55 protein-coding genes, 1 tRNA gene, 1 pseudogene and 1 riboswitch are annotated in these 57,671 nt (G+C 40.0%); of the genes and pseudogenes, 10 read left to right on the top strand and 47 right to left on the bottom strand.

The features are described from left to right. The first annotated feature begins 68 nt into the window (after window positions 1–68). A complete protein-coding gene (locus tag LFUMFP_RS04960) occupies window positions 69–671 on the top strand; it encodes a nitroreductase family protein (RefSeq protein WP_025083771.1) in 603 nt (200 codons plus the stop codon). 208 nt (window positions 672–879) lie between these two features. Here LFUMFP_RS04960 and LFUMFP_RS04955 read toward each other — a convergent pair. From LFUMFP_RS04955 to LFUMFP_RS04940, 4 genes are all read right to left on the bottom strand, one after another. Beyond that, window positions 880–969, bottom strand: a tRNA-Ser gene (locus LFUMFP_RS04955). Between the two features lie 110 nt (window positions 970–1,079). Then, a complete protein-coding gene (locus tag LFUMFP_RS04950) occupies window positions 1,080–1,889 on the bottom strand; it encodes a Cof-type HAD-IIB family hydrolase (RefSeq protein WP_025083770.1) in 810 nt (269 codons plus the stop codon). Between the two features lie 132 nt (window positions 1,890–2,021). Next, window positions 2,022–2,798 carry a PhzF family phenazine biosynthesis protein gene (locus LFUMFP_RS04945; protein WP_025083769.1) on the bottom strand — a complete coding sequence of 259 codons (777 nt, stop codon included), beginning with the start codon at window positions 2,796–2,798 and terminating at the stop codon, window positions 2,022–2,024. 3 nt (window positions 2,799–2,801) lie between these two features. Then, window positions 2,802–3,764: an ornithine cyclodeaminase family protein gene (locus tag LFUMFP_RS04940; RefSeq protein WP_025083768.1), complete on the bottom strand. Its 963-nt coding sequence runs from the start codon at window positions 3,762–3,764 to the stop codon at window positions 2,802–2,804. A gap of 93 nt (window positions 3,765–3,857) precedes the next feature. On the opposite strand from LFUMFP_RS04940, the gene LFUMFP_RS04935 reads away from it, so the two are divergent. Further along, on the top strand, window positions 3,858–5,252 hold the full coding sequence (locus tag LFUMFP_RS04935) for an aminotransferase-like domain-containing protein (protein ID WP_025083767.1): 1,395 nt from the start codon (window positions 3,858–3,860) through the stop codon (window positions 5,250–5,252). A gap of 92 nt (window positions 5,253–5,344) precedes the next feature. Here the strand turns inward: LFUMFP_RS04935 and LFUMFP_RS04930 are convergent, their stop codons facing one another. The 9 genes and pseudogenes from LFUMFP_RS04930 to folB all read right to left on the bottom strand — a co-directional run bounded on the left by LFUMFP_RS04930 (window position 5,345) and on the right by folB (window position 12,243). Next, entirely contained in the window at window positions 5,345–5,899 is a 555-nt protein-coding gene (locus tag LFUMFP_RS04930; RefSeq protein WP_025083766.1) for a cob(I)yrinic acid a,c-diamide adenosyltransferase, read from the bottom strand. Window positions 5,900–6,029: 130 nt separating this feature from the next. Beyond that, window positions 6,030–6,416: a DUF805 domain-containing protein gene (locus tag LFUMFP_RS04925; protein ID WP_233210625.1), complete on the bottom strand. Its 387-nt coding sequence runs from the start codon at window positions 6,414–6,416 to the stop codon at window positions 6,030–6,032. Between the two features lie 75 nt (window positions 6,417–6,491). Further along, window positions 6,492–7,001 carry an energy coupling factor transporter S component ThiW gene (gene thiW / locus LFUMFP_RS04920; protein ID WP_025083764.1) on the bottom strand — a complete coding sequence of 170 codons (510 nt, stop codon included), beginning with the start codon at window positions 6,999–7,001 and terminating at the stop codon, window positions 6,492–6,494. Further along, window positions 6,998–7,672, bottom strand: a complete 675-nt coding sequence (gene tenA, locus LFUMFP_RS04915) for a thiaminase II (protein ID WP_106483183.1) — start codon at window positions 7,670–7,672, stop codon at window positions 6,998–7,000. The genes thiW and tenA overlap by 4 nt, the downstream gene beginning before the upstream one ends. Window positions 7,673–7,782: 110 nt before the next feature. After that, a riboswitch (TPP riboswitch) is annotated at window positions 7,783–7,872 on the bottom strand. Between the two features lie 36 nt (window positions 7,873–7,908). Beyond that, entirely contained in the window at window positions 7,909–8,403 is a 495-nt protein-coding gene (locus LFUMFP_RS04910; RefSeq protein ID WP_056950085.1) for an NUDIX domain-containing protein, read from the bottom strand. 11 nt (window positions 8,404–8,414) lie between these two features. Further along, the gene (gene folP, locus LFUMFP_RS04905; RefSeq protein ID WP_051552846.1) at window positions 8,415–9,497 is read right to left on the bottom strand and encodes a dihydropteroate synthase; all 1,083 of its coding nucleotides are present in this window, start codon (window positions 9,495–9,497) and stop codon (window positions 8,415–8,417) included. Next, window positions 9,487–10,815: a bifunctional folylpolyglutamate synthase/dihydrofolate synthase gene (locus LFUMFP_RS04900; RefSeq protein ID WP_106483182.1), complete on the bottom strand. Its 1,329-nt coding sequence runs from the start codon at window positions 10,813–10,815 to the stop codon at window positions 9,487–9,489. Before LFUMFP_RS04900 ends, folP begins: the two co-directional genes overlap by 11 nt. Window positions 10,816–10,824: 9 nt before the next feature. Beyond that, window positions 10,825–11,890 (bottom strand): annotated as a pseudogene (gene folE, locus LFUMFP_RS09880) (GTP cyclohydrolase I FolE). Between the two features lie 2 nt (window positions 11,891–11,892). After that, entirely contained in the window at window positions 11,893–12,243 is a 351-nt protein-coding gene (gene folB, locus LFUMFP_RS04885; RefSeq protein WP_106483181.1) for a dihydroneopterin aldolase, read from the bottom strand. 316 nt (window positions 12,244–12,559) lie between these two features. Between folB and LFUMFP_RS04880 the strand changes: the two genes are divergently transcribed. Next, window positions 12,560–13,285, top strand: coding sequence for a hypothetical protein (locus tag LFUMFP_RS04880; RefSeq protein WP_025083757.1), 726 nt, complete (start codon window positions 12,560–12,562; stop codon window positions 13,283–13,285). Between the two features lie 12 nt (window positions 13,286–13,297). Beyond that, on the top strand, window positions 13,298–14,137 hold the full coding sequence (locus LFUMFP_RS04875) for a DNA/RNA non-specific endonuclease (protein WP_106483180.1): 840 nt from the start codon (window positions 13,298–13,300) through the stop codon (window positions 14,135–14,137). A 105-nt stretch (window positions 14,138–14,242) separates the two neighbouring features. Here the strand turns inward: LFUMFP_RS04875 and LFUMFP_RS04870 are convergent, their stop codons facing one another. Next, window positions 14,243–15,004, bottom strand: a complete 762-nt coding sequence (locus tag LFUMFP_RS04870) for a LytR/AlgR family response regulator transcription factor (protein WP_106483179.1) — start codon at window positions 15,002–15,004, stop codon at window positions 14,243–14,245. A 162-nt stretch (window positions 15,005–15,166) separates the two neighbouring features. Here LFUMFP_RS04870 and LFUMFP_RS04865 point away from each other — a divergent pair, with 162 nt between their 5' ends. Then, window positions 15,167–16,003, top strand: coding sequence for a helix-turn-helix domain-containing protein (locus LFUMFP_RS04865; RefSeq protein ID WP_106483178.1), 837 nt, complete (start codon window positions 15,167–15,169; stop codon window positions 16,001–16,003). Window positions 16,004–16,251: 248 nt separating this feature from the next. Here LFUMFP_RS04865 and LFUMFP_RS04860 read toward each other — a convergent pair whose 3' ends face one another. From LFUMFP_RS04860 to LFUMFP_RS04755, 22 genes are all read right to left on the bottom strand, one after another. Next, window positions 16,252–17,574 (bottom strand): sensor histidine kinase, encoded by a 1,323-nt coding sequence (locus LFUMFP_RS04860; protein WP_106483177.1) that lies wholly within the window; start codon window positions 17,572–17,574, stop codon window positions 16,252–16,254. Between the two features lie 230 nt (window positions 17,575–17,804). Then, complete coding sequence (locus LFUMFP_RS04855; protein ID WP_106483176.1) at window positions 17,805–19,076, bottom strand: glycosyltransferase; 1,272 nt, start codon at window positions 19,074–19,076, stop codon at window positions 17,805–17,807. A 168-nt stretch (window positions 19,077–19,244) separates the two neighbouring features. Beyond that, window positions 19,245–20,369 carry a non-hydrolyzing UDP-N-acetylglucosamine 2-epimerase gene (gene wecB, locus LFUMFP_RS04850; protein WP_158697725.1) on the bottom strand — a complete coding sequence of 375 codons (1,125 nt, stop codon included), beginning with the start codon at window positions 20,367–20,369 and terminating at the stop codon, window positions 19,245–19,247. A gap of 230 nt (window positions 20,370–20,599) precedes the next feature. Continuing rightward, complete coding sequence (locus tag LFUMFP_RS04845) at window positions 20,600–21,934, bottom strand: SpaA isopeptide-forming pilin-related protein (protein WP_106483175.1); 1,335 nt, start codon at window positions 21,932–21,934, stop codon at window positions 20,600–20,602. A gap of 171 nt (window positions 21,935–22,105) precedes the next feature. Continuing rightward, window positions 22,106–23,830: a SpaA isopeptide-forming pilin-related protein gene (locus LFUMFP_RS04840; protein WP_106483174.1), complete on the bottom strand. Its 1,725-nt coding sequence runs from the start codon at window positions 23,828–23,830 to the stop codon at window positions 22,106–22,108. 287 nt (window positions 23,831–24,117) lie between these two features. After that, window positions 24,118–24,744, bottom strand: a complete 627-nt coding sequence (locus tag LFUMFP_RS04835; protein WP_106483173.1) for a hypothetical protein — start codon at window positions 24,742–24,744, stop codon at window positions 24,118–24,120. Between the two features lie 35 nt (window positions 24,745–24,779). Further along, a complete protein-coding gene (locus LFUMFP_RS04830; RefSeq protein ID WP_106483172.1) occupies window positions 24,780–25,436 on the bottom strand; it encodes a hypothetical protein in 657 nt (218 codons plus the stop codon). A 22-nt stretch (window positions 25,437–25,458) separates the two neighbouring features. Further along, complete coding sequence (locus tag LFUMFP_RS04825) at window positions 25,459–26,064, bottom strand: hypothetical protein (protein ID WP_233210624.1); 606 nt, start codon at window positions 26,062–26,064, stop codon at window positions 25,459–25,461. 52 nt (window positions 26,065–26,116) lie between these two features. After that, window positions 26,117–26,779 carry a hypothetical protein gene (locus LFUMFP_RS04820; RefSeq protein WP_106483170.1) on the bottom strand — a complete coding sequence of 221 codons (663 nt, stop codon included), beginning with the start codon at window positions 26,777–26,779 and terminating at the stop codon, window positions 26,117–26,119. 23 nt (window positions 26,780–26,802) lie between these two features. Further along, window positions 26,803–27,432, bottom strand: coding sequence for a hypothetical protein (locus LFUMFP_RS04815; protein WP_106483169.1), 630 nt, complete (start codon window positions 27,430–27,432; stop codon window positions 26,803–26,805). 1 nt (window position 27,433) lies between these two features. Further along, window positions 27,434–29,071, bottom strand: coding sequence for a T7SS effector LXG polymorphic toxin (locus LFUMFP_RS04810; protein WP_158697724.1), 1,638 nt, complete (start codon window positions 29,069–29,071; stop codon window positions 27,434–27,436). Window positions 29,072–29,076: 5 nt separating this feature from the next. After that, window positions 29,077–29,343: a hypothetical protein gene (locus LFUMFP_RS04805; RefSeq protein ID WP_106483167.1), complete on the bottom strand. Its 267-nt coding sequence runs from the start codon at window positions 29,341–29,343 to the stop codon at window positions 29,077–29,079. A gap of 24 nt (window positions 29,344–29,367) precedes the next feature. Beyond that, complete coding sequence (locus LFUMFP_RS04800; protein ID WP_106483166.1) at window positions 29,368–29,691, bottom strand: hypothetical protein; 324 nt, start codon at window positions 29,689–29,691, stop codon at window positions 29,368–29,370. A gap of 3 nt (window positions 29,692–29,694) precedes the next feature. Further along, the gene (locus tag LFUMFP_RS04795) at window positions 29,695–30,021 is read right to left on the bottom strand and encodes a DUF4176 domain-containing protein (protein ID WP_106483165.1); all 327 of its coding nucleotides are present in this window, start codon (window positions 30,019–30,021) and stop codon (window positions 29,695–29,697) included. 22 nt (window positions 30,022–30,043) lie between these two features. Then, window positions 30,044–34,543, bottom strand: a complete 4,500-nt coding sequence (gene essC / locus LFUMFP_RS04790) for a type VII secretion protein EssC (protein ID WP_106483164.1) — start codon at window positions 34,541–34,543, stop codon at window positions 30,044–30,046. Further along, window positions 34,527–35,684, bottom strand: a complete 1,158-nt coding sequence (gene essB / locus LFUMFP_RS04785; protein WP_106483163.1) for a type VII secretion protein EssB — start codon at window positions 35,682–35,684, stop codon at window positions 34,527–34,529. The genes essC and essB overlap by 17 nt, the downstream gene beginning before the upstream one ends. Beyond that, window positions 35,668–35,946, bottom strand: a complete 279-nt coding sequence (locus tag LFUMFP_RS04780) for an EsaB/YukD family protein (RefSeq protein ID WP_106483162.1) — start codon at window positions 35,944–35,946, stop codon at window positions 35,668–35,670. The genes essB and LFUMFP_RS04780 overlap by 17 nt, the downstream gene beginning before the upstream one ends. A 2-nt stretch (window positions 35,947–35,948) precedes the next feature. Beyond that, entirely contained in the window at window positions 35,949–36,437 is a 489-nt protein-coding gene (locus tag LFUMFP_RS04775) for a hypothetical protein (protein WP_106483161.1), read from the bottom strand. After that, on the bottom strand, window positions 36,412–39,669 hold the full coding sequence (gene esaA / locus LFUMFP_RS04770; RefSeq protein ID WP_106483160.1) for a type VII secretion protein EsaA: 3,258 nt from the start codon (window positions 39,667–39,669) through the stop codon (window positions 36,412–36,414). Before esaA ends, LFUMFP_RS04775 begins: the two co-directional genes overlap by 26 nt. Window positions 39,670–39,746: 77 nt before the next feature. Continuing rightward, window positions 39,747–40,037 (bottom strand): WXG100 family type VII secretion target, encoded by a 291-nt coding sequence (locus LFUMFP_RS04765; protein ID WP_025083825.1) that lies wholly within the window; start codon window positions 40,035–40,037, stop codon window positions 39,747–39,749. A 193-nt stretch (window positions 40,038–40,230) separates the two neighbouring features. Beyond that, window positions 40,231–40,701, bottom strand: a complete 471-nt coding sequence (locus LFUMFP_RS04760; RefSeq protein WP_025083826.1) for a free L-methionine (R)-S-oxide reductase MsrC — start codon at window positions 40,699–40,701, stop codon at window positions 40,231–40,233. 65 nt (window positions 40,702–40,766) lie between these two features. After that, complete coding sequence (locus tag LFUMFP_RS04755; protein WP_106483159.1) at window positions 40,767–41,870, bottom strand: DNA alkylation repair protein; 1,104 nt, start codon at window positions 41,868–41,870, stop codon at window positions 40,767–40,769. Window positions 41,871–42,002: 132 nt separating this feature from the next. Here LFUMFP_RS04755 and LFUMFP_RS04750 point away from each other — a divergent pair, with 132 nt between their 5' ends. Next, a complete protein-coding gene (locus LFUMFP_RS04750; RefSeq protein WP_106483158.1) occupies window positions 42,003–43,379 on the top strand; it encodes an amino acid permease in 1,377 nt (458 codons plus the stop codon). A 55-nt stretch (window positions 43,380–43,434) separates the two neighbouring features. On the opposite strand, the gene LFUMFP_RS04745 is transcribed toward LFUMFP_RS04750, so the two are convergent. Beyond that, window positions 43,435–44,220, bottom strand: a complete 786-nt coding sequence (locus tag LFUMFP_RS04745) for a TraX family protein (protein WP_106483157.1) — start codon at window positions 44,218–44,220, stop codon at window positions 43,435–43,437. A gap of 537 nt (window positions 44,221–44,757) precedes the next feature. Here LFUMFP_RS04745 and LFUMFP_RS04740 point away from each other — a divergent pair. Continuing rightward, window positions 44,758–45,696 carry a toxin Cry1Ac domain D-VI-related protein gene (locus LFUMFP_RS04740; RefSeq protein WP_025083916.1) on the top strand — a complete coding sequence of 313 codons (939 nt, stop codon included), beginning with the start codon at window positions 44,758–44,760 and terminating at the stop codon, window positions 45,694–45,696. A gap of 120 nt (window positions 45,697–45,816) precedes the next feature. Here the strand turns inward: LFUMFP_RS04740 and LFUMFP_RS04735 are convergent, their stop codons facing one another. The 6 genes from LFUMFP_RS04735 to LFUMFP_RS04710 all read right to left on the bottom strand — a co-directional run bounded on the left by LFUMFP_RS04735 (window position 45,817) and on the right by LFUMFP_RS04710 (window position 50,966). Continuing rightward, window positions 45,817–46,587 (bottom strand): ABC transporter permease, encoded by a 771-nt coding sequence (locus tag LFUMFP_RS04735; RefSeq protein WP_025083917.1) that lies wholly within the window; start codon window positions 46,585–46,587, stop codon window positions 45,817–45,819. A 1-nt stretch (window position 46,588) separates the two neighbouring features. Next, window positions 46,589–47,515 carry an ABC transporter ATP-binding protein gene (locus LFUMFP_RS04730; protein ID WP_025083918.1) on the bottom strand — a complete coding sequence of 309 codons (927 nt, stop codon included), beginning with the start codon at window positions 47,513–47,515 and terminating at the stop codon, window positions 46,589–46,591. Continuing rightward, window positions 47,512–47,826, bottom strand: coding sequence for an ArsR/SmtB family transcription factor (locus LFUMFP_RS04725; RefSeq protein WP_025083919.1), 315 nt, complete (start codon window positions 47,824–47,826; stop codon window positions 47,512–47,514). Before LFUMFP_RS04725 ends, LFUMFP_RS04730 begins: the two co-directional genes overlap by 4 nt. A gap of 254 nt (window positions 47,827–48,080) precedes the next feature. Continuing rightward, the gene (locus tag LFUMFP_RS04720; RefSeq protein WP_025083920.1) at window positions 48,081–48,962 is read right to left on the bottom strand and encodes a DNA/RNA non-specific endonuclease; all 882 of its coding nucleotides are present in this window, start codon (window positions 48,960–48,962) and stop codon (window positions 48,081–48,083) included. A 30-nt stretch (window positions 48,963–48,992) separates the two neighbouring features. Next, the gene (locus LFUMFP_RS04715) at window positions 48,993–49,430 is read right to left on the bottom strand and encodes a GNAT family N-acetyltransferase (RefSeq protein ID WP_025083921.1); all 438 of its coding nucleotides are present in this window, start codon (window positions 49,428–49,430) and stop codon (window positions 48,993–48,995) included. 327 nt (window positions 49,431–49,757) lie between these two features. Further along, window positions 49,758–50,966, bottom strand: a complete 1,209-nt coding sequence (locus LFUMFP_RS04710) for an MFS transporter (RefSeq protein ID WP_106483156.1) — start codon at window positions 50,964–50,966, stop codon at window positions 49,758–49,760. 273 nt (window positions 50,967–51,239) lie between these two features. Between LFUMFP_RS04710 and LFUMFP_RS04705 the strand changes: the two genes are divergently transcribed. The 3 genes from LFUMFP_RS04705 to LFUMFP_RS04695 are packed head-to-tail and all read left to right on the top strand — an operon-like array spanning window position 51,240 to window position 52,092. Then, entirely contained in the window at window positions 51,240–51,434 is a 195-nt protein-coding gene (locus LFUMFP_RS04705) for a helix-turn-helix transcriptional regulator (protein WP_025083923.1), read from the top strand. Between the two features lie 26 nt (window positions 51,435–51,460). After that, on the top strand, window positions 51,461–51,829 hold the full coding sequence (locus tag LFUMFP_RS04700; RefSeq protein ID WP_156403270.1) for a hypothetical protein: 369 nt from the start codon (window positions 51,461–51,463) through the stop codon (window positions 51,827–51,829). 14 nt (window positions 51,830–51,843) lie between these two features. Further along, the gene (locus tag LFUMFP_RS04695) at window positions 51,844–52,092 is read left to right on the top strand and encodes a DUF4318 domain-containing protein (protein ID WP_106483155.1); all 249 of its coding nucleotides are present in this window, start codon (window positions 51,844–51,846) and stop codon (window positions 52,090–52,092) included. A 902-nt stretch (window positions 52,093–52,994) separates the two neighbouring features. On the opposite strand, the gene LFUMFP_RS04690 is transcribed toward LFUMFP_RS04695, so the two are convergent. The 4 genes from LFUMFP_RS04690 to LFUMFP_RS04675 form a co-directional block, all read right to left on the bottom strand. Continuing rightward, window positions 52,995–53,381, bottom strand: coding sequence for a hypothetical protein (locus LFUMFP_RS04690; protein ID WP_106483154.1), 387 nt, complete (start codon window positions 53,379–53,381; stop codon window positions 52,995–52,997). Window positions 53,382–53,581: 200 nt separating this feature from the next. Beyond that, window positions 53,582–54,289 (bottom strand): hypothetical protein, encoded by a 708-nt coding sequence (locus tag LFUMFP_RS04685; protein WP_106483153.1) that lies wholly within the window; start codon window positions 54,287–54,289, stop codon window positions 53,582–53,584. Then, entirely contained in the window at window positions 54,290–55,819 is a 1,530-nt protein-coding gene (gene pglZ, locus LFUMFP_RS04680; protein ID WP_158697723.1) for a BREX-3 system phosphatase PglZ, read from the bottom strand. It abuts the gene before it with no gap. A gap of 13 nt (window positions 55,820–55,832) precedes the next feature. After that, entirely contained in the window at window positions 55,833–57,575 is a 1,743-nt protein-coding gene (locus tag LFUMFP_RS04675) for a DNA methyltransferase (protein ID WP_106483151.1), read from the bottom strand. Window positions 57,576–57,671 lie beyond the last annotated feature (96 nt).

Below are 57,671 nucleotides of genomic sequence, written 5' to 3'. Positions count from 1 at the left end.
ACATTTTGTAAGTTTGCTATATTTAAGGTGTTGAAACACAAACTCATTTATTTAAGGGAGAATTACTGATGACTAATCTATTCGATTTACAACAAACGCGTCGTTCAATCTACGCACTTGGCAACCATATCAATCTTTCAGAAGAAGCCGTTTCTGATTTAATTTTTAAAACCATTAAAGAAAGTCCTTCTGCTTTTAACTCACAAGGTTCACGGGCCATCATTTTATTCGGCGATGCTAGCAAAACATTGTGGAATGATATCACTGCCAATGCTTTAAAATCATTGACACCCGCTGAAAACTTCCCTGCTACGCAAGCAAAACTCGCATCATTCGCAAACGGGGTCGGCACCATTCTATTCTTTGAAGACCAAGCTGTTATTAAGGGCCTCCAAGCAAACGTGCCATTATATGCGGATAACTTCCCAGTTTGGGCTGAACAATCAAACGGGATGGCGCAATACGCCACTTGGATGGCGTTAGCTGAAGCCGGCATTGGTGCCAACTTACAACATTACAATCCAGTGATTGATGATGCTGTGACTGCAAAATGGAACATCCCCGCTAACTGGAAACTTCGGAGCCAAATGCCATTTGGTTCAATTGAAAACCCAGCAGACGCTAAAGACTATAATAACGATACTGACCGTTTTACAACTTACGACAAATAACCAATTAAAAAAGCGAATCGCTAAGATTCGCTTTTTTAATTGGTTATTATATAAATTTTTAACTTAATAGGCAATTGATAACATGCTTTTGAGTTGCAACAACCTCCGCTTAACCAAAAATCCCCCAGTTATCTTAAAATCAAGATAACTGGGGGATTTTCGTTAATGCTCAGTTGCTACCCGCAACTCAACACACTTATTTCGATTAAGGAGAATGAGAGATTCGAACTCTCGCGTGGTTTGACCCACCTGACGGTTTTCAAGACCGTTCCCTTCAGCCAGACTTGGGTAATTCTCCATATTGTCCGCAATACTGCGTTTCAACGTTTATTATAATATCAAGATTCGGTCTATTTGTCAACAATCAAAAAGATCACAACCACTGGGGCTCTGACCTTTTACGATGCATTAAAAAATATATTGATCCAGTGCCTGAGCAATACCGTCATGATCATTATCGGTTGTGATAAAATCGGCATGTTGCTTAGCGGCAGCCGAACCATTGGCCATCGCAACGGCCGTTCCGGCAAAATTAAACATTGGAATATCATTTTGTTCGTCGCCAATCGCCATAATTTCGGTTGGTTGGATTTGTAGATGTCTCGCTAACTGTTTTAAAGCGGCCCCTTTATTAACTGCTCGGTGCATGACTTCTAAAAAGCGACTCCCCGCACGCACGACATAATTTTCCTGTCCAAATTGCGCTTTAACCGCTGCTTCATGCTGATCGAGCACTGCTGAAGGCCCTGTAAAAACGGCTTTAATCATTTTAACGTCCAGTTTCACTTGATCTGGTTGTCGAATTAACAAACCAGCTTCATTCTCCCAAGCTTGAACGACCGTAATCGGGTCGACGTCCAAATTACTCGTATAAATCGTACTATTACTATCCAATACATTATAGGCGAGTTGGTTAGTCTTAGAATACTGATCAACAGCGCGATAAGTTTCATGCGTAATGCCAACTTGTTGAATGATTTCACCAGCAGCCGTTTCAATCACACTACCATTAAACGTCACGACGTACTGTTGATCACCAGCAATCCCTAACTGCGCTAAATATGGCGCGACACCCGCTAATGGTCGACCAGAACAGAGTACAATTTTAACGCCCTGATCAAGGGCCTTTTTAATTTGGCTTTTGGTACTGTCTAAAATCTGGTGTTGCGAACTCAATAAGGTATCATCAATATCAATTGCAATTAATTTAATCGTCATGTGCACTCATCTCCTATTTCGTTTTACTAGAATAGCTTAGCATGCCCCTTTTAAGATGTAAACGAATTCACTGTTTATGGGAAAAGTACCACTAAAAAAACACGTCATTAAACGACGTGCTCGATCAAAACCTTAAAAGTTGGCTTCACATTGCGCGTATAAGGTCGCCTGCCCACCGATAATCACCCGTTCGCCCTGCAGTTGGCAGTCTAAAACGCCACCGCGTGGTGAAATCTGATGGGCAGTCATTTGAGCTTTACCCAAGACTTGCGACCAGTAAGGAATCAAGTTCGAATGGGCCGAACCACAAACCGGATCTTCATTAATCGTTAATTTCGGGAAAAAGGTTCGCGACACAAAGTCGACTTGGTCGCCAGGGGCCGTCACAATGACACCAACCCCTAATTCAAAATTCAGCATTTCCGTGTAATCAGGCGTCATCTTAGCAATCGTTGCCTCATCATCACAAACGAAGAATAAATCTCGTCCTAAATAGGCAGCCTGAATCTTAGCCCCAATCACCGCTTCATATTCAGGTAAAATTGGCGTTGATTTCGGCATAATCGTTGGAAAATCCATATAATACGTCTCAGCCTTACGCGTGACGTATAACGGGCCACTTTGACTACTAAAAACCAATCGATCAACCGTTTCGTGATATTCGTTGAATAAGACGTAAGCCGTTGCTAACGTTGCGTGACCACACAAATCAATTTCTCGATCGGGTGTAAACCACCGCAAATCATAATGGTCACCGTTTTTAACGGTAAAAGCCGTTTCAGATAGGTTATTTTCAATGGCAATTTTTTGCATCATTTGATCATCTAGCCACTGATCCATTACAAAAACAGCAGCGGGATTACCGTGAAAAATCGTTTCAGTAAACGCATCAACAATATAATATTTCATCTGTTAGCCCTCTTTAACGAGTTGATAGACGTATTCAGCGCAACATAAATCTTCGACTGCTAAACCGACCGCATCAAAAATCGTGATTTCTGTTTCATTTTGGCGACCTTGGACTTGCTTAGTCACTAATTCACCTAGTGAGCCTTGCAGATGGTCTTTGGTAATGACCTGTTCAGCAAGTGGGATTAAATAATCGCCACTTTCATTGTTAGCCGCTTGATAATCGTCAACGAATAATCGACTCGCAACCATTAAATCGCTCGTGATTTCGCGAGTGGTTGGTGTGAAAGTCCCAATCGCATTAATATGCGCCCCTGGTTTAACCCAGCCTTTTTCTAAGAATGCTTGCTTACTAGGGGTTAACGTACAAATAATATCGGCATCAGCAACAGCCTCTTGGACCGAATTCGCCGCAATAAACGTGACTGCTGGATAAGCGACTTGCATCCGTTGAATTGAACGTGCAACTTGCTCCGCGTTTAAATCAAACACGTGCACCGTTTTAATTGGACGAACCGCTAACATCGCGGCTAAATGGGAATGTGATTGTTGACCGGCACCAATCAGCGCTAAATCTTGCGCCTCTTTTTTCGCTAAAAAGTCAGTCCCTAATCCAGTCACCGCAGCCGTGCGAATATACGTTATCGCATTCGCATCAATTAACGCCACCGGTTGACCGTGCTGGCTATCAAAGAGCATCACTTGACCCATATGGGATTGATATTCAGTGCCAGCATTCTTTGGAAAAGCGGTAATCACCTTACTACCAAAAACTCGATCTGGACCTAAATAGGCGGGCATCATCGCAAACAAATTCTGTTGATCACCATCTGGCAATACTTGGACCACCCGTGGTGTTTGACTAATCTTCCCCTGCTCGAAATCGGCAAAACAAGCCTTCATCACCGCAATTGTTTTTTCAATCGGTAAAATCGCTAACGTTTCTTCAAAATTGACAATTTTCATATTATTCGCCTCCATAATACTAAATTACCGCTGACAAGTGGTACATTCAATAGTATAATTGTATGCAATACAAAAAAACGTGAGGTCCTTAACTTGTCAATTAATTCATACGAACAATACCCCTTGTCCTGGCAGCCCGACCGCACCCAACTGACGCGGCCCTATTACCGGTCGCTAGTCCAACAATTAGAAGCCGATATTTTATCCCACCGACTTCAAAAAAATACTCGCTTACCGTCTCAGCGTGAACTCGCTGATTTTTTAGATATTAATTTTACAACAGTCGGTCGCGCCTATAAATACGGCCTCGAAAAAGGTTTGTTGTACACCAATATTGGCAGCGGAACGTTTGTTTCACAAAACGCGTTTAACTCCATCACGATTTCAAATCATAACGTCGATCACCATCTAATTGATTTGGGCTTGGTTAGTTCTTTTGAAGAATGCAATGACTTGGTCACCCCTTATTTAGCACGGGTGAGTCAACAGCCCAACGTTCAAGCGCTGCTAACCTACCAAGATCCTTTAGGCACACCACAGCAACGCCAAATAGCGGCCGAATGGTTACAAACACAAGGCGTATCCGCCATCGATCGCGATAACGTCGCGATTGTCGCCGGTGTCCAAAACGGACTCACCATTACCTTGGCTGGTTTATTTAACCCCGGTGATCGCGTCGCAGTTGATCGCTACACCTATTCAAATTTTATTGAACTTGCTAATTTACTCCAAATCGAAGTCGTTTTGATTGATGGTGATCAAGATGGCATGTTACCAGAGTTATTAGCGACTGAATGTCATAAGAAGAAAATTCACGGTGTCTTTTTGATGCCAGCTTGCAATAATCCGATTGGTTTTCAAATAACCACCGAACGCCGGCTTGCATTGGCAACGATTTTTGCGACAGAATCCCTACTAGTGATTGAAGATGATATTCACGCCTTCTTAACTAATTTCGCAATCGACCACCAGCTCCCCACTTTCCAAAGCTTATTACCGCAACAAACAATCTATTTAGCCAGCATGGCGAAATTCATTAGTTCCGGATTACGAGTCGCTTATCTTGTTTATCCCAACAACTATCGGAGCCGAATTGAACGTAGTATTTTTAACATTAACGTTAAAACTTCAGCCTTCAACGCTGAAGTCGTTACCCAGATTTTGCAAAGTCCCACCGCCCAAACAATTCTAGCTCGTAAATTAGCCCTGACTGAAGAAGCCAACCAATTTTTCGACCAACTATTCGATCAACCCCGACCGACTAATCCGGTACCCTTCTATCGGATTCTACCGGTTAGTTCTAAAATTGATCAAACAACCATTGAAAATTATTTCTTAGAACAAGGTGTTCGGATTTATCATTCCAACCGTTTCACGACTAAGAAACAACCCGATCCGTTTATCCGAATTGCGCTATCCTCGAACCACATCGATTTGTTGGAACAAGCCTTAACGGTCATTGCACAAAATATCGAACAGTTCCAATGACCATTAAAAGACCCGCAACCGTTTAAAGTTGCGGGTCTTTTTTGACGCGTGCCATCACTCAATTGATAACTGAATGCTGACACAGTTTGTTATTAATGAAAAATTCGCTTGTTGCGCCGATAATTCGTTTCAGTGACGCCGGCTTTAAAATTAACGTAGCGCGCAATTGCGTACAAATAGTCCGATAACCGATTCAAGAAAATCAAAACATCTTGATTAATGGCTTCAACTTCCTGTAACGCCACGACTTGGCGTTCAACTCGCCGGGCGATTGTCCGTCCATAGTGCAACTTAGCGGCAATTGGAGCGCCACCCGGTAAAATAAACTCAGTCAAAGCTGGTGGCACGTCAGCATAGCGGTCAATCTGAACTTCCAACCAAGCCGTATATTCCGGTTTCGTGCGATAACCACGCGAATCATCCGGTGTCGCTAAATCAGTGCCACAATCGAAAAGAATTTGTTGCACCTCAATTAGTTGCGTTTTTAAATCTGGATAGTCCGCAATCTCACTAATAATTAAACCAACGTATGACGTCAATTCATCGACATCGCCGTAAGCAGCCACTCGTAGTGCATTTTTGCGAACCTTACCGCCGCCGATAATTCTGGTTAACCCTTTATCGCCGGTTTTCGTATATAATTTCACGATTATTCATCCCTTTTTGATTCATTAATAGTACTCTTTTATCTTAGCAACAATTCAGTTAAATAACCAGTCATATCAACCTAAAAAGCGCTTAATCCAGTGACCCGGGTTAAGCGCTTCTAACGTATTATTAATGAACTTCTGATTGATTTGCTGGCCAACGATCATTGGCTTTCGATGGTAACACCAGTAAGATAAAGAGCCAAATCTGACCAATAATTGGAATGATACTGATTAGGATCCACCAGTTACTACGGTTAGTATCATGTAAACGCCGCGCTCGAATGGTGAAGTTAGCGAGCCAGACGAGTCCTAAGATGAGTGCAAAAATCATTGAATTCGCGTTCCATGCCATTTGATAATCACCACTGGCATTAATATATTGAGACTGATTCGTTCCAAATGCGTATAGACCGACGATAATATAATTAATAATAACGGCCCACCAATACTGTACACGCGTTGCAGTTGCATCAAAGACAAACATTTTTTGCCAATAAGCACGATAGTTTTGCATCATATAACCTCCTCTATAATTCAAGGATAGCAAAGTGCCAGCAAAAACGCGCTGATTATGCTCATGAATAACTTATCATTTCGATTGGAATACTGTGCGACTTTTTTGGAAAATCGACGTTTCTTTTAATTTATACAAGACTAACCACGCAACAACACTCCCGGAAATCGCACCCCCTAAGAATCGTGGGGTATAAACCAACCAAAATAAACCGTTTGAACTTCCTGTAAACCAGACCATAACGGGATACGATAATAAGGAACCGATGATGCCAGTGCCAAAAATTTCACCACCAATCGCGCTACCAACCTGACCGCTAATCTTATAACCCAATCCGGCAAATAGTGCCCCAAATAATGCCCCGGTTAAGGCTAATGGCGGAATCCCTAGTAGCACCATTCGTAATATTGCGGTCATCAACGCCATAATCGTGGCGTATAATGGCCCCATCAAAACTGCGGCCGTAACGTTTAAGACACTCGACATCGGCGCCATCCCTTCAATTCGAAATAAAGGTGATAAAATCACATCCAGTGCAACCATCATCGCCAGAAGCGTTAACCGTTTAATTCGTTTTGATTTCATTGGACTGCCCCCGCTAACCATTGTTCTTGACGGTAAGCCATTTCCCAAAAATGATATTCTAATTGGCTGCTGCGCACAAAAGCGTGTACCATTTGTTCTTGATCCAGCGGACTGCTAGCCGCGTACAGCCGATTAAGCACCTGACCAGTCGTCTGAATTTCAGTCTGTAATTCATCAGTCGCATACGTCTCAATCCAGCGTTGATAATAAGGATTTGGTGACGTCCTTTGACTAAGCGCTTGACCGACATCCCCATATAGCCATAAACAAGGGTACAAACCCGCCGCCGCAATTGCGGTATTATCAATCGTCAATTGTCGATATAAATGTGCAATATAGTGATCCGTTGTGGGGGCGACCGGCGTTTGGGCTAATTCGTCAGCCGTGATCTGCAATTCTTGAAAAAATTGTTGGCGAACAAGCGCTTCGCCACTTTCTAAATCGGCCGCACCAGTCAGCATTAACTGTTTTAAGGCCGAATCTTGACAACGATCAGCCACTAACTGATGTAATCGGCTGAACGCTTGTAAATAATAATGATCTTGTATCAAATAGTAGCGAAAACAGTCCGCGGATAACGTTCCTGCCTGTAGTTCAACAATAAACGGGTGTTGCAAACTCCCAGTCCAATAGGGTAATGTCGCTTGTTGCACAATCTTAATAAATGACATAGTGCCTCCAATTCAATTGATTCGATTCACGTCTGAGGCTAACCAACGCCACTAAAAAGACCCGTCAATTCATATGAATTGACGGGTACCAAAATAAGCTCGTTTAATCGTTAAACGACACGGCATTTCCCTGCGCTAGTACTAACTATATCAGGTTCAATGGGTATAATCTCAGCTTGTAGGCACCCCAGATGTGTTATTCAATTGTGTCCTAAGTATACCATAGATGAAAACGATTACGTATTCAATAGTTCAAAATAATGTTGAAACTCCACTGGCGCATCAGCCCTCGAGACCCAACGCGTCGACAGTTCCGCCGTCTCCGCAACTTGAAACGTCGGTTGAACCCAATAACGACAATCAATATGTTGGTGCGCTGACTCATGCTTGACCGGATTGGCCGGAATATTAATCAGATTGATATCAACTAAGATCGGATTAACCCCGGTTAATCCCGTTTCTTCCAGCAACTCACGCAGCGCTGTCGTGCTCGGTGCTTCTTCGTATTCAACATGCCCCGCCGGCAATAACCATTGGTGCAAATAGGGGTGTTTGACCATCAATAATTGATCGTCCCTAAAAACTACGGTACTCGCTGATAAATGTAATTCAGCATTTAATCCGCGATAAAATGGTGGTTGCTGATCATTGACTCGTTGCTCAATTTCTTGGTATTTAGACGGGTCATTAAATGCATAGTTTTTTAACGCTAACGTATGCAATTCTGCCACTAGCGCGGTCCTCATTTAGCCGCCATTAATAAATTAGCTTGTTGATAACCTTGAAATAAATGCAGCATCTTTTTTGTCGCTGCCACATCGTGGACCCGTAAAATACGGGCGCCTTGTTCAACCATTAATTGTTCGAATAACAAGGTGGCCGTCAACCGTTCCACCATCGGATAATCAAATTGTTTCTCCATAAAACTTTTGCGCGAAATGGCCGCCATTAACGGCGCTTGATACTGAGTTGTCGGTTGGATACTCTTAATCTTAAATAAATCTAATGACGCCGTATTTTGCGCGTTCGAAAAACCAACCCCCGGATCCAATGCAATTTGCGACCGTGTTAGCCCGGCATGTTCCAGTTCAGTCAACGTTTCCTGATAGAATTGGTCTAACGTCGTAAATGTATCATCCGTAAAGTGGCGACCGTTATACATCGTCACCACACTAGGCCGGTGTTGCGCAACCACGGCTAACTTCGCAACTTGATTAAAACCATCAACGTCGTTCAAAATAGGTACACCACTCATCACTGACCGACGCATCACCTCGGCATTATTAGTATCAACCGCCAAGATGGCAGCCGGCCATTCCTGCTGAACCGCTTGAATAACCGGCGCGATCCGTTGCCATTCTTCATCCGGCGTTAATTCTTGATACCCCGGTCGAGTTGATTTACCGCCAACTTCAATCACTGCTGCCCCATTGGCTAAATCGGCTTCGATTTTAGTCAGAATTGGCCCTAACTGCTGACTAGGTTGCCCGTCATAAAAAGAATCCGGCGTACAATTGATAATCGCGTAAACAATTGGGTTGACGGTTAAATCGAATTTAAAACCGGGACCCGACCAAATTAATTGTTTGCCCTGCATCATTTTCTGTAATGTTTGATGGACTTGGCCAAAATAAAACGACCAACGTTGCTGTAATCGATTTAATTGAAAAATGGTAAACTGACCAAACCATTGGTCCTCTAATTGTTGAATAGTCGCGTCAATCTCTAAACATAATCGTTGTAGTTGCTCAATTTCGGCACTTGTCCCGCTAAATTTCAAAAGTGTCCGATTAAACTGGTGGGGTTGCGCTTCACTAATTTGCATTGGAACCTCCTTGATTTAAAACTAATTGGCGGACTGTTTTTAACAAATAAAATGACCCCACGACTAAAATAACACGTGGTCGTTGGCCTAGTGGTTGTTGATAGGCCTTCATCAATGCCTGTTCAATCGACGAACTACTGATTACCGTTTGGTGCGTCAGTTGTTCATATAACATAACTAATTCCGCTACCGGTAATTGGCGTTGATCCGGATTTTGTGGTTCCGTTAAAATAAAAGTCGCCGATAATTGCGTTAACAGCTGCAAACAATCTAACACCGCTTTATCTTTTAGAAAGCCCGTGATAATCGTCAAATCATAATCGGCATACCGTTCTTGCACACTCGCTACGAATTGGCGCATCCCATCTGGATTATGCGCACCATCAATCACGATTAACGGTTGGTTTGACAGTCGTTCAAACCGCCCCGGTAACTGAACCTGCGCCAAAGCCGTTTTTAAAACAGTGCCGTCTAACTCGTGATTTTGGTCCTGACAGAATTGTCGATACCACGTTAAGGTCGTCGCCAAATTTTCCAACTGATAAGTCCCGGCTAACGCTAAGGTAACCGTAATAGCGGGTTGATTAGGCATTGTTAATCGAACAGATTGCCCACTTGGGGTCAGTCGAGTCAGCTGCAGCCAATCGGTTGTCGCCATCGTGATGGACGCTTGTTGACGTTGCCCTTCTGCCTGCAAGACTTTTACCGCTGCTGCCGCTTGATTGGGCGCAACGATGACGGGCGTTTTGGGCCGGATAATTTTGGATTTAGTGGTGGCAATCGCCGTTAAACTGTCACCGAGGATTGCGGTATGGTCCAAACTAATTTTCGTAAAAAGAGTATAAGCCACTCGATCAACCGCGTTAGTGGCGTCTAACTCACCGCCTAATCCACATTCCCAAACCACGTAGTCCACGGCCTGTTGTTCGAAATAGACTAGCGCCACTAAAACGAGCGTTTCAAAGTACGATAAATCGGTATCCGGCGCTAATCCCATCTCTTGCAGCGTCCATTGAACGGTTTGTAACGTTTGGTTAAAATCTTTAGACGAAATCTCAGTTTGATTAATTTGAATACTTTCTTCGACTGACATCACCTGAGGACTGCTGAACAACCCGACTTGATAGCCCATTGTTTGTAAAATGCTGGCCACCATCGCACTGGTTGAGCCTTTACCATTCGTGCCACAAACGTGAATAATTTGAAACGCGTGGTCGGGTTGGCCCATTTGCCGTAAAATCCGACTCAATAGCGTGACCCTAGCTTGATCACCATATAACATTCCGGGTAAAGTTTGCACCATTTCCGTATCCAACATACTTTTCACCTACTTCAATAATTGTAAAAATTCATTTCTTAATTGTCGATCCGTTTTGAACTGACCGCTGTAAAAAGTCGTTAGGGTTTGACTAGTGGCTTTCTTAATCCCACGCATTTCAACACACATATGCCGCGCCGTAACTTGAACGGCCACACCTTGTGGGGCTAGAATCTGATTCAAAATCTGCCCAATATCACGGGTTAAATTTTCTTGCACGCTCAATCGTTTCGACACAAAATCAACTAAGCGCGGAATTTTACTCAACCCAATAATCCGCCCTTCTGCTGGTAGATACGCCACATTGACCTGTCCAAAAAACGGTAACATATGGTGTTCACACATTGAATAAAACGGAATGGCTTGCATCAAAACCAGCTGGTCGTCATCCACAATTTCGGTTTCAAATAGTTTATAATCTTTAAAATCAGTTTGCCCTTGATAGGCTAAAACTTCTTGATACATTTTAGCGACACGTTGCGGCGTTTCAAATACTCCCGCACGCTGTGGGTCATCCCCGACTTGTTTTAAAATATCTCGAACATCTTTTTCAATTTGTTGAACTGTTTTATCGACCATCATCAACCTCTTCTAATCGTTTAATCGCTTGTGTTGCCGTTGCTTGTAACACGTTAATTTGGTGTTCAATTGCTGTCTTTTGATAGAAGTCTGCCTTACAAATTTCGAGAATCGGGACTAAGACAAACAGTCGGTTGAAGGCTTCCGGATGGGGAATGGTTAACGCCGGCGTCTGAAATTGCTCCTCATTGAAAAAAATAATGTCCAAATCTAACGTGCGTGGTCCCCAGTGAACCGTCCGTTGCCGTAAACACGCTTGTTCAATTGCTTGTAAAACGGCTAATAACTCGGTAGCCGCGTAATCAGTTCGCAACTTTAAAGCGCCATTCACAAAATCAGCCTGACTAACAGGCCCAACCGGCGTCGTTTGATAAAACGCCGACTGACGTTCAATCCTAATCCGCGAATCAGCGGTTAATAATACTAGCGCGTGCTGAATGTTGGCCTGAATATCACCGAGATTACTGCCATAACTAATATAAACTTGATTGTGCACCACTAACCCTCCATTTCAATCTCAACGTTTTCAAAAATCCCATCAATTGGCACCGCGATTTTACGAACATTCACTTGAACCAGTCCGATTCGCTTGGCATCTAACTGATGGATTGCTTGAATGATATCGTGCGCTAAGGTTTCAACTAGGTTGACCCGACTACGGTTAACCAGTTGCGCTACAAGCTGGTAGAATTCGGCGTAACTAACGGTATCGTCTAACTGATCGCCTTGATACGGTGTGGTCATCGTGACTGCTAGATCAATTTCGATCCGTTGCCCTAATTCTTTTTCTGCTTGAAAGACGCCGATATGTGAATGAAATTGCATTTTATTAATTTTAATCCGATACATCATGACTGCCTCCATTATCCGTTCAATATTCCATTGATGAATATAATTGTACGTCTTTTAAATAAATAATACTATTAATAAGCGGATTTTCAACTTAATAGTCGGTTTTATCATGATTTTTTAACGATAATCCGCTTTCTAGTAATATTATCGTTCGTTATTTAAAATAAGAATGCTTTTCTATTGATAATCTTGGTATACTTAACAAGTCTGATCATTCATTAACTTTTATATACGCAAACGAGTTAATTTTGACCGACATTGTTCACTATTTCTGGGGATTAGTGGCTCTATTAAATTATTTTGGAGGAATCTCATGATTAATATTTTATTACTATCTTTACTCGTTAGTGTTAGCGTCGGATACTACTTAATCCGGCGTAAAAGCGCTAAACACTCATCATTCGTTTTAAGAACCCCGTTATTAGTCAGCTTAACAGTCGCCGTTGTCGCTTTAATCGGACTAAGTCTGGCGACGAATAATCAACCAAGCCACCAACCACAAGCGGCTAAGCAAAGTGACGTTACCAAGGTCAAAAAATTATCGACTAAAGAAAAAAAGGCCGTCTTAGCCACTTCCAGCTCTTTGAAAAAAGAACTAACCCAAAAGCAAGCAGAAGCTAAAAAGCTCACTAAAAAATTAACCAAGAAACAAAAAGCCTACAAAAAGCAAGTCAAAATTGCTTCTGAATCAACTTCAATCGCACAAGCACAGGCTGCTTCTGAATCCCAAGCAGCCGCTAGCAGCGCTGCACAATCCCAATCGATTGCTGCAGCAGCACAGGTTAGTCAACAAGCCGCTGAGTCTGCTCGGGTTCAAAGTCAGCAAGCCGTGGCCGCTCAACAAGCTGCAGCAGCTCAACAATCACAGGCCGCGGCTACGGAACAAACGCAAAACACGGTCTACATCGCGCCGGACTCTGGTCGGAAATACCACAATGATCCTAACTGCCGGGGCCTCAGCCGAGCCAACAGCGTCATTCCAATGTCACTAGCTGATGCACAAGCGCAAGGCTACACGCTTTGTGGCTGGGAAGATTAGGAGGAGAAATTAATGACGATTAAAAAACAGCTTAAACAGCTCACAATTGGCCTGGCCTTAATCGGTTGCGTTACCTTAGCGCAACCACAACCAACTTTTGCTCAAACGAAAGTAGCCGACCTAACACAAAAAGAAGCGCATCAGATCGAAGTTAAGAATCGCAAGAATACACAAAAGCTAACCAAGCTTCAAAAGAAAATCAACCAGTTAAATCAAAAAATCGCGAAATTAGATCAAAAATTAAACACAACGCCCAAAACAAAATCATCGACAACTGAACTAGCGGCGTTACAATACACTAATCAAAACGAAATCGTGGTTAACAATAATCAACCCACGTTTAATGCCACTGATTTAGCAACCACTAAAGGCGCTTGGCAGACTTTTAGCGACTTAGACCAACTCAATCGGGTTGGAAGTGCCAACGCACTGTTAAATAAATCGTTGATGCCCACTGCTAAACGCGAAGGCCTGACTTGGAACCCAACTGGTTGGCACAACAAACGCATTAGTTCCGGTTGGCTCTATAATCGTAGTCATTTAATTGGTTATCAATTAACCGGTCAGAACAATAATCCTAAAAATTTGATGACCGGTACTCGTCAACTAAACGCTCCCGAAATGTTAGCCCATGAATCCGACATCGCCTACTTCTTGAAACAAAATCCGAAGGCTTACGTTCGTTACCGGGTTACCCCGATTTTTAAAGGTGAAGAATTACTCGCTCGCGGCGTTCAAATGGAAGGCCAATCAGTTGGTAGCGACGCAATCCAGTTCAACGTCTACATTTTCAACGTTGAGAATGGTGTTACCTTAAACTACGCTGACGGCACTAGCACGATTAAAAAATAACGATTAATCCAAATTAAAAAGGCTGGTTATCCCGAACTAAGGATAACCAGCCTTTTTATCTTGATATTCAATTGATAACCGAGTTCTGTCACAGCTTGTTTTTGCTTAATCCGGTTGAGCGGTAGCAATTAAATTCATTAGACCCGTGACTTTCCGATAGGAGATATCGCAACTATCCCCGTTATCAAACGCCACCCGTCGTTTCAATTTATCAATCTTCACCACTTTTTCAGGATTAACTAAGATACTTTTATGAGCTTTATAAAATTGTGGCAATTGCTTTTCAATATCAATCATTTTAGCACTGAATTCAATCACGCTACTATCAGCGTGGACTAGAATATGGCGGACTTGCTGGGCCGTTTCAAAATAATTAATTTCATCCAATTTGATTTTTTCTAGAATTAAACCGTTATTATATTCAAAATAAGCCGCATCCTCTTGTTCTGGCAACTGCTTATCATGTAGCTCAATCGCCGTCATTAAGGTTTCCTGAATCATCGCACGAACACTTTCTAGGCCATCTTCTTTGTAGATGAAATTAAGAATATTAATCCGACGTTGAATCGTTTCCTTCAATAATTCCTCGTGCGTTGAGATAAAGGCGATTTGAGCATACGAATCAAGTTTCCGAATTTCAAGCGCCAAATCAATCCCATTCAATTGATCGTTGGCTAAGTCGATATCTAAAAAATAGAGGCCACCTTGAAAATAACTTTCTTTTAGAAAGACTAATAATTCGTAACCATTCTTAGTCTTTAAAGTAATCTCAGTTGTATTGGGATGCGACTGCGCAAAATTAGTCACAATTTCACTATAATTTTTGAGAAGCGTTGGTTCATCATCACATAAAAAAACGTTAATCATCTTAGTCCTCCAGTTTAAAATCCCACGAAATAGCTATTAAGCATATTTTACCATCATTCACTTAGAAATAATCATTTCAACATAAACGTATACATATTTGCTTCAAGCGTTTATAATTAATAGTAAATATATATATATAATTTCTATATCGGAGGTTTTACTATGTTCTTAGGTGATTTGATTCACGAAAGAAGATTAAAAAAACAACTCACACAATCTGAATTAGCGGCCGGTATCTGTACTCAAAATACGATTAGTAAGATTGAAAAAAAACAGATTCCACCGACGATTCCAATCTTAACCAAAATTTGTTTACGTTTAGATTTAACCCTCAACGATTTATTTACAGAGTTTAATTCAATTGACACGGCAACCGATCAAAATACAATCAATGCTGAAATTGCCCTATTAAACGGTCATACCCAACTTGCCTTGGACTGCATTCAACCCATTGACTTTGCTAGTAGCCAACCAAATACGTTCCCTCCAATTTTCTATTTCTTCCAAGGTTACACGAGCTTTTTAAATCAACAATCTGAACTACAAGTCTTTTCTGCTTATAATTCCTTTACGGCAGCGATTGGGGATGAAGCATCCACCCTGAAACTCTTGCTCAACACCGGGATGGGTTTAATCTATCAACAAGCAGATGAACCGCTCGCTGAATTCTACTTCAATAAGAACTTACTATTAATTCAACACTTGGACCATTTAAATAACGTTGATTTACATCGCGTTTTATTCACCATCTATCATACTGCGCAATACCTATTAGCCAGTAATCAAAATAAAGTGGCTAAAAAACTATTGGAGACTGGAATCGAATTAAGCCAAAAACACCATTTTATTGATCAATTGGCTCAAATCCTTGCGCTTAAAGCTAAAACGCTTGGTAAAAATACCCCAGAATACGCTGAAACCTTAACCCAAGCCTTAGTTTTTGCTAAATTCTTAGAAGATGACCAATTAAGTATCGAAATTGAACAGTTACAAAGCTAACTAATAACCGACCAATCCCCCTTCAACTTCTAGGGGGATTTTTTTAATGGCTCGATCTCAGACAATAAAATGGGGCGTGGCATAAATCTTAGTATCCTAATTTTAACCGAATAGTTTTCATTGACGCGCGCCAGAACTCATCAATTTCCGTTCAAATCAAAAATACTGGTTATCCTTAGTTCAGGATAATCAGCATTTTCAACTTGATACTCAATTGATAACCAAGTTCTGTCACAGCTTGTAGATTTCTAATCTGCAACACTTAGTTGCGCAATAAATTCATTCGAAACCTGTTTGACTGATAGATAGAAATTGCCGTGTTGATTAACAATTTCGCGAACCGTTGTTAAGCCTAATCCGCGGTTATCCTCTTTGGTTGAATAACCCCGTTGCCAAATCTTAGCAATATTAACCGACCCATCAACTCGATTTTTAACCAGGTAGATTAAATGCCCCGATTCTCGGAAAATACTGACAACCACTTTGGCTTGATTAACAGCAATGGCGGCCTCTAATGCATTATCTAATAAGATGCCCAGTATCCGCAATTCATTAAAATATTGTTGCTGACTATCAAATAAATCATCACTCACTTCGACCGTCAATGAAATCCCTTGTTTTTGAGCTGCGACGTATTTGCTAAAAATAATCCCCTTAATATAGGTATTATTGATATTCGCAAAACGGCCAATCTCACTACTGAAAATCGCATCAAAGTGATATTGTTGCATTAATGCCTGCACATCGGCAGTCAGTAGCGCATCATCACTTTCGTCAATTCGGATTTCAAGGGCAAGTAACGCGTTCTTAATATCGTGCCGAAATTGACGGACCTCATTATAATTTTTTTCGAGTTGGTCCGTATACATTGCCAAGTTGGCCTGGTTCGTTTGTTCCCGTTCGATTTTAGCCTGTCGCAACAAGATTCGGATAAACAACCAACAGCCAATTACCACGAAGAACAAAGCGACAAAAATCGTCAAAACCATCAATGTTAAATAACCAATTGGCACGTTTAAGTAACTAAATTCATCGACTAATACGATAACCATTACCGTGCTACCGAGCAAACCACCCATTACAAATAATAAATCACGATAACCATACCGCTGAATGGCTTCATTTAAGACAGTTCGGATTTTTACGGTAAGAATCAATATCAGCCCACCGACAATTAGCTGTAAAAAAGCACAGATAACAGCACTCAACCACGTGAATGAACTCCCAAAAATAGTGAGAATACCCATGATCGCAATCTCTGTCAACAACGTTGAAATAATAGTCGTTAGATAGGCAAGTGCACCAGAAACTACAATTTGTCCCCAAAGTTTTCGTCTATTCAAACTTTTAATTAATTGTTTGCTCATCAGAAGCACTAACATCATAATCAAAATTAATTCTTCATATCGGATTAATCCGATAAGATCGAACATCTGAATAACAGCAACACTACCGAAAATTCGCCACCAGCTATTAATGTTTAGTTGTTTCAACAAATAAAGATAGGCTGTGAGCATAAAAATATATGACGTGACGTTAATCAATAAACCCTGTCCTGTTGTAATCACCATTCGACAATTTCACTTCCTTTACCATTAGCACCAAATAAAAATCCATAAACGGAATAAACTAATCATATCAGTCACCTCCTTATTTATAAACACCCTCAACTAATGCTCTTGAATTTTATCAATAATAATCGGAAAATACAACCACCTTAACATGAACGTTGCGTTTATTGTCATGTACGTTAACTTTATATCGTACTTGTACGTACACAAATGTTTTGTTGCGCAACTAATTAATTGCGTTTAGTTTTAATCCAATCATTTTGTTTCATCAATTTTCGATAGAATGCCAAAATGATACTGAAGAAAAGAATGACGTACATATAAGATACGAAAAGCGGTAATACCATTAAATGGCGCTTGGGTGGCACGTCTTCGTGGAAATGGCGCAACGTTTTTCGATAATTTAAAGTAAAGATGACGCCCAAAACGAGTGACGCCCCAAAAACCCCCAATAATAATAAGCCACTGTTTAGCCAGTTGGTATTTGGCACGGTGACAAACCGATAAATCATATCGCTAAAAAGAATAATGATGACACTATCAGAAACGAGGTTTAAATACGGTTGGGTTAAAAAATAGAGAATACTCACCCATTGTGACTTCCGTAAATGGCCCTCTTTCCACAACGGTTTGACATACTTCAGACAATCTAAGTTACCCTGCACCCAACGACTACGTTGCTTAATCAGCCGTGGGATTGAAAATAGCGCTTCTTGATAAACGTAAGCGTCTGCGACATAATCTACTTTTAAATGTTTAATCATTAATTTTAACGTTAACTCGTAATCATCCAACAGCGCTCTGCCCCAAGGCCGTTTACCAATGCGATCCAGAATTGGTTTCAATCTAAAAAACTGACCATTCCCACTCAAACCGACACTTTGAAACAATTTACGGGCGATTTGATCATAATTATTAATCGTAAAAAATTCGGCATCTTGGGCCACTTGGAGCGCATTTTTAAAGGGCGCCTTCATCTTGACTCGCAATTGAACCGCAGTACTGCCTTCGAAGTAAAAAGATTTAGCGACCGCGTCTAAAGCGTTATTCGACAGATAGGCATCCGCATCCAACACCCCGATGACAACTCGTTCAGGTGCCAACTGCTGTTCTTGGCAAGTGGCTAACACTAATTGCAACGCATCGTTTAACGCCTCACCTTTACCCTGTTGCGCATTTGGTAACTGCCTCTGATGCAGACTAACCCGCGCATCTTTGACTTGTCGAACACAATCAGCCGTTCGATCAGTAGACCCATCATCAATGACGATCACTTGGCCATCAAAATTAAAAGAACATAGCCGCGTCACCGTTTCTTGAATGACCTGATCTTCATCAATGCACGGAATTAAGAAAAAATAAACCAATGGTTCTTGCGTTGTCATGGCCATATAATCACTGGTTGTCCGTCGCTCAACGTACATCGAACTAAAAACCGTGGTTAAAACAAACGTGTAAAATAGCACCATGATGACAAAATATAGATCAATTACTAACTGCATATTTAGTGGTTCCTTCCACGCTTAATAGAATCCATGATAATCATTAATAACGTAATGGTGCCCGCCAAGACAACACTTACCACAATTAATATCAATATTGGTATTAATAATTTAATCAGCTGTTGTAACACCATCTTAAAACTCCTCACTTACATCAATCATTCCCCGTTAACCAATATCGGCCAAGCCGAATTCACGCGCCATAATCGTTAATATCCGTTCGGCAGCTCGTCCGTCGCCATACGGATTTTGGGCATGCGCCATTTCTTGATAGCGGACTTGATTCGTTAATAATTCATCGACTGCTTGTTCAATTGCGACTGGTTGCGTCCCAACTAACCGCAAAGTACCGGCCGCAACGCCTTCTGGTCTTTCAGTTGTCTCTCTAAGCACCAATACTGGCACACCTAAAGCGGGTGCTTCTTCTTGAACACCGCCCGAATCGGTCATGATTAAATAACAACGCGCCATTAAATTATGGAATTCATCAACCTCTAATGGCTTAATTAATTGAATCCGCTCATGGTTCCCTAACTCTTCTTGGGCCATTGATTGAATGGCTGGATTCAAATGAACCGGATAGATGAGCACCGTATCAGGATGACGATCAATTATTTGTCGGATCATTTTAAAAATCCGTCGCATTGTTAATCCTTGATTTTCCCGGCGATGCATCGTCAATAAAATAAGCCGCTGCCGCTCTGTCACCCCTTTAAGAAATGGTAACGTTGCTGTTTGGTCAACCGTTGTTTTCAAAGCATCGATTACCGTATTACCAGTCACGTAAATTTGCGCATCGGTATGGTGTTCTTGCAATAAATTCTGTTGACTTGTTTTGGTCGGTACAAAATAAATATCTGCAAGTACATCGACCAATTGCCGATTCATTTCTTCTGGAAACGGCGAATACTTTTGCCAAGTTCGCAAACCAGCTTCAACGTGCCCCAATTTAATTTGATGATAGTAAGCCGCCAAACTTGCCGCTAATGTGGTGGTCGTATCACCATGAACTAAAATAATATCTGGCTTTTTTCGGCAAATCACCTGGTCCAACTGACTTAAAACCGTCGTTGTAATCGTTGTTAACGTTTGTTTGGGGCGCATGATGTTTAAGTCAACATCCGGCTTAATCGCAAACAGCTCTAAAACAGCGTCTAACATTTGTCGATGTTGCGCGGTCACAACCACGATTGATTCAAATCGTTGATCCTTTTCTAACGCCTTAATAATTGGGGCCATTTTAATCGCTTCCGGGCGTGTGCCAAAAATAGTCATCACTTTCAGTGCTGCCATTATGATTCCTCACTTTTATTTTTTAATAGGTGACCTTTAATTCATCCAAATATAAAAAAAAACGCGTTGCCAATTAAATTGGAAACGCGTCTTTGTGCTAATCAATTGTAGTAATTACTTTGGAGGAATAATTACTACTCAATCATTATACCGCGTTTAATATCGAAAAAACAATAAAAATATAGTATAAAGATGTTTTAACAACATTTAAAACACTATTTATCTAATGATTAACAACCGTGATGGCCGCCATGGTGGCTGCCGTGGTGACAACCATTGTGGTGTTCGCCGTGGTGGCAATCGTCATGGTGATGATGACAGCCGTGGTGGTCGTCGGTATCACATTTCTTATCAGTGACTGTTACCGTTGGTGTTTGTTGGTCAGCCGTGATTGAGAAATTAAAATGATTCCGATTCAAAGTGTAACCAGTTGGTGCTTTTGTTTCGACAAAATAGTAATCACCTGCATCTAAATCACAGACAGTAACGACACCGTTCCGGTTAGTTGTTAAGTTAGCTTGAACGAGTTGCCCATTTGACCGGTATAGTGAGAAAACAGCGCCGGCTAATAGTTGACCGCAATCAGCATCTTTTTTAATTAAAGTGACTTGACCTTTAATCGCTGGTTTTTGATCACCAGTCCCATTACCTGAACCACCCCAAGCAACTTCCGCTTCAACACTAGCGGTTTGATTGCTACCGTTAATATCGGCTGAGATATCAGCTTTGTTGGTCCATTTTTGGTCAGCATTCAACCCAGTAATTTGTGATTGATAAGTGACGTTAACCGCTTTTTCAATATGGTCAAACGTAAACACTAATTGACCATTAACTTCAGAAATCGTCGTTGGTGTCACAGTACCACCGTCAGCGATAAAATCGCCATTGGCATCGAATTGACCCGTCTTAGCCACTAATGAGCCTGCGACATATTTTTGATTCGCACCCAATGTGTCATTGATCACGACTTTGTCCATCGTTTTACTAGCCGCATTGAAAGCGACGTTCCAAGTAATCAAATTGGGATGATCGTTGACTAATGTGTCATCTGAAATCCAACCAATTTTATTCAATAACCAGTCATTCATGATATTCTTGTCGTCATCCTTACCAACCGTCATAAGCGTTAAAGCACCATGGCGATTCAAGTTATGCGTTACAAGATAATCGTTAAAGGTCATCGTTCCGGTTTGTGAACCGGCAGCAATCTTAAATTGACCGATAACCGCGTGACTTTGAATATCATATAAATCAAATTGATAATTTTCACTCGTTACAACGTTGTTTGGCAAAGTAACGGTGCTAGTATCACCAGCGTGTAAATCGACGTTGTCGGCCATTTGCCATTGATAGGTCACTTTGAAAGCTTCCCATTTACTTAAAGTCGCCGTGTGCGACATGACATTATCATTCGTATCTGTAATGACGGCGCTATTCGCATCTAACCCTGTCATATTCCCAACCGTCGCAGCTGAGACGGTCCCCATTTTGAAGCCCATCAACATAATCAATCCCATACATAAGTATAGAATTTTAGTTGAAATTAACTGTCTTTTCTTTTTCATACCTAACACTCCTAAAATTAAATTTGATCAAAGTAAAACGTACCTTTATTCTTATTGGAAAATCACAACCTCTCAATCAAATTGAATATAATATATTTGTGCACATTTATATTATAAATAATATCTATAATTTTAGCAAGAAAATATCGTATTAATTGTATTGATTCTAATTTATCTGGTCCAAGTTCGATCACTAACGCTTAAATAAGCGACCATCCCAATTAACGTCAATCCAAGAATGACCAGTTGCCAATCAGATTGAACTGACGTCTGCGGTAATTGCTTAGCCGTTTGTTTTTGTGTTGTGATTTGCTTAGTCTTATTACTTGGCGTGAGTGGCTGTGCCGGCACTTCAGGTTTGGGCTTAGGGACCGGCCGTAACTGATTATATTTAACAACGGTCACCGCTAATTGTGCCTGACTAATTGTAAAGCTAACCGGCGTTGTATCCAGTTGATAGCCCGCTGGTGCCTGGGTTTCAACAAAATAATAATCGCCGATTGGCAATTGAGTCACCACAATTTGGCCGGTTTTATCCGTCTGTAAATCACTTTGCACGACTTGACCAGCCGCCGTTCTGAGGTCAAATACCGCGCCAGCTAATGCTTGATGCGTGGTCTGATCTTGTTTATGCAACGTGACTTGCCCGAGAACCACTGGTTGATTCGTCTTACTTACACTGACATTCTGATTTTGATTAGCAATAATTTTGAACTGAACCGGTGTCGCATCGAGTTGATACCCGGCTGGGGCTTGCGTTTCAATAAACTGATAGTCGCCAACGGCTAATTGAGTCACTTTAATTTGACCAGATTGATCGGTCACCAAATCACTTTTAACAATCTGGCCTTGGCCGTCAACTAATTTAAAATGGGCGTCTTTTAAAACTTTCGTCTCATCAGTGGCATCCTTTTTAGTTAGAACAACACTTTGGTTTGTCCCAGAACCGTCGCCATCCCCGCCGGTCGACGCCGTGTGCACCGCAACGGTCGAGGTTTCATATTGGTCACCACTTAAGCTGGCTTGGTTGGTATAACTGCCCGCAGCACCGCCATCAGTCGCCCGTGAATCATAATTAACCAAAACGGTATCATCTAAAGTCCCTAAGTTAATTTGAAATGATTGTTGATTATTAATTGTGATTTGACTACTAGGGACTGCGCCAATTACTGTATATTGATTCCCTTCTCCATAGACAACATGGCTCGCACGAATCGTATTTTCAATTAACGTTTGATTCGGTCCTAGCGTATCGGTCAACACCGCATTTTGAATCGTTAAGCGCTGATAGTTAACGCGCATCGTCCAGTGAATTAACGTCGGATCATTGGCATCAATCGTCCCCCATTTCCATAACTGTTCGTTACTATCCGGTTTAGCATTCGGTCCGACATAGACATTAGTAATCCCTTGATTACCCCAATTAAGCGGTACTTCGGTATCAATCGTAATATTATCCAAATTCCATTGAGTTCTGATATTAAACGAACCCTCACGATTAGTCGGATGGCTGGTGTAATAATCCGTAAAAGTGATCAGCACCGTGCCCGTTGTTTTATCGACAACCGCATTAGCAATTACGACACCATTTTCATCTAAAATTTCAAACTGAACATCACCACTGACCACCAGTTGAATCGGTAACGTAACTTGCATTGTATCGCCGGCTTGAACGGCTTGTCCGTCCGGAATTTGAAAATCATAGTGGGCCTGAGTCGTATCAAATTCGCCAACATTTGTGGCGGGATTACCCGCACCATCTAATAAAGCGGCGTTAGTAATGAATTGATCACCAAACTGAGTACTCGCCATAACCGGATGCGCCTGCCATAAACCTAGCGCAAACGTTACTAAACATCCGAGTGTTGCTAACAATAAAATTAAATTCTTTTTCACTTTTTTTCCTCCATTATTCGATCACGCATCTCCTAAAATAAATGGTAACCCTTATTAACAATCATTATAATGGGCCTTAATTCAAGATTAAAGGCCTTATCACCAACGTTCGATATCCAGACGTAAACGTTATTCATTATTAAATAAAATGATATTTAATTACAACAATCACTATAAAAGTGACTTCTCTAAAAAGTTTAATTCAAGCAAAAAAGCAACCAGCGACGCATGACTCGTCGTTAGTTGCTTTTTTGAATTTGATCTCTGCCCCGGATTTGCTGGCTAGTTTAAATAAATTTTTCGACATACCGCCGGAACCATTTGGGGATTTTGACTAGAAGATACATCGGAATCGAAAAAGTCATTATTGCTCCCAACAATCGAACTGGATGGAATTCGATTGATTTCTGTGCCGGTGGTGTCGTCGATACGAATATTACTGTAACCATCATAATAACACCAACCATCCCCAACATTAATCCCATTATACCTATGCCAAATGTCAAATTATTATTAAGCGTCAGACCCTCTTTCTCCGTCGCTGATTTCAAACTTTTTTTAAGAGTCATTAATAACACGGACCAAGCAATTATCGTCCATCCTAAACCAAAAATAATCCATGTTCCAAAAAATATTATTCCCGATAGGTTCGAATTATGACTGGTATTTATCAAACTATCTAAATTGCCAATCAGTACAAGCAGTATCAATAACCAACTAAAGATTGTTAAGGATAACCATCCTAAAGCTCTTCCTAGTTGATTATTATTATTATTTAACGAGTTCTTATTAACATTTCTAATTGACGACGAGGTCATCATTACTAAACAACTAATAGTGCAGACCACTATTTTCAGCGTTAAAAATAAAACCGATTGTTGTGCTGTCCCTATGAACCAATCAAATACTGCCATCTTAAACCTCTATCTAGTATATTTGCTAATTTCTTTTATCTATTTCGATCACGCCGTCTTTTAAGACGTGCTGGATAATCCTGAACAAGTTGTTGCTGAATCGCATAAGTCCAAACTGATTTTTCAAACCATTTTGGTATTTTGATTAGCAAATAAAATAAAACGATAAATGGTATAAAATATACCACAGCTAGTAAATGTGGTTTCCCATTATCAGGTATTCTAATAATGACTTCTAATAACCCCATTGAAGCAAGTGATGTTGATATTAGTCCAAAAAGCATCGTCATTTGAGCAAATCCAAATACATAATTATTGGAGAATAATATTTTTATTCTTTCTACATCTTGATTTTGATAAGCAAGCTTTTTCGCTTCTTTTGTCAGTACAGTAAAAGTAATGAGGCAACAAATAATGCCTACAATACCTGGGATACCTGATAGTAGTAAACCTAGTTTTTCACTATCATCGGCGTAAAAATGAACGCCTAATATTGCACCAGAAATCAATCCACCAACAAAATAAACAACGATACTTAATATAGCCAACAGCATAGAACTCCCAATTCGATTTTTTTTACTAATCAGGTCATAAAACATCCCCGCCATTAACGAGCCTAAAACAATTAGATAAACACCTATGAACCAAAATGAGTTACTTGTAATCCCTAATACGATACGTTGTGCTACCATTAATTAATGCCTCTACTTTAATTTAAATAAATTTTTCGACATATCGCCGAAACCATTTTGGAATCTTAATTAATAAATAGATTGGTACAATAAATATTAAAATTAGTACTATTATTCTGATCGGATGAATTTCAACTTGTTTAGTCGCCGGTGGTGTCAACTGATTAAAAAGCATTATCATCAACATCATGCAACCCACTATTCCGACCATTAACCCTGTGATACCTGCGTTCAACGTTAAATTATTATTCAGATAAAGTTCTCTTTTATCAACGGCCGGTTTTTCACTTTTCTTAATATTAGTCAATAGAAAAGACCAGGCAGTTATTGTCCAACAAAAGCCTGAAATGATTAACGTTATGAAAAAAACTGCGCCAAATAGATCTGATTGATATTCTGAACTCATTAAATTATTTAAATTAACCGCAAAAATTATCGTTGATCCTAACCAACCAACGACCGTTAAAAACAACCAACCTAACGAAGTCCCTAGTTTGCTATTATTCTTATTTAAAGAATCTCTGTTAACATTCTTTAACGATGATAAAATAACCGTTACTAAATAGATCCCGATGCATAAAATCATTTTTAATACTATCCATAAAACTGATTGTTGTGGTGTGCCCATTAACCAATTGATGACTGTCATCTTAAACCTCCAAATATTGAATTTCTATTTTTTATTTATTTCGATCACGTCGTCTTTTAAGACGTGTTGGATAGTCCTGAACAAGTTGTTGCTGAATGGCATAGGTCCAAGCCGATTTTTCAAACCATTTTGGCACATTAAATTGTAGATAGACTCCTAAAATATAGGGTATCACCGCTAATAAGCCAATCCAATGCACTTCGTTATCATTCGGAATTTTCAAGAGAAGATCAATTATTGCCCCGGATGGAAGTACGGTAAAAATGAGCCCCATCAATAACGTCAATTGTGAAAATCCAAAAACATAATTATTGGAAAAACTACTTTCGATTGTTGATTCTATATCTTGATTATCGCCATCTAATAGTCTCCGACAATTAATAACTAAAAATGTAAAAGAAAGCAATGAACATAAAAGTCCCATTATTCCTGGTACACCCGATAAAAGTAATCCCAATCTTTCACTATCCTCATAATAAAAGTGAACGCCTAGAATTAAGCCCACAATTACGCCACCCACTAAATAAACGACGATACTCAACACGGTGTCGATCATCAGAAATGTGCTTCGGTTCTTTTTATTCGTCAATCCATAATATATTCCAACCATTAATAGTCCTAAAACAATTAAATAAATACCTATGAACCAAAATGAATTACTTGTAACCCCTAATACGATATGTTGTGCTGCCATTAATTAATGCCTCTACTTTAAGTTTAAATAAATTTTTCGACATACTGCCGAAACCATTTCGGAATCTTAACCAACAGATACAGTGGAATCGCGAACGATAATATAAAACCTACGATTCTTAATGGATGAAATTCAAATGTTTTACTAGTTGCCGCAATTTTATCAGGACTACCAAATACCATTGTTAGCATAATAACACCAACCATTCCAAACATTAATCCCGTTATTCCTGCATTCAATGTCAAATTGTTATTAAGATACAAAACTTCTTTCTCCGTCGCCGATTTCGAACTCTTTTTAATATTTATTAATAACACGGACCAAGCAATTATTGTCCATCCAAGACTTAAAACAATCCATGTCCCGAAAAAAAGCAGCCCAGATAAATATGAATCATGGTCAGGATTTATTAAACTATCTAAATTACCAATCAAAATAAGTACTGAACCTATCCAACAAACAACTGTTAAGACTAACCATCTTAAAGGTATTCCTAAATGGCTATTATTTTGATTTAACGAGTCCTTATTAACATTTTTAACTGATGATAATGTAATAGTTATCAAATAAATAGTAGCGCAAATCGCTATTTTTATTATCAAAAATAAAACCGATTGTTGTGGTGTCCCCATGAACCAATCAAATATTGCCATTTTAACGATCTCCTAGATTACTGATATATTTTGTATAACTATACTGCTGATTGAGCGATTTTATTATTGATTGTACTTGTTTAAGTTTAGCTTCTTCTACAGTCTCTTCCATTGAAGTTCGCATACGTTGACTTGTACTATCAATAGTTTTATTTTTTACAAAACCTATGCCTTTACCGATTCCCTTACCACCCATATCTCCAGTAACATCTGAAATAAATTCGTTTCCGGTTACTTTATATGTGCCATCCCTTAATATTTCATTGGTTCCATTTGAAATTGGTTCGATTATTTCTTTCTTAATCTGATATTCTCCAAATTCAGTAACTGATTTTTTCCCATACGTTACCGTGACTACCTTACTTACTTCTTTTGCTGTTACACCACTGATTCTAGCCGGGAATATTGTTTGACTTGATTTAATAGTACCAGCAACAATATTTTTACCTATATTTTTGTTCATTACACTAGTAAATATTTTACTTTCTCTAGAAATATTCACCACTATTCCCTTTTCAGCTAATTCCTTATATGCCCCACTACTTCCAATAATACCAGAAGCTATATTTGCGGTTTCATACGTATATTCTCCTATTTGCTGACCTAATATCCATTGAAGGTTAGATTTTATAAAATTTGTACCTTCATTTTTGCCAGTTCTAGCTTTATCAAAGTCACTATACAATGTATTTGCATCAAAGGCTGCGGCCGTTGCAAGTAAAAGTAAAGGAACTGCGGCGCCGCCTGATGCTAGTGTCAACAGTCCCCCCACTACAATGAAAGATAAGTCTACAAACAAAGAAGCTGCTCCAGCTGTTCTGTTGGCGTCTTTTTGTTTTTGCGCTTCAATTTTCTTTTGTTTCGCCACCGCTTTTTCGTATTGCTTTTGGCTAGTACGAATTTGGCTAAGGCTCTGTCTGGCTTGCTTATCCGCAGCGGCCCGGCTCTGGTTCATTGCGCTAACACTCGCTAGCGCGTTCGTATACTGCTCACCCGCTACCAAATTAAAACCGCCGCCTTGATAGTCCGCCATTGTTGGCACGGTGCCACCCGCGTATTGACCGACGAGGCTGTTTAATTGCCCGATTAATGTGTCTAAAGTCGCAAAATCATTGGCGTGATCACTGTCGTAACGATGCCAGTCCGTTTGCTGATCGAACGCCAGCTTTTTCATAGTCGTCAAATTATCAATCACCGCCGAACTGTTCTTAGTGACTTTCGCTAAACCACTGGTTGCTTTTATATGCTCAACCTTGGTCATCGTTTTGGTAGCGCTCGTCAAAATTTTGTGATAATCGCGGCTGCGATTAGCGACTTCTGTTTGGTGCTTCGCTAAATCGTCATCGATCAATTTAAAAACAACGCCGTTTTGATCAACGGCTGGATAACCGATCACGTAGAAATCGAGCGTTTGTTGCAGATTGTCAACCGCCTGAAGCAACCCGTTAATCATACCGTTAATGTGGACCTCTTGTAAATATGCTGTGATATTAGTCGCGGCTGTTCCTTGAAAATTCTCAGAAGTCGCTAAGTTCTGTAAAGCTGTTTTAAGTTGTTCTAACTTTTCTGTTCGGCGCTTGAGACCATCTGTCGCGCGCTTTTGATAATCCGTTAATTTTTCATAATACAGTTTTGCCACGTTATTCACCGCTTTCCGTTAGCATTGTCGAGGGTCACTTGGTTATCGGCCGCCGCTGAAAAGCGACTAATATCGTGACTAATCACATCAGCATAGGCGTTGATCGCCTTCGTTAAATCAGCATACTTGGTTTGAAATTGCTTAGGAAAATTGGTTGAAAGACTGCCTTGAGGGGCATTTAACCCGTTACCCCCATCAAGGCGCTTAGCGGCCGAGTTAGCCTTCGTTAAGTCCGTGTTGTACGCCGCTTGATCTAAATGTTGTTTAACCATTAGCTACCTCCGATTGACTGTCCGCTAATAGGGACTATTAATTTGATATTTTGCGACCGTGCTGTATGCACCTGCGTATAAATCAGCGCTGAGCGCATCGATTTTACTTTGATAATCCGCAATTGCTTTCTCAATTCCGGTGTTGATTTTCCCGACAGCTTTTTGAAGATCGCTTAATTCATCGATAAATCTCATCTGTTGACTGCCCGCCCACTGTTTGGTCCCGGCCGTCATCAGTTTACTAATGTCTAACGCCGCGATTGCTTCTTGATTCGCACGTAATTTAGCTATCGCCGCCGATAACTTGTCAATCTTAGCTTGTTTAGCGGCATCCGCTTTTTTCCCCATCGACTATTCCTCCCGTAGGCTTGCGAATGGGTCCGGCGCGCCGTCCTCATCCAACGTTTGTAATATCCGATTCAGCTCGCCCACAATTAAGGCGTCATCCTCATCCCGATACCCTTCAAAAATCACTTTTAGAATTTGTTCATGATTAAAGTAGACGAGCTGGTCTTCAACTAATCCTTCTGGATAAAGAATCGCCCCGTAATCAAAATAACGTGGCGCTCCGCCATCGTCGCTTGGTAACTGAACACCGCGTTGCGCGATTGATAATTTCTTAACGGTTCCTCGTAGAATGATAATTGAGCCTAATGGCAAAAATTCAACCTGTTCCATTTGATAAGACTTCCTTTATTGATTATTTTTGACCGGCAAATCTCATTTTGGCGTATTTGCGGCCTTTGGATTCAAAGTAATAGGCTTCATTTTCAGCCAGTTGGCCCGCCATGGTTGAGCCCGTTGCTTGAATCAGGTTGGTCTCACTGAGCTTCGCCATGACCAGCCCAGCACTGACGATTTCTCGAATCCCCGGTGCATACGGATCAAAGCTACGGCCAACATAGTTTTCTGGACTCTGGATAATGATTGATAAGCCGGCTTTACGCCCTTTTTGAATCGTCAGTTTGAAATCGGCTAAGTTAAAGTTGGTGCCTTTAAAGAATTGTTCTAAATCAGCAATATACATTATCGCTGAATCTAATCGCCGATTCTCAGTCGCTGCTTGCACATAATCAGCCATTAATTGTTTTAAAGCCGCGATATCTTCTAAATCATTCGTAAAGACTTGATTAAACAAGTCGTGCTGCTCTTTTAATTCCGATTCCAAATCAACTAAGAAAAGCGCCTTGTTTTTTGCTAATGTTTTAAATTGCGCGAACAATACTTTTTGAATATTGGCTAACTGTTCCTCCGTACTGTGAGCAATCAAGAAGAATGCTTGTTGATCCGGAATAAACCCTAATGGCGCCGTATCGCTTAAGGCCAACCCGAACGGCAATTTGCCAGCGGCTACCCATTCAACGACCCGTTGATCGTGATTGAAGGCTGCTAGTTCAAATTCACTGGGCACAATCGGTAACACCGATGGCCGTTCACCCTGCCAACTGGCCTCCATGACGGTCACGTCCTCTTTAAGACGTTGCAAAATCGCCAGTGTTTCAGTTTCAGTATTCGGCGTATAGATTTGAATCGCGTTCACCTGCTCATCAACAGCTAACTGCCCGCGACCGTTGAAGGCTTGTTGCTGAATATACTCGCGGCCCATAATATTCCTTAATTCATCATTATCAATTAAGAACAGTGGTAACTGGGTCGCCATATTGCTCAACATCGCCATTCTGATACCTGAACTGCGACTCGTCGTCATCACTAGGTAAATGCCTAACGAATTGCCTTCTCGTAAAACTTGCATCAGCGTGCTATCAATCGCATCGCGCTGATGATCTTCCAGCGCGGCATCGTAACTATCAATGACATTGACAATGATTGGTAACTGTTTTTTCGTACTCATTTCATATTGCGTAAGGCTTGCCACCCCGGCTTGTTGAAAGGCTTTTTTGCGTTCATCGAGTTGTTCACGGATTCGTTGCAACATTTTCGTTAATTTTTCGACTTGTTCCAAATTAACGAGATCGGCCACGTGGGGTAAATCCTTCAAGGGCAATAAACCGTTCGTGCCAAAATCCAATAGATTAAATTGCATTTGTGCTGGCGTATTTTCCTTAGCAAAGTTCATCAATAAGGTTTGCAACGCCGTCGTTTTCCCAAATCCGGGACTACTATAAATTAAGGTGTTACCCTGTGTTTCAAGATCAAAATTAAACGTGACTTGCGCTTGTTTACTCGGCACATCCAATAGTCCAAGCGGTGCCGCGGTTATTCGTGGTTGTTCCCACTTAGTTTTAAAATCAATCTGCGGTGTGGCAATCATGGTGTCTAATGGCGGTAACCACGGTTTATCCGGCAGAACGGCCTTCGTTTCGGTGGCGATTGCGGCAATTTGATCCACGATTGCTTCTAATTGTGTTTTTTCAGCTTGTTGATTGGTCACTTGAACGACTTCATCTTCGGATAAATCGGCCGTTAATAATTCCGTTTGCCCGTAATCATTAATCAACCAAAGTCGTTCATCAATTTTGACTTCTTGGCTTTGATTTGGATCGTACTTGGCACCGCTCCACGCACTCTGGAATAATTCGTAAATTTCATTATTCCCAACTTGTAAATAGGCCCGACCGGGTTCAACAATGCTTGCAGCATCCGGTGTCTTTAAAATTTCGTTCGAATCAGCGACATCTTGCACTTTTAAAGCTAGTTTAAATCGAGAGTTCGACCAAATTTGATCATCGACGACCCCGCTTGGTTTTTGCGTCGCGAGAATCAGATGAACCCCCAGCGACCGCCCAATTCGAGCGGTCGAAACTAATTCGTCCATGAATTCGGGTTCATTAGCTTTCAATTCAGCAAATTCATCGGACACTAAGAAGAGATGGGGTAACGGTTTCGTCGGATAGTTAGCCTTTTCAACGGGGTCACTGACCAACTTACCGGCTTTATACAGTTTGGTATAACCGTTAATGTGATTGACCCCGAACTGACCAAATAAGCGTTGGCGTTTTTGTAATTCAGCTCGAATACTGGCTAACGCCCGTGCTGAACTGGCACCGTCCAAATTGGTGATGGCGCCCAACAAATGTGGGAGTTTCGCAAATAAATTCGCCATCCCGCCACCTTTGAAATCAATTGGCAAGAAACCGACATCTTCCGGTGCGAAATTGACGGCCAAACTCAATAGATAACTTTGCACCGTTTCGGACTTACCCGAACCAGTGGTCCCCGCGACCAAACCGTGCGGCCCGTGCGCGCGTTCGTGCAGGTTTAAATAAACAAGTTCATCTTTGCCGCGTAAGCCTAGAGGCACCGCTAATGATTTAGAGGTGTTTGCTTTTTGCCACCGTTGTGCAATCGCTAATTGAGCCGTCGTTTGCACGTCGTACATCCCTAAGAAGGTAACCGATTCCGGAATCGCATTTTTTTCGACTTCTAAATGGTTTAAGTTCGCTAAATGACTAATCAGCACCGGTAAGCTTTGTTGATTCGCTAACCGATAAGGTTTAAAACTTTTAGCAACATACTGCCGATCTTCATTGATTAGTTTAGCTGCTGCCAAATTGTCATATTCAATGAGTGTCGTGACGGTTTCCGGCAACATAGCAGCGCCTTCTTTCCCCCAGATGACCGTGACCCCGTATTGACTCATGTCTTCTGCCAGAAATTCATTTAACCCGTGACCGGCTAACCAACTGTCGTCGAGAATCGTTAAAATGTAATGCGGACTGAACGTCAATTGCTCGTGGCTCTTTTCGGAAACGAGTTGGCGGCGCTTATTGAGTAATTGGTAGAAACTGTTTAAGACCATCTCTTTGGTTTGAACATTGTGTACAATCCCGCGCAGGTTTAATGCGTGGATCTTGAAGTGGGGTAACCACCGCCATTGTGTCCAATCAGTTGCGTAGGTTTGTTCGGGCACTAAGGCCAGCATTTCGACATCGTGATACGAATGAAACGTCGCAATTTGCAAGAGCAAGGCTTGAACGACTTCGCTCAACTGTCGTTCCACCCCAACTAAACCAATCGTTTGATTTAAAAGGGAGGTTGTTACCGGCGCATCTCGCAAATACTGATAGGGTTCAATAATCGTTTCGCGCGCCAATTGCATTAAGGGGTCATTTTTATGTTGCTCATCATCCTTAAAATCCAATTTAAAACTAGGTGCGATTGCCCCAGTCCCCAACATGACTTTCAAGTAATCTTGATGATTACTCGTCTTTTCATAGATCCGCGGGCTATAATTTAAAATTAAATCGGCCAACGCCGGCATCGCTGGATAATGATAAGCCAGTGCATGCCGTTGCGTGACCGCCAACTGTTTAACCTGCGCCGCTTTTTCGACAATGTATTCTTGATAATGACTTGTTCTTAATTGAGCTTGCTGACCGGCCGTCTTTTTATTCGTAAAGAATGACGAAATCGAAATCCCCATCGTCATTAAACTAGCGCTCCCCATCCCAAGCATCATAACCGGATTGCGACCACTTAGAATCGCAGTCGCAAAGCTAGCGGTTAACATCCCCAATGGCGGCAGGATGGTCTTGAACAAATCATTCTTTTCTTGGTCCCGTAAATTTTCCGGTTGATTAATCGTGATTTTATCTTTGGGTTCTTGCAACATGATTCGGGGGCTTCTCCTGAAATCCGGAAAATCAATTGGATATTCCGGTTGATAGGGCACCGTCCGTAACCGCCTAAACTGCGTTTGCTGTGTCAAATCCGTGATTTTAAATTGGTGTGGCCGCCGTTCTAGCATCAGTCCCGCGACCAAGACTTGATCACCAACCGCGAAATTAGTGGTGGTATTAGTCACCCGTTTTTGATTCAAATAGCTGGCTTGCTCACCGGCCAGCAGCGTAATTTGATACTCATCTGCCCCTAAGGGTGTCACGATAACCCGTGCCGAGTCTTGGATTTGCAAATTCGCTTTATCATCGGCGGCAATCACCAACCGGTCAATCGGTGGTAAACAACTGACCGTGATTAACGACGAGTGCCGGACAATTAATAATTCAGCGATTCGGACACTCGCCTGCTTGAAGATAACTGGTTGCGCATCAATCTGTAACTGTCCCACGACTGTCGTCAATTGATGGTGGCCGACTTGCCGCTGTTGATTCGCAGTCATTGTGACGTGCAACAATTGGGCTTCGGTCAGAAAAATATCGAACGCTATTTCAGGGGTCGCTACAATTTGGTCGTCTAGATTGCCAACTTGCGGATAAATCGGCTTATTTTTCAAGACCATTGGCTTTGCCCCCTAACTTCTTGACGTATTTTTGAATGCTCGCCTGATATTGTTTTAGCCGTTTTTGCTTTTGGGTCCCATCCATACGATCATCGGCCTTAGTGACATCGTATAGCTTGGTGTAGGCATATAACGTTAATTGATTATCGCCGAGATTCTTAGCCAAACTGAGTGCCGTTTTAAAGTCACCCCGTCCGGTATTAATCCAGTACAACAACGTATTGGTATCACTCTGTGGAGATATCTGATTTAACAATGTTTTCTTTTGCTGATTGGTTAAATTATCGAGATTAATGTAGCTGGCGGCTAACACGTATTGCGCCGATTTCGCTAACTGTTTCGGATTGTCGGCCTTCAAAATATCAGTCGTTTGATTGTAATCTTTGGTCATAAAGGCCGCTTGACTATTAATCACCCGCGTTTGTTCGGGGGCCTTAACCCCTGACAGATACCCGACACTGCCCGCTAGCACCAAGGTACTAACCACGAGAACCCCAAATCCCCACCGTAACCAGGTATAGCGACTCTGTTTAACGGGCACTTGATTCAGCGTCATCCGCCGGTATTCGGCTTGTAGAATTTGAGTGATGGCTTGAACGTTCTCCGCTACGACAATCGATTGTTCAAACGGATTGCGCATTGCCGCCGAGCCATTGACCAACGCCACGTATTCGTATTTCGGATTGAGTGTGTTGAGCACTAATGCTTTATACCGCGCTAAAAATCCCAATGAATCTTGTTGTTCGGGGATCACAACGCCTTCAAAACCACGATGGGCCAGTCTAATCTGTTGTTCAGTGACCCAGATATTTTGGGGCGCTAAGAATAAATTAACATTCTGGCCTTGCCAATGGCCTAAGACGTTCAACATAATCGCCAAGCGCAACCGTTCTTGCTGATTGGCCGCTTGACTAGCGGCTTGCAACGTCTGCCCCCATTTCGGTAAGGCATATTGAATCATTAACTCATTATCTTGAGTGACCGTTAATTGACCAGGCAACAAAGTTGGGGTTTCAGCCAATAACGTTTCAATAAACGCTTGTTGGCCAGCTTGGTATTGATTGGCTTTTAACGTCACTTCAAATTGACCCGCTTCGATCCGGACTTCAATTTGATTCTGACCATCATTGATTTGTGTCATGCTTATTTCCCACCACTTCTTGAATTATAAATTGATCGCCATCACTGACTGGGTAATTAGCGAGCAGTTGATCTGGTGCTAATCGTAATTGCTTGCCCTGCAAACTCAAATGCCACTGTTGCGGCAGTTCAATCTTTAATTGTTGTAAATTTAACGCGATTAAACTTTCTAGACGCTGAGTCGTCACATAGCGTGGCACCTGTAAATCAAAGGATTGCGTTTGATATTGTAATGCAATCGCGATACTGGTTTTTTTAACCATTTTCAATCGTGCCTCCTAAAAAAATGTGCTTGTTGTTTTCCAATATAGACGCCCAGCAAGCTCGCGAATATGACCGCTATGCCGCCAATTAGCCACCATAACCAGGTTGGTAGACTAGCTGCCGGCGCTTGATTAGTCGTGGTCGCCGACGTCTCTGAGGTCGCAACTTGTTTAAACGCGATTTGTCGTTGCACCTGATAATCGGTTTTTTGGGAAACCTGGCGTTTGGTCTGAAAATCAACGGTTTTAGCGTGTTGAATTTCAGCCAGCACCGCTTGTTTCTGGCGCTTAACGGTCGCCGTTTTAGCCGTTAAGAATAGATCAGGTAGTACTTGATACGCCGTACTGACTTGTTGTTGCGCCTTTTGATTGTTGGTTTCAATCACTTGATCATTAATTTTAAGCGAACTGCTCGCGCTAACCGGTGTGCACAACGCTAGTAACAGGCCAATTGCTAAGCCACCACTAATCAGCCAATGTTTGTTGAACACGTTGCACCTCTTTTCGATCCTTTAAACAGATGATCAAGACACATAGGCTAACCATCGCTAGCAATAACAATAAGATTAGCAGCTGTGCAATCGTTAACGGTTTGGTCAATAATTGTCGATAACCATTCTCTAAATTTTGTAAAGGTGACCCTATAAATAGCCAGAATAAAACTGACTTAGTTTGAATGTTGATGCCTAAAATCGGCGTTAACATTAGGTAACCACCGATTAGAATGCCGAAAAGATACGGTGCCACTTTCGGGAACAGCCGCCAACAGAAATAGGTTACTAAAACGCTGATTAAATTGACGCCGGCGGTATAAAGCGACCAACTACTACGTGAATAGGCATCACTAACCCCGAAGGTCGCGTTCACCACGACTAAACTGGCCAGTAAACTCGTGACCGTTAAATAACCAACTAATCGCCAACTATTCTGAATCGTCGTCTTTTTGGCGTAACTAATGGCCAATAATAAGGTCATAATCACGGACAAGACCGTCATTAAATACGGAATCGCTGACGTGTTTTGCGCGGTTGTCTGCGAAGCCCCCTTTTTAATCAACGGATTAGCCAAAAAGTTAAAGACATTCTGATTATCCGCGCCGCCCGTGTGCGTATTCTGTAAAACACTGTTGAAATCGGCTGCGTATTTGCGATTGGCCGCTTGCGTTTTAGCCGAACTCGACACTAATTGATTCGTGTTCTTTAGGACTTGATTCGCATCAGCATTGGTCGCCGTCGTCGTCTTGACGAGCGTTTTAAATTGATCGGTTAAATTACCGATTTTGGTGGCGCCAGTGCTGGTACTTTCGACTTCTTGTTTGGTGCTCGTATTCAACTCTTGGAACGCATCGGCTAACGAATCACCGGTCCCATCGTCAAAATAGAACTCACTGATATCGTCATGGGTGCCTTCCTGATATTGTTGGCGACTAGTCGTCAATTGTGGATTGTCCTGCCATTGTTGATAGGCCGACTCAAGAGCGCTGTTGCTTTGGCGATACCAACTCGTTAATTTTTGTTGTTGTTCGTTTAACACTTCTGGGGTCCCCGCCATGCTGGTCAACGTCGCATTCAAAGAGGTGCCATCATCGTTGTTCAGTACAGCGTCTAGATCGGCAATCAAATGCGTGACTTCGTTCCAAACGAGGTGGCCTTGTTGCCCATACTGTTTAACATAGTAATCGGCAATCGTGTCCTGACTTAAATAATCATATTTGTTATAAACGGAATCAGGGCTCGCTAAAGCACTCATTTTAGTTTGCGCGTTCTGTTGCTTCAACCAAGCATTAAACGTGGTTGGTGTTAACTTCTGGGTCGTCCCAAAAATCGTGACAAGTCGTTGACTGAGATTGGCCAACGTATCGAAGTTTTCCGTAATCGCGCCAAAATCACTTTGCAACGCTTGGGTTTTAAGCGTGTCATTGACGAAACAACTCAACGTCCCCTTTTGAACTTGATTGTTAGCCGCATCCGAATCTTGATAGACAACTTGATAGTTCAATGTCCGGTAGGCCGTCTTGTTATCCGCATCATTAAACGTCCAAGTGACCGGTAGTTTTAATTTGAGAATGATTGATTCCGGTATTTTGGTTGACGCTTCACGCGGTGTTTTGAACCGAATCTTAATCGCTTGACCTTCTAAGGTCGCCACGCCTTGATAAGGCGCTAATTGCTGATTTAACGCGGCTAATTCTTCAGTGGTCAGGGCTAATGCCAATTGCTGCTGATTGGTCGCTGTGACCGTGATGGTACTTTCTTTATTAGTCATCACTTTAACCGTGTTCTCAACCGTCGCTTTGGTTTGTTCAGGCGCGACCGGATTCGTCGTATTCAACCAGATCAACTTAGAATCACTCGTCGGCATCGCTTGCCCCAAATCCGTTTCAGCATAGCGTTTGACAATCTCATATTCAGCTTGTAATTGATCGTGTTGCGCTTGGCTAATCAACTTAGCGGCCAACAACTGTTCAATCAGCGCGGGTAACTGACCATCTAAGCCAGCCACCTGTTTTTTAATATCATCCGCATTTAAATAATCGGCCATCGGTAATTTTGAAGGACTATCAACGGGCTGCATGATTTTTTTCACTGATTCGCGAATATCGGCATCCGTCACTGCCCCTTGACTCGGGTCTTTACCATTGAAATAATGCGTTTCAGTTTGCGTTTTTAGTAATTCCAGATGCGCTTTTTGTTGGGTTAATGCCGCAATTTGTGCTTCCAAATCCGTCATCCGTTTCTGTTGTGCTTCGGAAAAGGCTTGCCCAACCTCAGCCATATTCACCAATAACCCGGATTGATTGCCCGCTGTATCCTGACTGGCCAGCTGATCAAAATTAACTAAGCGCACATCGTTATATTGCTGATAAAAATCTTGATAGACTGTCGTATCGGTCGTTGACTGCTTAGCCACTAAGGCATTCGCATGGTTCAAATTCAATTCACCAATTTTATTTTGCAACATCACGTATTTAGCTAAATCTTCGGCTGTACTTTCTGCAGCCGCGCTATTTGCTTGCAGCATGGTTTGAGTCGCTTTGGTGAAATCAGTCTGTTGCGTTTGCCAATCCGCATTCTGATCATTTAAACCTTGGGCCGCGGTGACGATTTCCGTTAAACTAGTCGGTAACGTTTTAAACGGCGTCTGAATCTGATTGGTCAACGCCGTTTGGGATGTTTGATTTCCCGCTGTTATGCCAGACACATTTCGTTGTGCTTCAGAGAGATTCGCTAACACGCTTGAAAAATACATTTTGATAATCTTTTGATTAAATGAATTTATGATAGTCCCAATTTTCGCTTGGACTAATCGATTTGTTTTTTCACTAGCCCCTTTTTTAACTTTGTATGTAATTTGCGCTTTTTGGGGATTCATACTCTCCAAATTCAATAAACGCTGCGAGAAATTCTGAGGCAAAATAATTTCAACATCGTAGGTGCCATTCTTAAAACCGGCTTCGGCAACGTTTTGTGAAGCGACTTGCCACGAATGTTGATGATCTTGATTAACTAAATTGATAAAGTTCTTCCCCAAATTGAGTGTCTTATTTTGATATTTCGTACCCAAATCTTCGTTAACCAGCACATAATGCACCGTACTAGCCTGTTTATTCGATAACTGGTGTAAATGCTGATTATTCATCCCAACTTTAATCAATAAACCACTGACAGCTAAAATCCCTGCCAGAACAAATAGAAAGCCGCTGATTTTATTAAACTTTTTCATCCATTTTCCTCCACAAAATAAAACGACGTTAGCAATTTTTTGCCAACGTCTGTTTGTTTCCTATTTATGCTAGCTGATTAAAAGCCAAAGCCCTTAGCATCTTGTGCATCCCGTTCGGCAACAGTATTGGCATATTTATTCAATTGCGTGTTGATGCTTTCCAACAATTCTTCAAACTTGGTGACTTGACCATATAGTTGATTGTATTGTTCTAAGTAAGATTCAAAAGCAGAACCTTGCCATTCTTCATGAATCGTATTGTTCATCGCATTGACCGTTTGAATCTCCCGTTCAATCCCTTCCTTCGCGCGTAGATAAACTTGCGATTGTTGTTGTAGCTGTTCTGGTGTGACGGAAATTTGTGCCATAATGATTCACTCCTATTGTTTAATTATTATTTGAACACTTAAAAATTTAACATATAATTTAAATTTAATCAATAATTTATATGTATTTTATCTATATTTAAATGCTATTATATCCACAACATCTGTTTAATAAACTTATTTAACGCGCAAAAAAAGTCAATTCTCTACGAGAATTGACTTTCTAAATATAGATTTAATTGGCCATTAAAATAGCGACATATTGTTCTAAATAAGTTTGATCGATGACATCATAATCAGCGACTAACTCACTATCAAGATCTAAAACGCCGACTAGCTGATTATCTTGAAGCATTGGCACCACAATTTCAGAACGGGCCCGCGAATCACAGGCGATGTAGTTCTGCCGTTGCTTCGCATCAACCATGATAACCGTCGCTTGGGTTTCAGCTGCTTCACCACAAACCCCTTTGCCCATCGCAATGTGAACGCACGACACATTCCCTTGAAAAGGCCCGAGAATCAATTCACCATCTTGATATAAATAAAAACCGGCAAAGACCGTGTTCGATAATGTCTGATTCAATAACGCCGAAGCGTTCGCTAAATTCGCAATCAAATTCGTTTCGCCCGCTAATAAAGCTTTTTGTTGCGCCAGTAGCATCTCGTACGCCGCGACCTTCGTTTCTTGATCTTTAAACGCCATCTCAACAACCCCTTTTGAGATAGTATAACGAAACTGACTGTTTTTAACAATTTTAGTGCCGGGCCTTAATTAATCACCGTTAATGTGGTTTGCGCGACGGACTGCCCGTTGACGATTAACGTCACTTGATGAACACCTGGATAATGCTTACGCGTCGTTAAATCTTTGAAATTAAGTTGGCGTTGGCCAACCAACGGCACATTTCCATTGACTGGTTTATCCAGTAACTTAAAGAGCTTCCGCGATGTTTGCCCGTTAGCTTTAACGTAATCCACGGCGTATTCAATTCGGACAAATAATGCATCCTCAGATCGCAGTTCGACTTTGTACTGTATTAATGTCTTTGCCCCAATTGCAACGGTTGTTGGATTAACGATTAATCTAGCAGACTGCACCAATGGTCGATTGGGTTGATCGATTGCGTAGCCAAACAACTCTTTAACCGTCTCAAACGACTTGCGTAATAACGTGCGACAACCATGGCGAATAATCCAATCGGTTTCAGCCGATTGTCCTTGCCAGCGTTTAGCGGTCGCAATCACTAAATCCGGATGATCTTTGGCTATATCATTTAAATTATTGGCAACACTTTTACGAACATACAAGGCCGGATCATTTTTCAATTGTTCTAACAACGCTAAAACAGGTGTCGGATCTGCTTTAAAAATCGGTAGCGACTGCCCCCAAGGTAATCGGGGCCGACAACCTTCCGTCGCTAACCGCCGCACATGTTGATTATCGCTTTGCGCCCAACGGTTCAATTGAGCCATTGCACGCGTTGGGTCCGCTAAAATAAACGTCCGAATCGCAAACTCAGCCGATGATTGTTGCGTAAACCATTCTAAAGCCTGCATTGATAAATCCCAGTCATCTTGCACATCGCCATAAACGACCACGAAATCCGAAAAAAAGAGATACGGAAATCCGTAGCATTCCGGCGCAATGGTCATCAACACTTTAATCGCCGCTTGATACGATTGGGGTAAATAGTGCCCTAAAATCGTGGCAATTTTACGCGTTCGTTGTTTCAACGCCAATTCATCCCAAGGTCGCGCTAAAGTTGTCTCAACAAAATCAACCGCGTTAAACGTTGGTAAGACTTGTTGCACCTTGGCGGCAAAAACCGTCAGAAAATCTCGATGGTAAATATTCTTTAATAATTCTGTCATAAACGCCCTCCATTAATGATTAATCTTATTATAACAAAATAAGATTGTTCACAAATATACAAACAAAACCTTGATTTGTCATTAAACTGTCGCTATGATTAGATTAATTACATAGGAAGTGAAGTGAGCTATATGGCAAAAGATAATAAATTAAGCCGTAGTCTATCATCACGTCAAATTCAGATGATTGCACTCGGTGGGACTATTGGGGTTGGTCTATTTATGGGATCAGCCGCCACCATTAAATGGACGGGTCCTTCAGTCTTGCTTGCGTATGGCCTGATGGGGATTATCCTGTATTTAATCATGCGGGCCTTAGGTGAAATGCTCTATCTGGATCCTTCCACTGGTTCGTTTGCCACATTTGGTAGCAACTATATTCACCCGGTCGTCGGTTATCTGACCGCATGGAGTAACGTCTTTCAATACTTAGTCGTTGGGATTAGCGAAGTAATTGCGGTCGGCACCTATTTACATTATTGGTGGCCGAATCTACCGGCGTGGATTGCCGGCGTTGTCGTGATTGTCACGCTATGCTTAGCCAATCTCACTTCGGTCAAGGCCTACGGTGAATTAGAATTTTGGTTCGCGCTAATTAAAGTCGTTACCATTATTCTAATGATTATTCTCGGCTTACTCGTGATTATTTTTGGTTTCGGTAATCACTGGCAACCAATCGGGATTAGTAACCTTTGGAAACATGGTGGTTTCTTCACGGGTGGTCTGTCTGGTTTTATTTTCGCGCTATCAATTGTCGCCGCGTCTTATCAAGGTGTTGAAGTCATCGGGATTACCGCTGGTGAAGCGGCCGATCCACAACATAATATCGTCAAAGCGATTCAATCAATTGTCGGTCGGATTCTAATCTTCTACATTGGCGCCATTTTCGTGATTGTCGCGATTTATCCTTGGAATCAATTAGATGCTGTTGGTTCACCGTTTGTGGAAACCTTCTCGCGTGTCGGGATTACCTTCGCCGCCGGAATCATTAATTTCGTCATGTTATCCGCCGCAATGTCTGGTTGTAATTCTGGGATTTTCAGCTCTAGTCGAATGATGTACACCCTCGCCCAACGTGGTGAATTACCCAAGTCATTCATGAAGCTTTCAAAACACCAAGTGCCTTATTGGCCCGTTGTCACAATTTCAATTGGGATTTTAATTGGCTTAATTCTAAACACTTTAGCGCCATTAGTTTTCCCTAAGGCGACTGATTTATTCGTCGTGGTTTATAGTTCAAGCGTATTACCTGGTATGGTGCCTTGGTTTGTGATTCTAATCAGTGAACTCCGTTTCCGGAAAATGTATCCTGAAAAAATCGTTGACCATCCCTTCAAAATGCCTTTCTATCCTTGGACGAATTACATCGCGATTGCCAGTCTATTAGTCATTTTAGTATTCATGTTCTTAAATCCAGATACACTCATTTCAGTGATTATCGGGATTATCTTCCTCGTCGTGATGACGGGTGTCTACTATTTACAATACGGCCGTCAAAAACGCGCCTAACTAAAAAAGGTTCGATAATCGACGAATTAACGTCGGTTACCGAACCTTTTTTGATTTAAGCTAATAATGCTGACAGCACGTAGAGGATCACAATGTGAATTGGATAGAAATAATAAAAGAACCATTTCATCTTTTTACCCTCTTTGCCGCTATACAGCGCAATTAAAATGGCGGTAAAGGCTGACATCCATTGAATGTTACTACTGAACAGACCCGTAAAGTTAAAGCCCGTTGAAATTAAGGAGAAAACAAGTAATGTCACAATTTGGAACGTCCGTTTTTCACGGAAGATGTAAAAGAATAAGGCCAAGAGCACTAACGTAGGCCCCCCCTCATTGGTAAGCAGGGTTGGGAATAGAATTGAAAAGAAGCGAAAAACATTAATATTTAAATGTTCGATATTATTAAATAGTTGCATGAAGAATGCTGTGTAGCCGAATATTAATGCGAGCACACCGACAGCAATCCAACCTTGTTTTTTATTCTGACGCCAATTTCTAAAGCCATCGTAACAGTACATGGTAAGTACGCCCAGCAGCAATGTTCCAAAAATATTATTTATCAAAGTGACTGGTTCATGCGGTAATGCCATTGGTAGGGCCAAATCAATCACACCCATAATCCAAAAGCCAACTAATAAATTGCGAATATAGGCTAATTTATTACGCGTATAGTGAAACCCTTCCGCACTTAGAAATAGAAATATCGGTGCGACTAATCGCCCTAACATTGAAAACCAAATCGGAATCCCTTTAAAATAGAACATTTGATGCACGTGATCAAAAACCATCAAGATAATCCCAATCACTTTCAATTGAAATGCGGTTAACTTCTTAGTCATCTGAACGCCTCACTCTCTTTTTTTACTTTTTAAAGTATACCATTAAGTTTTGTACAATCATATCGATTTACACAACTTATACATTACATATTTGTTATACTAGCGATTAATATAATTCAAGTATACGTGGTTGGTGGGCGTGGTGTAAATGGATATGCAATATTGGTTATTACAATCATATGCTATTACTTAATATTTTGAAAATACATCGACATTATCGATGATAAATTAGATTTAGTATATATGCTTAATATTTCCGCGACTTTAAACTAATTAGCATATATTCACAATTGTATCAATTAATAATTGACACTTCACTAATATTTGGATATTATTAACGAGTGTTAAATAAGCGTTTTTTTACGCTATGATAATATAATCATCATACTGAACTATATTTTTGATAGTTACTCTCATATAATCATCCACTGTAAACGTAAAATGAACGGCTATTTTTGGGAAATATGCTGTTTTACCACCGGATTATCAATAAGATGACTATTGAAATATAATTCATATTATTTGGAGGAGATATTTATGAGTATCATATTTACAATTATTTTTATCGCATCTGCTGTCGGGATTTGGTATTTCTGGAAAAAGAATCCTAACAAGAAAAAATTAATCGCTAGTATTATCATATTAGTCCTATCTGCAATATTGATTGCTACTACATCTGGAGATGATAGTAAATCTAGCACTGATTCAAGTAATCAAGTTTCAACAAAAAAAGGCTCCACGAAAAAAATTACAGAATTGGAACAAGCGACTATCGATGTTGATGCTCTTTTTTCAAACTCAAAACATACTAAACTATTGAGTGGCACTACGGAAGAAACAATCGCTTCTGTAAAAAAAGAAGTTTCTACTTTAAAATCATCAAAAAAGAAAACACAATTAAATCGAGATATTTTAAAGGCTGAAAAACTTTGGCCTGCCTTTAAAGAAACTTCTATAAAAAATTCGGCAAGTGAATCCGTTAAACTTGCGAGTGAATCTACTGTAAGAGCATCTGAATCTGCCAGTGAATCATCAAAACTGGTTGCTGAATCTGAATCAAGTGTTCGTGCCGAATCCGAATCACAAGCTGCTGTTGCTGCCGAAAAAGCAAAGGAAAAAGATCCTGCCTCATATCAATCCGGTATTACGTATGATCAGGTCGCTAGAACTCCCGATGATTATTTAGGGAAAAAAATATACTTCACAGGTCGAGTACTACAAGTAATGGAAGACGATGGTGAAACACAAATTAGATTAGCAGTTGATGGAAACTATGATAATGTTCTGCTTATCGATATTAATAATTCAGATTTAGCCGGTAGTCGAATACTCGAAGATGATTTAGTTAATGCTGCAGGATACAGTAACGGTATTATTAGCTATAAATCAACTATGAGCGGAAAGATATCAATTCCAAGTATGTCAGCAAAAGTAATTGAAAATCAAGGTGCCGCTTCCGATGATTATGGTTATTAGAAATCTCATCTAACAATTAAAAATTTTAAACTCAAATACACGCCTATCCAGTAATACAGGATAGGCGTGTATTTATGTATATCTATTCTAATTTTTGATTATCCATATTTAACCGTCAATTTAACTTCTTAATCCCGTTCCTTTATCAATCAAGTACCAACAAATCGTATATAACACGACGATGAATAGCACTAAAATCGTGATTGAGACCGCAATTGAGACATCCGCAACCCCCAAGAAACCGTACCGAAAACCAGAAATCATATAGACAATCGGATTGATTTTTGAAACCGCCTGCCAAAAAGGCGGCAACATTGAAATCGCGTAAAAAACGCCGCCCAGATAGGTTAACGGTTGTAACACAAACGTCGGCACGATCGACACATCATCATAAGATTGTGCAAAAATACCATTAATCAGACCGGCTAATGAGAACAAAATCGCCGTCATTAAAAAGGTCACAATCACCATCAACCATGAATAGACGTGTAATGGTACGAAGAATAAGGAAATCATCGTCACCAAGGCCCCGACTAAGATACTGCGCCCGAGTCCACCAATCACGAATCCCCAAATAATAATGTGGGTCGGCACTGGTGCGACCAGCAATTCTTCAATATTCTTCTGGAATTTTTGCGAGAAAAAGGACGATGATACATTAGCGTACGAACTCGTAATAACCGACATCATAATCAAACCGGGCACAATAAAGGCCATGTAAGAAAAACCACCCATATTACCAATCCGACCGCCAATCATTTTGCCGAAAATCACAAAATAGAGTGAGGTCGTGATGACTGGTGGGACTAACGTTTGGACCCAAATTCTTAAATAGCGGTTTGTTTCTTTGACCGCTAAACTTTTTAAAGCCGTTAAATATAAATTCGTCATCCTATTTCGCCCCCGATTGGTTTTCTGTCGTAATTTTCAAAAATAAGGCTTCTAGGCGATTCGACTGATTCCGCATCGACAGCACTTTAATCCCTTGCGCACTTAACTGTTCAAACAGCGCATTAACCCCTTGATGGCGTTCAACTTCCACTACCAAAGTCTGGGCATCTTCCAAGTGACTCTGATAACCCTCAATTTCAGGGCTTTGAGTCCCTTCAGCCAAATCAAAGATAAAGGTTTCAAACTGTAATTTTGCCAGCAATGCTTTCATACTGGTATTTTCAATCAACTCGCCCGATTGAATAATCCCAATATTGCGACACAGCATCTCGGCTTCTTCTAAATAATGCGTCGTTAAAATAATCGTTGTCCCACTGGCATTCAATGCGCTTAAAAAATCCCACATTTCACGTCTTAATTCGATATCGACGCCCGCGGTTGGTTCATCTAAGATTAATAAACGCGGTTCATGCATTAAGGCCCGCGCAATCATTAAGCGGCGTTTCATACCGCCGGAAAGCATCCGCGCGCGCACGTTGCGTTTCTCCCAAAGATCAGATTGTTTCAAATACTTTTCACTGCGAATCAAAGCTTCCTTGCGGGGCACACCGTAGTAACCCGCTTGATTGACCACAATCTGTTGGACCGTCTCAAACGGGTTAAAATTAAATTCTTGGGGGACTAATCCGATCTGTTGTTTGGCACGAACCAAATCCGTATCGAGATCATGACCAAAAACTTGAACATGCCCAGCTGTTTTATTGATCAGCGAGGTGACAATCCCAATCGTCGTCGATTTACCCGCACCGTTTGGCCCCAAAAGCGCATAGAAATCCCCTTCGTCAACCGTTAAATCAATCCCGCGCAATGCTTCAACGCCCGATGAATAGACCTTTTTTAAACCTTTAATTTCAAGTGCAGCAGTCATTTAATCAGCAACTCCTTTTTATCTATTCTCTTTTCTGAATCTAACTTAAAAATTTGAGCTGTTAGTGCTTGAAATTCTGCCAGCCGTTCTGGCACTAGTGAATAGTACTGCCATTGACCGGCTTTACGCGCCGTTACTAGTCCCGCTTCCATCAAGACTTTCATGTGGTGCGAAAGTGTGGGTTGTGTAAAATCAAAATGATCTAAAATTTGGCACGCACACTTTTCACCTGTTGAAATTACATCTAATATTTGCAGACGATTCGGTTCGGCCATCGCCTTCATTATTTTTGATAAACGTAAATAATCCATCATGTCACTCCCTACATAGATAACTATCTATCTTTAATATAGATGACTATCTATCAATTGTCAATCAGTCGGCCAACTAAAAAAGACTGCAATATAGGTCTAAGCATCCTGATATTCAATAACATTCTTCTTCGACGCGCACCATAACGCATCAATTTCCGTTTAAATCAAAGAAATCAGATTATCCTAAATTCGGGATAATCTGATTTCTTAACTTGATAGGCAATTGACAACCGCGTTCTGTCACAGCTGGTTTATTTAAAAACGTCCGTAATACTTTGAATAATTTTCTGGGGTTGTTTGATCGATTGCTTCGCTTTTTCAACAATTTCATTGGTCGAGAAGCCGCTGACCTTGGTTGTCGCATCGCTGGATGATCGGCCAGTTGCATAATCAAACTGCAAGCCCGGTTCAATGTTCCAGACATAGTCATTAAAGTTGAGCGACCCATCACTTGAGATGGCTTGTACCCAATAGCCCCGCGGCATAAGTTCATTGCCCCGGAAAACTGTCGTGACTTGATAGATGACCTTTTGTCTAGCCGCTAGTGCATCACGCACCTTTTCTTCAAAAATTTGCATCGTTTTTTGATTGCTATATTCGGACTGAGTCGCCAGATTTAACGGATTATCCAGACTACCTTCCGTACCTTGCTGATAGTGACCGTTCTGATCAAAATTAAACGTGATCGTATAGGCTAATAAATGCCCGCGATTCTGGGGCGTCATTCGGCGACCATTAATCGTGACCGGTTGATTATGCCAGCCCGTTGGTTGCCAGTTCTGACTCGAACGACCTTCTGATTTACCCAAATTGCGATTCGATAAATACCCAGTGACCGTGGTCGTCCGGTTTAACGCATCCAAAGCGCCATAATCAATTTTTTCAGTCTGCCAATTAGCAATCGACAAGGTGCTTTTACCGTCATTCACCGGTAGATAAGCCGCATCCCCGGATTTAAAATCCCGCGCCGCTAGTGTGCTGTATTCAGGCGCAATATTTTTGGACGTCGTTGTACTCGAAGTGCTGGTCCTTTGACTCGCTTGATTAGTGGTCGGATTGGCCTGGCCGTAATGGTAACCCACTGCTAGCGCGGCCACAATTGTGGCCGCACTCGCTAATTTCTTAAACTTCATCTTGTAACCTCAATCCTCTTTCGTCTCTTTCTAAAACTCAATTGCGTACAAAACGGAATCATCCAGTTTCGTAAACGCCAATTTCTGGTAGAATTTTTCAGCCGGCATCCCACGATCAGTATCCAAAATCATGGCGTGCACGTCGTTAGCGACTAGTTCAGCTTGCAGCGCCTGAATCAACGCTTTACCGTAGCCTTGACCTTGTTTCTCCGGATCAATACACAATGTATCTAGTTGGTACTCTTCACCCCGATACCAAGACCGCACAAAACCTAAGGCGATCCCAACAATTTTATGATCAACCTCTAAAACCCAAGATTGCGCCGTATTCATCGACAGCAACCGTTGAAAATGACGTTCAATATCCGCAACTTGATTGTCCTCCGACCAAGGCGCCTGCTGAAACGTTTTAACATATAATTCAGCGGCCGATTTGATATCAGTCGGTTCGAAATTTCTGATGTGCATATAGACCTCCAGATAACTGCTTTAATGCCATTATACCAAATAGATAGTTAAATAACGGTGTTGGTATATTGCTAACAGCAACTATCTGTTACAATTAAAAATGTAAGCGGATTATCTTATTGAGGAGCTGGTTTCTGTGAGTTTTATCGATGTATTATTTAATATTTATGACTTAAGTTGCGCGGCCATTGATTTTGTTCGACGTGCGGTTAAACGCCATCAATAGGCTAGCCGCCATTCATTAATAAATCGCTTTTTAAAACTTAATAATAACGAAAGAAACGAGCTACCGATTATCAGGCAGCTCGTTTCTTTTGTTGTTATAACTCAGTTCGAACTACCTTCTACAAAATTTTTAATTTTCCGATTTGCCGTAAAAAGTAAACCAAAGATAACCATATAAATTGCAAATAAAATGATAAACAATTGCCAATCAATTATCGTTGCTAGCTTCCCAAAAAATAATGAGCCAATTGGTAATGGTGCCACGGTTAAGGTATTAAAAGCACTAAAAAACTTCGCCCGTTGTCCTTGAACCAGACTGGCTTGCAGATACGGCGTTGTAACCACTCGATTAAGTCCTTGGAACATAAAAGCGATTGCCCAAAATCCTAAAAACAGATAATTATTTTTAAGCAAGCATGAAATTGTCAAACAAAGGCCCATTCCAAAACAGCTAATCGGGAATAGACTACCTAATTTAAAGTGTTTTAATAATAATTTAGCAAACAGTGTTGTCCCAATTGTCACCCCAATGGATTCAATTGCTAAAAGCAGGCCATAAAAGCCTGCACCGCCTAATTCTTTACCAATCAAGACGGCAAAAACGGCTAATCCCCCGAAGAAAAAATTGGCGAGTCCACCAAAAAGCGTAATTAATAGGAGATCTTTGCGCGCCCGAATTAATGCAATTCCGCTAAAGATAGACGTCTTTTCCCTTTCAATATTGGTCGCGACATTTTCAGGCACATCTGGCATTTCAATTTTCATAAACAAAAAGGCACTGGCAATAAATGAAATAATATCAATGATCATTAATGAAAAAACGCTAAATACTTTTAATAAAAAGCCCCCAATCGCATTGCCAACGTAGTCCATGGCATTGTAGGAAAAAGACATGTACATTGAAGCACTTGAAAGCCGATTTTCCGTAACAATCTCCGGCATCAAAACGTCCTGTACCACATAGGCGTTCATCCCAAATGTTGCAATCAAAAAAGCAAATATACAAATTAAGCTAGCTTTCATAGTCGTGTCCATCTGGAATGCAATTAATAGAATAATGGGCAATAAGAATAAGCCTTGTCCTAATTCAATAAAGACTAATAGTTTTCTTTTATTAGTTCTTTCAATAAAATCACCTAAAAGAAAAGAGAATAAATTAGGAATAAATAACGCAAAGTTTAATATCCCCACCCAGAGACTGGAATTGGTCAGTGAAAAAATATACCAGGACAAACCAATGGCATATAAACTATCACCAACGTTACTGATGGAGCGACCTATGAATAAGCGTTTGAAATTTTGATTAATCAAATTTTTCTCCTACATTGATTTTAAAAATAGCTTTAAGTCAGACAACTTCCACTTGTTAGGTCCTTCATCCTTTCACATTGAACCCCGCTATCAAGCGTCCTTTTCAGCACTCTGGCAGCATCATCATTAAAATACTTTACTAATGATATTATCAATTGAATTATTAGAAGTCAAGGAGGATTAAATTAGAGTGCTTTCATTTTAGGCCGACTGAGGATTATCACTTTACTTTTCACCGATTGTTAAGTACACTTAACGAAAGAGGGTGAGTCAGTGAACAACGATATCCAAAATAGACGTGAAGCAATCCATTTAAGTCGACAAGCGCTAGCGGATTTAGTTGGTGTCAGTCGACAAACCATTTACTTTATTGAAAATAAACAATATAAACCTTCGATTGATTTAGCACATAATCTGGCGCAAGTATTTCAAACAACTATCGAATCGCTTTTTTTCTTCGACAACTAACCCAAACGAAAGTAGGCTATCTAATGATGAAAAAAGATGAACGTAGTCAACAAAATTACGAACGTAGCGGTTATTACGCCCTGTTATTCTCAATTTTTCTAAATATAATCGGTATGATTGTTCTGCCAATTATTGAAAAAGGCCCTGGATTAGCTTTTATCAGCATTACCACTATTTACGTTTTACAGATGCTTTTTTGGATCATCATGAACACGTTATTGATGAGAACAACGCTGCAAACCCATAGTCTTTTTTGGTTGATTGGCGCAATTGTCGCACCCCTGATCGGCGCTTTAATATTTATACTCACAAATTATTTATCAATCATTATCGCTAGTTTTATTGTCAGCGGGATGCTTGCTATACTATTTTTCAAACAACAAAAGAAAAATTAACGGGGGTCGTACTTATGAGCAAAATTGTTGATTCATTGAAAAAAATGATTAAAAATTCTTTTTATATTGAATTATCGACGCTTAATTACCCTTCAGACATTGAAGTTGCCGATAGAATAATAGATTACGCAAAGGGTAATAACTGTAAACTCATTTTAAAAACACAAACCATGCCCATAAAATTTGAGTTAGAAAATGAATTATATTCTGCAACCCTTCAAATGGGCCGCGGATCGTACTACATTTTATGCACAAAAGAATAACGACATTAAGCCCGACTGAAAAAGTCATAGAAACGAGTCAAGTATTTACAAACGGCATCAATTGCTAACGCACGATTCACTTTATTCTCAATAATAAAAAAAGCTTCTAAGTATTGATAGATCAATACTTAGAAGCTTTTTTAAATGCTAACCGACAGACCCTTCCAGCAAAGGGACTTGGCTTTTGGCAACTTCTAATGACTTCTACTAGTTGCTATATCAACGGTTGTATTGCTAGCAACCTCTGCCACGTCTCTCTAGTTTTTATAGATTGATGTTAGTAATTGGTGTTAGTATCAATTAAAACATAATTAATTGAGCGACTATTTTGCTAAACAATAAGTCTTGTTTTGCTTTGGAATTAGATTATCTTTTATGTTAGCAATAAGATTCAGATAAAAATTTAAACATAAGAATGACCGTCAAAAACTTGTTTAAAATACGATTCAATAGTTCTCTATAATATCAATTTATCTTTAGCTTGGTCAGACATTCTAAATGAATAATAGAGTATCATACGATGTCATAAAGACTGGATATTCGCTGTTATTAGCAAACAATCTATCAATACGATTCATTCAATATCATTGAAAGCTTAGTTAATTTACTTCAAAAATTTATGCGGGCATATTCTAGCCATTAACAACTATTTGAAATGTTAATGGCTTTTTATTCTATATAGCTAAAAATATTGTGAATTAACTTTTTAACATTAAATTCAGAAATTACTATATACTCCCTTCCGGCATTTTCTGAAAGTTCAAACAGGCTTCTATGCTGTTGAATCACTATCTATTGTGGTGGATTTTCATGATTGGAGCTAGTTTACCTTTTAGATATTCAAAAGTGTAATCTCAGGCTGACAGATGCGAGTAAAAAATAATTCGCTCAAATCTTCTCCATCACTTATTTTGATTTTCTTCGTAATTGCTTACTGTTTCGAGCCATTTTACATCAACGAAATAGGGGTTATTAGTATCACGTTCTTTTTCAATTAGAACAGATGCTCCATGAGTTACAACTACCACGAACAGTTCATCTTTATTAAATTCTAACCCTATATCACCTTTGCCACTAGTGGTAAAGGTGTATTTTTTTAATTTCTTCTTTAATAACGACTCTTCCTTACTATCTGTTTTTTTAATAATCTTAACTATCTTTTTGCCACTTGCTTCAGTGACTCTACCAATTCCATAACCACCTGCTAGTAATAATCCTATTAGGACTTTAGGTCCGCCCACTTTTTTTGCAATGGTTGTCAATAATTGATACCAACCTAGGTTACTCATCTTTCAACCTCACCTTTTTATTTCAAATATTTTTTAAATCAATTGGAGTAAGTTTACTACATTATTTACACTACTTTTAAGCGTTCAATCAACTTCTAATCTTTATCATAACACTGTTATAACCTTCCGATTAATTCATCACGATTATATTAATTTCTCGAAGGTAATGATTGATTATTCTCAGCTCAAATTAACATTTGTTAATTTAACTTAACAAATACATCTGAACGTTCACGAATCATTTCTATATTATTAAATATTATATCTGAACTATTAATATTAAAGTCAAACATGAACAGCCCTGAATGATTATTTATACTTTCTAAAGAAATATACTCTGCATCTGAATTCGCTAATGAAGCATACACTATCATATTTTTTATAAATTCATTTTCTATTTTTATTTTTTTGCCAGTCAAATCATACTTGCCATTTTTATCCGTTCTTAGGAATCCCCAATTTACTAACGTTCCTAGTACTGATAAACCACCTTTGCTAACTGTCTCAGTCATTCCATATGTGTTACGGATCTCTTCCATAATAGTTTTTGATTGAAAATTATCATTCATACGGATATATTTGCCAATAATAGTGACCACATCAGAAAAAAATGGAAAAGAATACAATGTCATTAAAAGTTGCATCGCTATTCTTTCTTCTGACGAGACTTCTGGATATTTTTGTAACACTGATATCTGATATTTATTTAATGATTTTTGACCATTTCCCCAAACTTTGGTAAGATTATTCAACGCTTTTCGCCTAAAGGTCGCACCGGCTATATATTGCATTAATATCTCATCTAGTATTTCATAAGCCTCTTTAGGTGAGTACCTTAGCATTAATTCTGCAGCCTTGTCTAATTCCTCGTAATTCATTACTCGGAACAATCCGATTGTCTTTTTCATTTATAGCTCATCCTTCTTTAAAACTGTCACAAATGGTATGAAGACCTCTTCAATGTGTGTACCACCATGTGTCATAATTATATCATTTTTTATAGAAAACGCATTTTTTTCGCGCGCAATCAAAGGTAGATAACTTTTAGGAAGTGTTGAACTGTTCCACTTCATTGTTGTCTCTTTATGAAAATCGTGAGTACTATTTCTCAACACTTCATCATCATAAATTCTAACTCGTTGACCTCGTCCTGTTGCTAATACCCCTTGTTGAATCTGACCGATTCCAACAGCTTCAATATTCCCATGATCAGAAGTAATATATACGTCATAGTTTAAGTCTATCAATTCGTGCAACATCGCTTCTAAGTATCCACGGTTTAACCATATATTCAACTCAGATTGTACCGTTACTAAACCTTGTCGGGCTCCATGCATAAATTCATCGATAACATCAATAACACAACCATATATTTTAGTTTGATTATACTTAAATTCTAAATACTCGTCTTGATATGTTCGATGACCTAATCCACGTTGATACTTAACTTCAGTTGATTCGAAACCGTGACTTTTCCAAAATGCTTTCCAGTGGTGGGTTTCTTTTGCTGTTGTTGTAATACTTTGCTCAAACTCATCGGGCCTTTTCCCTGAAAATATAGCTTGTCGTGATACTGAAGTAATACTTGGTATCCATGCTATAGTTGAATTTGTTTTTGTTAAAATCCCTTTAGTTATTAGCCATCTCTCAATCAGTGCCCATTGTGTAAAACTCATTCCGTCCATAACTATCAGCGCTTGTCGTTTTCCAGTTCTATTTACATTTCTCTCCATAAATGATGCAATTTGATTCACATAATTGGGTTGCTTAAATGCTGTCATAGATTGACCTTTGTCAAAATCATTTGTAATAAACTCTTGAAATTCTTGATTACTCTCATTCACTAAATTTTCAAATTCAGTGTTACTCGTTTCGAGTAAGCGTTGTTTGCCTATAATCTGACTAATTAATCCCCAATCAGAAAATATTTTTTTTGATTTTTTAAAGATAGATAAATCAACTTCATCATTTATCTTTACTTGAGGTTGCCTTTTTTTATCTTCAATGATCGATGAGTAAATAGTTTCAATTATTCTTTTTGTGTTTTCATAGTTCATTTGTTTAACACTGTTAGTTTGTATCTCAAATAACTGTTGCCAATGTTGAGGATCGATTTCAATAACTGCTTCCCTATTTAAATGAGGAAATATATCATTCAGTCCAATAGTAAGTTTAAATGAATTAGCATGGACATCCCACGGTATTTTTTCAAAATTACATTCCAGTAAGCGTATTATCAAAGTTCCAGAAAACTTATTTCTGTAATCACTCTCATAAACAAAGCGAAAATGAACCGGATCACTGTAATCAATTACAGCAATCCCGTTCTCTCTTAGGACTAACCTCATTTCTTCATTCTCTAAAATGCTGTCTTCATCTTTTATTAAATAAATTGCTTTACGCGGAAATTTATCTAATATAACTTGTGTCCAGTCCATTTTCTTCATTCCTTTACATCTCTACGCGCATCAACGCATTATCATAGTACATAAGTAGTTTGTCGTCTTCTTGAATTATTTTTTCAGGTAATCGATCACCTATACTTACAATTTTTTGATAATTTTTATCAGTCCAAGCTTTCTTAAATCCGACTCGAATTGCTTCCGTTCTAAAGACTTTTAATTTTTTCTTACTATTGTTAATTTCTTCAACATAACGATTAAACTCTCGAAGTAAACTTTTCTCTCTAAGTTTTTCCAAATCTGCTTGTTGATTTGGATTTGGAACATACCACCGATTTTTGGCTCGTTCTTTAAGGGTATAATTCTCATTATCTAAGCCACGCATATCATGATAGTTTTTTGTTAAATAAGAATTAATTTGAGCTGGAACAGTCTCTACTCCATCGTAATATAAAAAATTTTGAGCAAGCAAATCATCTAATTCAGGTAATTCTTCATATTTAGATATATGTTGAATCTCTTTCATAAACTGTGGTTGCAAATCTTGTCGTGATTGAGGCTTTTTCAGTAAAACTTGTCTCAACCATTCAATCGCGCTATTTTCATCAGAAACAAACAGATCTAATTGGGCAAATTGTTTTGCTAATAGTCTTTTTTTATCGAATTTTATTACCTGTTCTTCAAGAAAAACCATACCGTCTCTAAGTTGATACTTCATTGAAAGTTCTTTTTGAAAATCTGCCGACGAGAGAGGTAAAGAAAGACCATTTTGTACAAAATAAGCAATCAGTCTATCAAATAAAATTCTTGGAGTTCTCTCCATTGAAATATTAATTTCTCCATTTTCAACCTTGGGTAAAACCAGTTTTTCTAAATGTTGATCAATAAACCCCCACATTAGCAGGTTATTGTCGTTTCGGTTATTTACAAATCTCTCCCTCAATTGTTTTTGAGGTTTATACGCTGAAATAACTAAGTCTTGCTTTACCGCTACAGTGGTAGTAAGTGCTTTAAACGATCCTTGTTTTTTATCTAACGAAGAAACATTAGCAATCACAAATCCTGCTCTCTCTAAAGCTTCTCTTATTGAGTTCCAAACACTCGCTTGCGAATTACTAAACTCTATAGTAATCCACCTATTAGATTTCAAAACTCTAAATAATTCTTTAAAACATTGCTCCATCAATTTTTGGTAATCTAGCAGTCCCTTACATTGATGTTTATTCATTATAGCTTCATCAGTATCTTTAGTGAAAACCTGCATCCAAGATTCAGAAAAAGAGTTTAATTCAGAGTACATCAAGTTTGCACCAAATGGAGGATCCACAAAGATATAATCAATACATTCATTCTTTATATTCATCAAATTTGTCGTACTTTGATTAGAGATTACAGAAGAATTGTTTATATTATCTATTGTTTTTATCATACTCCTCGCTTTTGAGAGAATAGCATCTAGCATAGGTCTCTCCCCATTTAAACTAGGAACATAAAATGTCCCACTTACAAATCCAAATGAAAACAACCCACCTTTATTCAATAATCTAGGTACATTTACTTTGACCATTTTTGTTGAGTAAGAGTTACTACTTCTCATTATATTTATCAGCTCTCTAAAAAATATATTGCCTTTAATCAACTCATAATATTCGGACATAACTATTAAATTTCTCTTCGTATAGATTTGATGAACATACTCAATCCCACTCTTTTTTAATCTATCAGTTTCGTCCCCTTTTACGACTAAATCTCTAGGTACAAATCCTTTAATTTTAAATTCATTAATTTTCATTTGGTGAATTTTATAATGAAGTTAGCCACCGCTAACTAAAAAACGCCACGTGAATTTCATGTTATATTGAAGTTACCACTAACTTTCAATAGACAA

The organism is Latilactobacillus fuchuensis, assembly GCF_900258455.1.
GTDB classification, from domain to species: Bacteria; Bacillota; Bacilli; order Lactobacillales; family Lactobacillaceae; genus Latilactobacillus; species Latilactobacillus fuchuensis.
Note: the sequence above shows the minus strand (reverse complement) of the source record. Positions and strands in the feature narration are given on the sequence as shown.

Coding starts and splice junctions, on each gene's coding strand:
- LFUMFP_RS04960 (WP_025083771.1), top strand. CDS start 69: ATGACTAATCTATTCGATTTACAACAAACGCGTCGTTCAATCTACGCA.
- LFUMFP_RS04950 (WP_025083770.1), bottom strand. CDS start 1,889: ATGACGATTAAATTAATTGCAATTGATATTGATGATACCTTATTGAGT.
- LFUMFP_RS04945 (WP_025083769.1), bottom strand. CDS start 2,798: ATGAAATATTATATTGTTGATGCGTTTACTGAAACGATTTTTCACGGT.
- LFUMFP_RS04940 (WP_025083768.1), bottom strand. CDS start 3,764: ATGAAAATTGTCAATTTTGAAGAAACGTTAGCGATTTTACCGATTGAA.
- LFUMFP_RS04925 (WP_233210625.1), bottom strand. CDS start 6,416: ATGCAAAACTATCGTGCTTATTGGCAAAAAATGTTTGTCTTTGATGCA.
- thiW (WP_025083764.1), bottom strand. CDS start 7,001: ATGAAATCAAAACGAATTAAACGGTTAACGCTTCTGGCGATGATGGTT.
- tenA (WP_106483183.1), bottom strand. CDS start 7,672: ATGTCATTTATTAAGATTGTGCAACAAGCGACATTACCCTATTGGACT.
- folP (WP_051552846.1), bottom strand. CDS start 9,497: ATGCAAATTAGTGAAGCGCAACCCCACCAGTTTAATCGGACACTTTTG.
- LFUMFP_RS04900 (WP_106483182.1), bottom strand. CDS start 10,815: ATGTTGGATACGGAAATGGTGCAAACTTTACCCGGAATGTTATATGGT.
- folB (WP_106483181.1), bottom strand. CDS start 12,243: ATGTATCGGATTAAAATTAATAAAATGCAATTTCATTCACATATCGGC.
- LFUMFP_RS04880 (WP_025083757.1), top strand. CDS start 12,560: ATGATTAATATTTTATTACTATCTTTACTCGTTAGTGTTAGCGTCGGA.
- LFUMFP_RS04875 (WP_106483180.1), top strand. CDS start 13,298: ATGACGATTAAAAAACAGCTTAAACAGCTCACAATTGGCCTGGCCTTA.
- LFUMFP_RS04870 (WP_106483179.1), bottom strand. CDS start 15,004: ATGATTAACGTTTTTTTATGTGATGATGAACCAACGCTTCTCAAAAAT.
- LFUMFP_RS04865 (WP_106483178.1), top strand. CDS start 15,167: ATGTTCTTAGGTGATTTGATTCACGAAAGAAGATTAAAAAAACAACTC.
- LFUMFP_RS04860 (WP_106483177.1), bottom strand. CDS start 17,574: ATGGTGATTACAACAGGACAGGGTTTATTGATTAACGTCACGTCATAT.
- LFUMFP_RS04855 (WP_106483176.1), bottom strand. CDS start 19,076: ATGCAGTTAGTAATTGATCTATATTTTGTCATCATGGTGCTATTTTAC.
- wecB (WP_158697725.1), bottom strand. CDS start 20,369: ATGGCAGCACTGAAAGTGATGACTATTTTTGGCACACGCCCGGAAGCG.
- LFUMFP_RS04845 (WP_106483175.1), bottom strand. CDS start 21,934: ATGAAAAAGAAAAGACAGTTAATTTCAACTAAAATTCTATACTTATGT.
- LFUMFP_RS04835 (WP_106483173.1), bottom strand. CDS start 24,744: ATGGCAGTATTTGATTGGTTCATAGGGACAGCACAACAATCGGTTTTA.
- LFUMFP_RS04830 (WP_106483172.1), bottom strand. CDS start 25,436: ATGGTAGCACAACGTATCGTATTAGGGATTACAAGTAACTCATTTTGG.
- LFUMFP_RS04825 (WP_233210624.1), bottom strand. CDS start 26,064: ATGGGCACACCACAACAATCAGTTTTATGGATAGTATTAAAAATGATT.
- LFUMFP_RS04820 (WP_106483170.1), bottom strand. CDS start 26,779: ATGGCAGCACAACATATCGTATTAGGGGTTACAAGTAATTCATTTTGG.
- LFUMFP_RS04815 (WP_106483169.1), bottom strand. CDS start 27,432: ATGGCAATATTTGATTGGTTCATGGGGACACCACAACAATCGGTTTTA.
- LFUMFP_RS04805 (WP_106483167.1), bottom strand. CDS start 29,343: ATGGTTAAACAACATTTAGATCAAGCGGCGTACAACACGGACTTAACG.
- LFUMFP_RS04800 (WP_106483166.1), bottom strand. CDS start 29,691: ATGGGGAAAAAAGCGGATGCCGCTAAACAAGCTAAGATTGACAAGTTA.
- LFUMFP_RS04795 (WP_106483165.1), bottom strand. CDS start 30,021: ATGGAACAGGTTGAATTTTTGCCATTAGGCTCAATTATCATTCTACGA.
- essC (WP_106483164.1), bottom strand. CDS start 34,543: ATGGTCTTGAAAAATAAGCCGATTTATCCGCAAGTTGGCAATCTAGAC.
- essB (WP_106483163.1), bottom strand. CDS start 35,684: ATGACACAAATCAATGATGGTCAGAATCAAATTGAAGTCCGGATCGAA.
- LFUMFP_RS04780 (WP_106483162.1), bottom strand. CDS start 35,946: ATGGTTAAAAAAACCAGTATCGCGATTGCATTACAATATCAAACGCAA.
- esaA (WP_106483160.1), bottom strand. CDS start 39,669: ATGAAAAAGTTTAATAAAATCAGCGGCTTTCTATTTGTTCTGGCAGGG.
- LFUMFP_RS04765 (WP_025083825.1), bottom strand. CDS start 40,037: ATGGCACAAATTTCCGTCACACCAGAACAGCTACAACAACAATCGCAA.
- LFUMFP_RS04760 (WP_025083826.1), bottom strand. CDS start 40,701: ATGGCGTTTAAAGATCAAGAAACGAAGGTCGCGGCGTACGAGATGCTA.
- LFUMFP_RS04755 (WP_106483159.1), bottom strand. CDS start 41,870: ATGACAGAATTATTAAAGAATATTTACCATCGAGATTTTCTGACGGTT.
- LFUMFP_RS04750 (WP_106483158.1), top strand. CDS start 42,003: ATGGCAAAAGATAATAAATTAAGCCGTAGTCTATCATCACGTCAAATT.
- LFUMFP_RS04745 (WP_106483157.1), bottom strand. CDS start 44,220: ATGACTAAGAAGTTAACCGCATTTCAATTGAAAGTGATTGGGATTATC.
- LFUMFP_RS04740 (WP_025083916.1), top strand. CDS start 44,758: ATGAGTATCATATTTACAATTATTTTTATCGCATCTGCTGTCGGGATT.
- LFUMFP_RS04735 (WP_025083917.1), bottom strand. CDS start 46,587: ATGACGAATTTATATTTAACGGCTTTAAAAAGTTTAGCGGTCAAAGAA.
- LFUMFP_RS04730 (WP_025083918.1), bottom strand. CDS start 47,515: ATGACTGCTGCACTTGAAATTAAAGGTTTAAAAAAGGTCTATTCATCG.
- LFUMFP_RS04725 (WP_025083919.1), bottom strand. CDS start 47,826: ATGGATTATTTACGTTTATCAAAAATAATGAAGGCGATGGCCGAACCG.
- LFUMFP_RS04720 (WP_025083920.1), bottom strand. CDS start 48,962: ATGAAGTTTAAGAAATTAGCGAGTGCGGCCACAATTGTGGCCGCGCTA.
- LFUMFP_RS04715 (WP_025083921.1), bottom strand. CDS start 49,430: ATGCACATCAGAAATTTCGAACCGACTGATATCAAATCGGCCGCTGAA.
- LFUMFP_RS04700 (WP_156403270.1), top strand. CDS start 51,461: ATGAAAAAAGATGAACGTAGTCAACAAAATTACGAACGTAGCGGTTAT.
- LFUMFP_RS04695 (WP_106483155.1), top strand. CDS start 51,844: ATGAGCAAAATTGTTGATTCATTGAAAAAAATGATTAAAAATTCTTTT.
- LFUMFP_RS04690 (WP_106483154.1), bottom strand. CDS start 53,381: ATGAGTAACCTAGGTTGGTATCAATTATTGACAACCATTGCAAAAAAA.
- LFUMFP_RS04685 (WP_106483153.1), bottom strand. CDS start 54,289: ATGAAAAAGACAATCGGATTGTTCCGAGTAATGAATTACGAGGAATTA.
- pglZ (WP_158697723.1), bottom strand. CDS start 55,819: ATGGACTGGACACAAGTTATATTAGATAAATTTCCGCGTAAAGCAATT.
- LFUMFP_RS04675 (WP_106483151.1), bottom strand. CDS start 57,575: ATGAAAATTAATGAATTTAAAATTAAAGGATTTGTACCTAGAGATTTA.